Genomic DNA, 57,671 nt, shown 5'->3' with positions numbered 1-57,671 from the left:
CAAGCACGCATTGAAAATATTGAAGAATTCATGTCTGTTACTAAGAATTTTGATGAAACCAACACCGATGGTACGGAAGACGAGACTGGTATTGACCGTTTAGGCCGTTTCTTGAACGATCTAGCCTTGATTGCTGATACGGACGATGGTGATATGGAAGCAGCAGAAGTAACCTTGATGACTCTCCATGCTGCTAAAGGACTTGAATTTCCAGTTGTCTTTCTTATCGGTATGGAAGAGGGGGTCTTCCCTTTGTCTCGTGCCTCAGAAGATCCAGAAGAACTCGAAGAAGAGCGTCGCTTAGCTTACGTAGGTATTACCCGTGCTGAAGAGATTCTTTTCCTTACCAACGCTAATACACGTACGCTTTTCGGTAAGACTAGCTATAATCGTCCTAGCCGTTTCTTGCGTGAAATTTCAGATGATTTATTACAATATCAAGGTCTAGCTCGTCCAGCCAATTCATCATTTGGTGTTCGTTTTACAAAGGAAGAGCCAACACAATTTGGTCAAGGCATGAGTTTACAACAAGCGCTTCAGACCAGAAAAGCAAATGCACAACCTCAAAGACATACGGGCGCTCAGCCATTTTCAAAAGCTACTGGCGGACTACCTTTTGGCAAGACTTCAGACTCTGGCAATTCAGCTACTGACTGGGAAATCGGAGATATCGCTCACCACAAGAAGTGGGGAGATGGTACCGTTCTAGAAGTAACTGGAAGTGGCAAGACGCAAGAACTTAAGATAAAATTCCCAGAAGTTGGACTTAAAAAGGTTTTAGCAAGTGTAGCACCTATTGAGAAGAAATAGAAAGGGACCGAAAGGTCCTTTTTATAAGCCCTCCCTATCACATTGATAAAAAATTTCTATTAGACAGCCAGCTTTTCTGGGTGTAGAATGAAGTCAACTTTTGTTTTGGAGGACACCCATATGTCACGAGAATTTTCATTTGAAACCTTACAATTACACGCTGGACAAACACCTGACAAGGAAACAAAATCACGTGCGGTTCCAATTTACCAAACAACTTCATATGTTTTTGACGATGCTCAAGAAGGTGAAGATCTCTTTGCCCTTAGAAAACCGGGTAATATTTACACACGTATTACCAATCCAACAGTAGCAGTACTTGAAGAACGTATTGCAGCCCTCGAAGGTGGTGTTGGTGCCTTGGCTACGGCTTCAGGTATGGCTGCAATCACCTATGCGGTCCTTGGTTTGGCACATGCTGGCGATCATGTTGTTGCTGCGACAACCCTCTACGGTGGAACATTCAATCTCTTAAAAGAAACTCTTCCACGCTATGGTGTCACAACAACTTTTGTAGATGTTGACAATCCTGAAGAAATTGAAGCTGCTATCAAAGATAATACCAAACTTGTCTTGATTGAGTCTTTGGGTAATCCGCTTATCAACATTCCTGATTTTGAAAAGATTGCTGAAATTGCTCACAGCCATAAGATTCCATTGGTTGCTGACAATACTTTTGGGACTCCATATCTCATCAATGTTATCTCCCATGGTGTAGATATCGTAGTTCATTCTGCGACTAAGTTTATCGGTGGACATGGAACAACTATCGGTGGTCTTATCGTCGATTCTGGTAAATTTGACTGGGAAGCTTCAGGCAAGTTCCCACAATTGGTTGACGAAGACCCATCTTACCACAATATCAGCTATACACGTGATGTTGGTCCAGCAGCATTTATCACTGCCCTTCGTACCCAACTTTTGCGTGACACAGGGGCTGCCTTGGCACCTTTCAATGCTTTCTTACTTTTACAAGGACTTGAAACACTTTCACTTCGTGTCGAACGCCATGTCGAAAATGCTAAAAAAATCGTAGACTTTTTGGAAAATCATCCAAAAGTTGAAAAAGTTAACTATCCTGGATTGCCATCAAGTCCTTACTATGACTTGGCACAAAAATACTTCCCTAAAGGACCAGGTTCTATTTTCACTTTCCATGTTAAAGGTGGACAAGAAGAAGCACGTACCGTTATTGATAATCTTGAAATCTTCTCAGATTTGGCTAACGTTGCTGATGCAAAATCTTTGGTGGTTCACCCTGCAACAACAACTCACCAACAATTGGCAGAAGCAGATTTGCTAGCTTGTGGTGTCACTCCAAATCAAATTCGTATCTCAGTTGGTTTAGAAAATGCAGATGATTTGATTGAAGATTTAAAACTAGCCCTTGATAAAATTTAAGTATTCTGATACTAAATATTTTAACCAGCTCTATAGCTGGTTTTTTGTTATACTACCCCTATGAAATTTGTTTTTGATTTGGATGGAACCCTATGTTTTGATGGTATGACTATGTCAAAAGAACTACAAGAGGTTCTTTTAACAGCACCTAAATACGGTCATGAGATTATTTTTGCAACAGCACGCTCTTACAGAGACTGTCTTAGTATTTTGGAGGGAGAATTGAAAAAGCTGACAGTAGTTTTGGCTTAAACGGTGGTGAAGTCTTTCAAGATGAGTGTTTAGTATCGCAATACACAATACCTTCTTATGCTCTCAGAACGATTGTTAGCTACTGTGATACCTATAATCTCCCTTATTTTATTGATGATACCTTTAATTATGCTATTCAAAATCCTGAACAGATTCCTTTCCTTTCAAATGTTGACTCATTAAATAAAGCAAGGATTTTGCCTGTCCAAGAACTTAATAAGCCCATTAAAGCTGTTATTCCACTTGCAGAGCATGAGGATATCCGAGAAGACCTTATCTTTAATCTAAACAAACTGGAATGTTTAGACCTTATTTACCACGATATAGAAAGGTGTCTCTACATTAATCCTAAAGGAGTGACTAAGGCTAGTACAGTTTTAAACCACTTTGGCAGAAACTTTGTAACTTTTGGAAATGACCAAAATGATATTTCTCTTTTCAAAAATGCTATATATGGTGTGCAAGTTGGCAATTATCCTTACCTGAAAGACTTTGCGGATGAAGTCATTCCTGCAATTAATACAGTGATTGCGAAAAAAATTAAACAACTGTTTGAAAAGTTCTAAACAAATGCTTAGTCTTCTTGCTCTATTTACAGTACAATAGTAAAAAAAGTATTGGAGGACTAGCATGCCAACATTTATTGGAAAACCAGTTACAGTAGCAGAAGACAAACAACTTCAAGTTGGAGATACCTTGCGTGACTTTAATTTGACAGCAACAGATTTAACGAAAAAATCACTTTCAGAATTCGATGGAAAGAAAAAAGTTATCTCTATCGTTCCATCAATCGATACTGGTATTTGTTCAACTCAAACACGTACCTTTAACAAGGAATTGTCAGAACTAGATGATACTGTAGTTATTACTATTTCAGTGGACCTACCATTTGCACAAGCTCGTTGGTGTGGTGCTGAAGGACTTGAAAATGCCATCATGCTTTCTGACTACTATGATAATAGTTTCGGTAAAGACTATGGTGTCCTTATTGAAGAATGGCACTTGTTAGCGCGTGCAGTATTAGTGGCAGACGCTGACAACAAGATTACTTATGTCGAATATTTGGACAATATCAATACTGATCCAAACTATGAAGCGGCAGTAGCAGCAGTTAAAAGCTTATAAAAAGGGGCCCCGGTCTCTTTTTTATTTTGCCTTTCTTACAGTTTTTACTTGCAAAAGTATTAGCTTCTTGCTATTATTGTATAGCAATACTCAATACGGATAGTAAAATATAAAAAGGAGATTCAATGTCTGAAAAAGAAAGACCTCAACTGATTATCGATTACGAAGCTAACACAGACAAACTTGTTCGTTTAGGCGATGTTGTCGATCAATTTAAAGGAAAAGCTGTCCCTGCTAAGGCAGAACCTGGCGAATTCGCTGTCATTAATCTATCGGATATGACACCCAACGGCATTGCTTACGATGACCTAAAAACATTTTCTGAGGAACGCCGCAAACTTTTACGCTTTCTCTTAGAAGATGGAGATGTGCTTATTGCATCTAAGGGAACTGTTCAAAAAGTTGCCGTTTTCGAAGATCAGGGCAAGCGTGAAGTTGTTGCCTCATCCAATATTACAGTATTACGACCTAAGGAAAAACTCCGTGGTTTCTACATAAAGTTCTTCCTTGAGACCGAAATTGGTCGTGCCTATTTAGATTATGCTGATAAGGGAAAGGCTGTCCTCAATTTATCGACAGCTGACCTCTTGGACATCAAAATTCCTGAGATACCGATTGTTAAGCAAGATTACCAAATTGCGGCCTATCTACGTGGGCGTGCCGATTTCCACCGTAAGATGGTTCGTGCAGAGCAAGAGTGGGAAAATATCCAACACAATGTTACAGAAGCTCTATTTGGAAATTAACCAAAAGCCAGCAAACTAGGATTTGTTGGTCTTTTTTTATTATTCTCGTGTATAATGGTAGTAGTAAATATGTTATTAGGAGGTCATTATGACTACCAACACCATAGATTTATCACAACCAGTCGCAACAATCATAAAAGAGCATCCAGAAGTTAAGGATTTACTGATTGGCCTTGGTTTTAAGCCCTTGTCTAACCCAGCTATGCTAAATACTGTCGGTAAGGTGACCAGTCTAAAAGCTGGCTCTAAGTTAGCTAATATTCCCCTAGATAAGATCAAGCAAACCTTACTATCCAATGGTTATGATGTCATCGGAGACTAATATGGAAAACAATCGTATTCAAATACTCAAAGAAATTCTCCTAGATTTACACCATGGAGCCAGTCCTGAGAGTGTTCAAGAGCGCTTCAATCAACACTTCAAGGGAGTATCTGCCCTTGAAATCTCTATGATGGAGCATGAATTGATGTCATCTGAAGATGGGGTTACCTTTGAAGATGTTATGAGCCTTTGTAATGTCCATGCTAACCTCTTTAAAGGAGCTATTGCTGATGTGGAAGTGGCAGACGCTGATCAAGAGGGTCACCCTGTCTATGTCTTTAAACAAGAGAATTTAGCCCTACGTTCAGCTATTCTCCGTATCCGACGTATCATAGAAAATATCAGTAAGCCTGAAAATGAAGACTTTAAATCTGACCTAGTCAATGGACTTAAACATCAGATGTCTTTATTGGGACAATTCCATAACCATTACACACGTAAAGAAAAGCTCTTCTTTCCAATAATGGAGCGTTATGGTCATGATTCTCCTCCAAAGGTTATGTGGGGAGTAGACGATGATATCCGAAAACTTTTTAGAGCGGCAGAAGCTAAACTAAAAGAACTTCCAGATGCTGATTTAGAAGAATTTTCAAAGTTCTTTGAAGCTTTCTCAGAAGAATTTGAAGCCATGATTTTCAAGGAAGAAGCTATCTTACTTATGATTCTGCTTGAAACCTTCACGCAGGATGATTGGCTTTCAATTGCCGAAGAAAGTGATGCCTATGGCTATGCAATTATAAAACCTACAGCCGTCTGGAAACCTAAGCGTGAGCGTTTTAAGAAAGACAATACGGAAACATCGCAAGAACAGTCAGGTCTGAGCACTGACGCACATACGGGCAATACCCGAATTATTGAAACCCCAGAAGGGCAATTCACCATCAGCTTCACCCCAAAACCAAAAACTGAAACTGTCGTAGATAGAGAAACAACGCAACCTTTTGGCAATGGTTATCTTTCTGTGGAGCAGGCCAATCTCATCCTCAATCATCTTCCTTTGGAAATTACTTTCGTCAATAAAGACGATATTTTCCAATACTATAATGATAATGTTCCAGCCAATGAGATGGTCTTTAAACGAACACCTAGCCAAATTGGACGAAACGTTGAACTTTGTCATCCGCCAAAAGTGCTTGATAAGGTCAAGAAAATCTTTGAATTACTAAGAAGTGGAGAGCGTGACCAAGTTCCAATGTGGTTCAAATCTGAACGTTTAGGAAAATTCGTCTATGTTACCTATGCAGCTGTCAGGGATGACCAGGGAGACTTTCAGGGCGTCTTAGAGTTTGTGCAAGATATTAAACCTTTCTTTGAACTGGAAACCGATCTTAAAAGAGATATTGATTAAAAAAGCTAGTAGTCTTGCGATTGCTTATGACTATAATACTTAAGAGGTTAGAGACTTTGCTCTCTGCCTCTTTATGTTTCTACCTAGCTCTTTAGGATTGCTTTTGATATAATTAAAAGTATGATTTCAGGAATTATTAATCTAAAAAAAGAGGCTGGAATGACCAGTCATGATGCTGTATTTAAACTACGCAAAATATTACAAGAGAAAAAAATCGGACATGGTGGTACCCTTGATCCAGATGTTACCGGTGTCCTACCTATAGCAGTTGGAAAAGCGACTCGTGTCATTGAATACATGACTGAAGCAGGGAAGGTCTACGAGGGAGAAATTACCATTGGCTTTTCGACAACTACCGAGGATGCTAGTGGAGAAATCGTCCAAATAACTCCAGTAACAGAGCTTGATGAAGAAGCCGTTGACAAGGCAATGGCAAGTTTTGAGGGAGAAATCACACAAATTCCCCCTATGTACTCAGCAGTTAAGGTCAACGGAAAGAAACTTTATGAGTACGCACGCGCTGGAGAAGAAGTAGAACGTCCACAACGTCAAGTGACCATTACCGAATTTGTCCGTACCTCACCCATCGAGCTAGAAAACGACACTGCGAGATTCACCTTCCGTGTTGCTTGTAGCAAGGGAACTTATGTCCGTACCTTATCTGTTGATTTGGGTGCTAAACTCGGCTACGCGAGTCATATGTCTGCTCTTCGTCGAACAGCCTCAGCTGGTCTAACCTTAGATAAGGCACTAACACTCTCACAAATTTCAGAAATGGTAGAAGCAGGGGATACGTCCTTCCTCCTTCCTATCGAATTTGGTGTTCAGGATCTGCCAACAGTACAAGTCACTGAAGATGATGCTAAAGAAATCTCATTTGGTCGCTTTATTGCTATTGATAGCCAAGAACCCTTGGTTGCGGCCTTTTTAGAAGACAAAGTTCTAGCCATCATGGAAAAGCGAAATCAAGTTTATAAACCTAGAAAAGTATTAAGTCAATGAAAATAACTTCTATTAACGATTATAAAGATATCCATCAGGAAAAGGGTACAGTCCTTGTCTTAGGCTATTTCGATGCGCTTCATCGTGGTCACAAGGTCCTTTTTGATAAGGCGCGCCAGATTGCTGATGACAAACAACTTGAAGTAGCTGTCCTTACCTTTAATGAAAGTCCTCAACTGACTTTTCAACGGTATACAGATGATCTCCTTCTGCATATTACAGCACCTCAAAGGCGTTGTGATCTTTTTGAAGCCTATGGAACAGATCAGCTTTATTTAACAGATTTCAATAGTGATTTTGCCCGAACGAGTTCAGATGATTTCATTGCCCGCTATATTAAGCGTTTAAAAGCTCAAGAGGTTGTTGTGGGCTTTGATTACAAGTTTGGCCATCATCGAACAGATGTGGACTATCTTGCCCGTAATTTTTCTGGTAATGTCCATGTCATTGAAGAGCAACAAAGCGATGGTGAAAAGATTTCGTCAACACGTGTACGTCAATTAATACGAGAAGGTAATGTTAAAGAAGCCAATAAACTTCTTGGCCACGAATTCTCGACACGTGGCATCGTGGTACATGGTGATGCCCGTGGACGAACCATTGGTTTTCCAACTGCTAATTTAGCACCAATCGACAGAACTTTTCTACCTGCTGATGGCGTCTATGTTGCTGATGTGGTGATTGATGGTAAACGTTATCGTTCCATGACTAGCCTAGGTAAAAACGTTACCTTTGGGGGAACAGAACTCCGCCTTGAAGCCAATATCTTTGATTTTGAAGGCGATATTTATGGAAAAACAATCGAAGTTTTTTGGCTAGATTATATCCGTGATATGATTAAGTTCAATAATATAGAGGAACTTTGTGCTCAACTGGAGGCCGATAAAAAAATCGCGGAAAAATTTTAAGAAAGCGTAGCCAAAACTAATCAAATAATGTATAATGATTAGGAATGTTAAAGTGAAAGGGGTGTTTGCATGGTAACTTTATTTTTATCACCTAGCTGCACCAGCTGTAGGAAAGCACGAGCTTGGTTGACCAATCATGAAGTTGCTTTTGACGAACACAATATTATCACGAGCCCATTAACTCACGATGAGTTGATGAAGATTTTGTCTTACACGGAAAATGGTACTGAAGATATCATTTCAACCCGTTCAAAAGTCTTTCAGAAGCTGAATATCGATGTGGATGATTTGACCATCAAGGAACTCATTCAACTGATTTCTGAATATCCAAATCTTCTTCGTCGACCTATTATTTTGGACAACAAACGCATGCAAATCGGTTTCAACGAAGATGAAATTCGTGCCTTTTTGCCTCGTGATTATAGAAAGCAAGAATTGCGTCAAGCGACCATTCGAGCTGAAATTGAGGGTAACAATGACTAAAGGAAATTATTCCTACCCACTCGATCCATCATGGAGCACTGAGGAAATTACCACAGTGCTTCATTTTTTGAGTCAGGTAGAAAAAGCATACGAGAGCAAGGTTGACCGTGACCAACTCTTGCAAGCCTATAAGGCATTTAAAACCGTTGTTCCAGGTAAAGCGCCTGAAAAGCAACTAGACAAGGCCTTTGAAGAAGCTAGCGGTTTTTCAACCTATCAAGCTGTCAAAGCTGCTAAAGCAAAAGATAAAGGATTTGTATCACTTGGAAAATAAACTGATTTTTGCTAAAGAAATCATCAAAGAAGCTGGTGCTTTTATCAAAGAAAGTTTAAGTAAAACAATCACGGTCGAAGAAAAGACGGCTTATGATGATTTAGTCACTAATATTGACAAACAAACACAAGATTTACTCGTGGCACGTATTAAATCTGCCTTCCCTTCAGACAATATTTTCGCTGAAGAAAATGGCTTGGTGCATAATATCAAGGATGGAAACGTCTGGGTCTTGGATCCTATTGATGGAACGGTCAATTTTATTGTCCAACAAGATAATTTTTGTGTGATGATTGCCTACTATGAAGAGGGGCAAGGAAAATTTGGTCTCATTTATAACGTCATGGCTGATCAACTTTTCTATGGTGGTGGCCAGTTTGATGTGTATTGCAATGACAAATTGCTTCCAGCCTATAAAAGTCGCCCATTAGACCGCTGCCTAGTCGCTAGCAATGGAGCTATGTATGCTAAAAATTTTCACGGCTTAAAAGACCTTATTGATAAGACCTTGGGTGTTCGTGTCTACGGTGGTGCCGGTTTAAGCATGTCAAAAGTCCTATCTGGTCAAATTTTAGCTTACTTTTCAGTTATTTACCCATGGGACTATGCCGCAGCAAGTATTATGGGAGAAAAATTGGGTTATCACCTTGAGACCATTACCGGAGAACCACTGGATTATTCTAGTCGTCAAGCTGTGATGCTTGTGCCCAAAGACAGACTTGAAGAAATCAAGGATATTATGGGCTCAGAAAATTAATTTAAAACAAAAAACCATACTGGACAAATCAGAACAGTAAGTTCTCTTGGTTGGTCCAGTTTTTTGATAGAAAGGAAACTATGCAATTTCCATCAGACTTTATAGAAAAATATAATAAGCTCCTTGGAGATGAAGCGGAGGAATTCTTTGCATCATTTGATCAAGAAGCCGTTTCCGCCTACCGTACCAACCCTCTGAAAAAGCAACAGAAGGACTTTCCTGATGTCATTCCTGAAACACCTTGGGGCCATTACGGTAAAATTTCTGGAAAATCCGCCGATCATGCAACTGGTTTGGTTTATTCTCAGGAACCAGCTGCTCAAATGGTAGCCCAAGTGGCAGCTCCGGCCAAGGGAAGTCGTGTCTTAGACCTGGCAGCTGCTCCAGGCGGAAAGTCTACTCATCTTCTAAGCTACTTAGACAATACAGGACTGCTCGTCAGCAATGAAATCAATCCAAAGCGTAGCAAAATTCTGGTTGAAAACATTGAACGTTTTGGGGCGAGAAATGTTGTTGTGACTAACACGTCAGCTGATAAACTAGCCAAAGTTTTCAAAAATTACTTTGATACGATTGTCTTTGATGGACCTTGTTCTGGAGAAGGAATGTTCCGAAAAGACCCTGATGCAATCCAATATTGGCACAAGGAGTACCCTTGTGAATTGGCACAATTGCAGAAGGATATCTTGTCAGACGGTTTGAAGATGCTCGCTCCTGGTGGTCAATTGATCTACTCAACCTGTACCTGGTCTCCTGAGGAAAATGAAGGTGTTGTCGCTTGGATTTTAGAAAATTACCCTAATCTTGAATTAGTAGAAATCCCTAAATGGAATGGCATGAGAGGTGGGATTGATTTTCCAGAAACAGCTCGAATGTATCCGCACCATTTCAAAGGTGAAGGCCAGTTTGTGGCAAAATTCCAGGATAAGCGCGTGGCTGAGCAGGCACGTATCAAAGAGGGAAAATCTAACCTTAACAAGGAGCAGAAGCAACTCTGGGAAGATTTTGCAAAAAAACACCTTAAGACTGATCTAGATGGTTTACTCCAAGTTTTTGGGGACAATCTCTATCTGCTTCCTAAGGGACTTCCAGACCTATCTAAAGTTAAAATCGCTCGTAATGGACTGCATCTTGGTGTCTTCAAGAAAAAACGTTTCGAACCAAGTTTTGCTCTTGGAATTGCGTTAACCTCAGATGAGGTTGTTTCAAGTGTAGAGCTAACTCAAGACCAGTTTGCCCAATATGTTTCTGGTAATGTGGTCACTCTAGATCAAGCGCAACCAAACGGTTGGTATCAGCTTTTAGTGGATGGCAATGGATTTGGATTTGCCAAAATCGTTGGAAACACGGTTAAAAACTACTATCCTAAAGGATTGAGATTCCATATATAAGGGCCTGTAATCAAACTTTAATATGACTTAATTATCTTATACTTGGTATAATTAGATAGATGTCTTTTTACAGCATATATATAAGACACTATCTTACTTAAGTTACAAAATGTCGGAGGACAAAAATGAAAAAAACAAAAGTCCTTGCAGTGATTCTGTCACTGGCAATGACCATGCTAGTCTTAACTGGCTGTGCCTCTTGGATTGACCGTGGCCAGTCCATTACAGCAGTTGGTTCTACGGCCCTTCAACCCTTAGTAGAGGCAGCGGCAGATGGGTTCGCTGAAAAGAACCCTGAGAATATCGTTAACGTCCAAGGTGGCGGTTCTGGTACTGGACTTTCTCAGGTACAATCCGGTGCCGTTCAAATTGGTAACAGTGACCTTTTTGCCGAGGAAAAATCTGGAATCGATGCCAGTAAGCTTGTTGACTATCAAGTTGCCGTTGCAGGAATTGCAGTGATTACAAACAAAGAAGTCTCTGTCGATAACCTGACAACTGAACAACTTCGCAAGATTTTCACTGGGGAAATCACAAACTGGAAACAGCTTGGTGGTAAAGACCTAGAGATTACTATTATTAACCGTGCAGCTAGCTCAGGATCACGCGCGACTTTCGATGCAGTGATTATGGACGGCAAATCGCCAATCCGTACCCAAGAGCAAGATTCTAATGGTATGGTTAAGTCAATCGTTGCTCAGACACCAGGTGCTATTTCATACCTATCATTTGCTTACCTTGATGATTCTGTTAAAACATTGAAGTTAAATGGATTTGAACCAAAAGCTGAAAATGTTGCAACTAACGATTGGCCGATTTGGTCTTACGAGCATATGTATACCAAGGGAAAACCGGATAGCTATACCAAACAATTCTTAGATTACATGATGAGTGACGAAGTCCAAGAAAATGTCGTCGCAAAAATGGGTTACATTTCCATCCATAGCATGAAAGTTACAAAGGATGCTGATGGTAAAGTCTCAAAGAAGAGTGAGGAGTAAGCATGAAAAATGAAGAATTGGTGAAACAATTAACATCACCCTCTAAAAATTCACGCCTCGAGAAGTTTGGTAAAACAATCACTTTCCTTTGCCTAGCTTTGATTGTTTTTATCGTAGCCATGATTTTACTTTTCGTTGCTCAAAAAGGGCTAGCGACTTTCTTTGTTAATAAAGTTAGCTTGATCGAGTTTCTCTTTAGTGGCGATTGGTCGCCATCTGAAGGCAAGTTCGGAGCTCTTCCAATGATTTTAGGGTCATTCGTAGTGACCTTGCTTTCAGCCTTGGTAGCAACGCCATTTGCCATTGGAGCAGCCATCTTTATGACTGAAATTTCTCCGAAAGGGGCTAAATTCTTACAACCAGCTATTGAACTTTTGGTTGGGATTCCATCTGTTGTTTATGGTTTCATTGGTCTCCAAATCGTGGTTCCATTTGTTCGCTTAATTTTTGGTGGCACAGGGTTTGGTATTCTTTCAGGTACCTTTGTCTTGTTCGTCATGATTCTACCAACCGTAACCTTTATGACAACAGATACGCTTCGTGCAGTGCCTCGTCACTACCGTGAAGCTAGTCTTGCCATGGGGGCTACACGCTGGCAAACGATTTGGCGTGTGACACTTAATGCGGCTAAACCAGGTATTTTCACGGCCGTTATCTTTGGTATGGCCCGTGCCTTTGGTGAGGCTCTTGCCATCCAAATGGTTGTCGGAAATTCCGCAGTGATTCCAACTTCTTTAACGACACCAGCAGCAACATTGACATCTGTCTTGACTATGGGAATCGGGAATACAGTCATGGGTACTGTTTCAAACAATGTCCTTTGGTCTCTCGCCTTGGTTCTCTTATTGATGAGTCTTGGTTTCAATATGTTGGTGAAATTCATTACCCGTGAGAGAAAGAGAAATTATGAACGCTAAAAAAATTGATAAAATTGCCATCGGCACACTCTATGTGATTGCTGGCATTATTGTAACAATCCTGGCAGCCTTGATTCTCTATATCTTGGTTCGCGGGATACCACATATCAGCTGGTCATTCTTGACTAGTCGATCATCATCTTACAAAGCTGGTGGAGGAATTGGGGTTCAACTCTACAATTCATTCTTCCTTTTGGTTATTACCCTGATTATTTCTGTGCCTCTTTCAATGGGAGCTGGGATCTTCTTATCAGAATATGCTAAAAAAGGACGACTTACCAACTTTGTTCGTACCTGTATTGAAATCCTTTCTTCACTACCTTCAGTGGTTGTCGGACTCTTTGGTTACTTGATTTTCGTTGTCCAATTCCAGTATGGGTTTTCAATCCTATCTGGTGCCTTGGCTTTAACGGTCTTTAACCTACCACAAATGACTCGTACGGTTGAAGATAGTTTGCGAACAGTCCACCATACCCAACGTGAAGCTGGGCTAGCTCTAGGCTTGTCTCGATGGGAAACGATCTTACACGTTGTGGTTCCAGAGGCATTGCCTGGTATTGTTACTGGTATCGTTCTTGCTTCTGGCCGTATTTTCGGGGAAGCAGCAGCGCTTATCTATACAGCAGGTCAATCTGCACCAGCACTTAATTGGAGCGACTGGAATCCGCTTAGCATCTCTAGTCCAATTTCGATTTTCCGCCAAGCAGAAACACTTGCTGTTCACATCTGGAAGGTCAACTCAGAAGGTACGACACCTGACGCCACTGCAGTATCTGCTGGTTCAGCAGCAGTACTCTTGATTTTCATTTTGATTTTCAACTTTGGTGCACGTCGTTTGGGAGCTTACCTCCATAAGAAATTAACATCCGCTTAAAGGAGTTATCATGACAAAATACAATTGGGACGAGCGTCATATTATCACCTTCCCAGAGAAGGAGCTCGCTCTTGAAACAAAGGACTTGCATGTCTATTATGGTCAAAAAGAAGCCATCAAAGGTATCGACATGCAATTCGAGAAAAATAAAATTACGGCTCTTATTGGGCCTTCAGGATGCGGGAAGTCAACCTTTCTTCGTAGCCTAAACCGTATGAATGATACGATTGATATTGCTAAGGTTACTGGACAAATCCTTTATCAAGGCGTCGATGTCAATGCAAGTAATATCAATGTTTATGAAATGCGTAAACATATTGGAATGGTTTTCCAACGTCCAAATCCATTTGCCAAGTCTATCTACAGAAACATTACCTTTGCTCACGAACGTAAGGGTGTCAGAGATAAGCAAACTTTGGACGAGATCGTTGAGACATCACTTAAGCAAGCAGGACTTTGGGATCAAGTTAAAGATGATCTCCATAAATCTGCCTTTACTCTATCTGGTGGTCAGCAGCAACGTCTTTGTATTGCAAGAGCTATTGCCGTGAAACCGCAGATTCTCCTCATGGATGAGCCTGCAGCTTCACTGGACCCTGTAGCTACTATGCAGCTAGAAGAGACCATGTTCGAACTTAAGGAAGATTACTCTATTATCATCGTGACGCACAATATGCAGCAGGCAGCGCGTGCTAGTGATTATACAGCATTCTTCTACCTTGGTGATCTTATCGAATATGATGAAACCAAGAAAATCTTCCAAGATGCCGCCCTACAGTCAACTAATGACTATGTATCAGGACGTTTTGGATAGAAAGGAGCACTTATGACTGAACCAATCATTTCAATCAATGATTTATCGGTGTATTTCAACAAGAAAAAAGCCCTCAATAACGTGACAATGGATTTCTATCCAAATGAAATCACAGCTCTTATCGGTCCTTCAGGATCGGGAAAATCAACCTTGCTCCGTTCTATCAACCGAATGGGAGATTTAAACCCCGAGTGGACACTTACTGGTGCTGTTTCTTACAACGGTCACAACGTCTACAGTCCTCGAACAGACACCGTTGAGCTCCGTAAAGAAATCGGAATGGTCTTCCAACAACCCAATCCTTTTCCAATGTCTATCTATGAAAACGTGGTTTATGGTCTTCGTATCAATGGTATCAAAGATAAGGCTGTCCTTGACAAAGCAGTAGAAGAGTCACTAAAAGGTGCTTCAATCTGGGAAGAGGTTAAAGACCGTCTCCATGACTCAGCCCTTGGACTTTCAGGAGGGCAACAACAACGTGTCTGTATTGCACGGGTACTTGCCACGTCTCCAAAGGTTATCCTTCTTGACGAACCTACGTCTGCCCTCGACCCTATCTCCGCTGGTAAGATTGAGGAAACCCTATATAACCTTAAAGATCAATATACCTTGCTATTAGTCACACGTTCTATGCAACAGGCAAGCCGTATTTCACAACGAACAGCCTTTTTCCTAGATGGAGAACTCATTGAGTATTCATCAACGAAAGACATGTTCCTAAATCCACAACATAAAGAAACAGAAGATTATATTACCGGTAAATTCGGTTAAGAAAGGACAGATTACTAAAACAATTATGATGTTACGAACACCCTTCGAAGAAGAATTAGAAAAACTCCACAACCAATTTTACGCTATGGGTACAGAGGTTGCAGCTCAGCTTAAGAAAGCTGTACGTGCCTTTATCAGCCATGATCGTGATTTGGCTAAGGAAGTCATTGAAAATGACGAAATCGTCAATAACTACGAAACCAAACTTGAGAAAAAATCGCTTGAAATTATCGCTCTACAACAACCTGTATCAAGTGATTTGCGAACAGTTATCACAGCACTCAAAGCATCTAGTGACGTTGAACGTATGGGTGACCATGCCGTAGCTATCGCTAAAGCAACTATTCGCATTAAAGGTGAAGAACGCCTAACTGAAATTGAAGCTGAAATCAAGAAAATGGGGAAAGCAGTTCGCCACATGGTCGAAGATGCTCTAGATGTTTACTTGAACAGTGACGAACGACGCGCTTATGAAATCGCAGCTTCAGATGAAATCATTGATAACTATTTCCGTGATATTCAAGCCATGACAGTAGAAGGTGTTCGCAAGAATCCTGATGCTGCCTTCGCTGCCAAAGAATATTTCCAAGTACTTATGTATTTGGAACGTATCGGTGACTATGCCCGCAATCTCTGCGAGTGGGTTGTCTACCTCAAGTCTGGTAAAATCATTGAACTGTAGGCAAAGCTTCCAATCTATGTTATAATGGGTCTGTATTGAATAATTCAGACCCTTTTCTTTTGCAAAAGCGTCTGATATCGAAACATTTGTCAGTCTGTTTCGATACGAAAAGTTAGATTAGGAGTATATACGTATGACAGCATCTGTTGCTCGTTTTATCGAAAGTTTCATCCCTGAAAACTACAATCTTTTCTTGGACATTAATCGTTCTGAAAAGACCTTTACAGGGAATGTTGCCATCACAGGTGAAGCCCTTGATAATCATATCTCCCTTCACCAAAAAGACCTTACCATTAGTTCCGTTCTCTTGGATAATGAATCATTAAACTTCCAAATGGATGATGCTAACGAAGCCTTCCATATTGAACTTCCAGAGACCGGTGTTTTGACGCTTGTCATTGAATTCTCTGGTCGTATTACAGATAATATGACAGGGATTTACCCATCATACTACACCTACAATGGTGAGAAGAAAGAAATTATTTCAACGCAGTTTGAATCTCATTTTGCGCGTGAAGCCTTCCCATCAGTTGATGAACCAGAAGCCAAAGCGACTTTTGATTTCTCATTGAAATTTGATGCCGAAGAAGGCGATATCGCCTTGTCTAACATGCCTGAAATCAATAGCCATTTGCGTGAAGAAACTGGGGTTTGGACTTTTGAGACAACCCCTCGTATGTCTACATACCTCCTTGCCTTTGGTTTTGGAGCTCTTCAAGGAAAGACAGCGAAAACACAAAACGGAACTGAAGTTGGTGTCTTCGCTACAGTTGCACAAGCTGAAAACAGCGTTGACTTTGCCCTTGATATTGCAGTTCGTGTCATTGATTTCTACGAAGACTACTTCCAAGTCAAGTATCCTATCCCATTGTCATACCATCTCGCACTTCCTGACTTCTCAGCAGGTGCCATGGAAAACTGGGGACTTGTTACCTATCGTGAAGTTTACCTTCTTGTAGATGAAAATAGCTCAGCTACAAGTCGTCAACAAGTAGCTCTTGTGGTTGCCCACGAATTGGCTCACCAATGGTTCGGTAACCTTGTAACGATGAAATGGTGGGATGATCTCTGGCTTAACGAGAGCTTTGCCAATATGATGGAGTATGTCTCAGTAGACGCCATTGAACCTAGCTGGAACATCTTTGAAGATTTCCAAACAACTGGTGTGCCTCATGCTCTCCAACGTGATGCTACAGATGGTGTTCAGTCTGTCCACATGGAAGTTAATCACCCAGATGAGATTAACACCCTCTTTGATAGTGCTATCGTTTACGCTAAAGGTAGCCGTCTCATGCATATGCTTCGCCGTTGGTTAGGTGATGAAGCCTTTGCCAAAGGACTTAAAGCATACTTCGAAAAACACCAGTACAACAACACTATTGGACGTGACCTTTGGAATGCACTCTCTGATGCTTCTGGAAAAGATGTCTCTAGTTTCATGGATACTTGGTTGGAGCAACCAGGTTACCCTGTTGTTAGTGCAGAAGTTGTTGATGACACTCTTATTCTTAGTCAAAAACAATTCTTCATTGGTGAACATGAAGATAAAGGGCGTCTTTGGGAAATTCCATTGAACACAAATTGGAACGGACTTCCAGACACACTCTCAGAAGAGCGTATTGAGATTCCAAATTATAGCCAGCTTGCTGCTGAAAATAATGGAGCTCTTCGCCTTAATACAGCAAATACGGCACATTACATCACAGACTACCAAGGACAACTCTTGGACCAACTCTTAGAGGAATTTGCTAACCTTGATACTGTAAGTAAACTTCAAATTTTGCAAGAACGTCGTCTTCTTGCTGAAAGTGGCCGTATCTCCTATGCAAGCCTAGTGGCTCTTCTTGATCTTGTCGAAAAAGAAGAAAGCTTCTTGATTGCGCAAGCTAAGTCTCAAATCCTCGCTGGTTTGAAACGCTTTATCGATGAGGATACAGAAGCAGAAGTGCACTACAAAGCTTTGGTACGTCGTCAATTCCAAAATGACTTTGAACGTCTTGGTTTCGATGCCAAAGATGGAGAGTCAGATGAAGATGAAATGGTTCGTCAAACGGCACTTAGCTACTTGATTCAAGCAGACTATCAACCAGCAGTCCTGGCAGCCGCAAGTGTTTTCCAAGCTCATAAAGAAAACATTGAAAGCATCCCCGCAAGTGTCCGTGGTCTTGTCCTCATTAACCAAATGAAACAAGAAAACAGTCTTACCCTTGTTGAGGACTATGTCAACGCATACGTCACAACAAATGATAGTAACTTCCGTCGTCAATTAACTCAAGCAGTTTCATACCTTAAAAATCAAGAAGGCCTCGACTACGTGCTAAGTCAGCTTAAAGACAAACATGTCGTTAAACCTCAAGACTTGTACCTTTGGTATATGAATTTCCTCAGCAAATCATTTGCTCAAGAAACCGTTTGGAACTGGGCAAAAGATAACTGGGATTGGATTAAGGCAGCTCTTGGTGGTGATATGAGCTTTGATAGCTTTGTCAATATCCCAGCATCAATCTTTAAAACGCAAGAACGTCTTGATCAATATATTGCTTTCTTCGAGCCACAAACAAGTGATAAAGCCTTGGAACGTAATATCTTAATGGGAATTAAGACAATTGCCGCACGAGTAAACTTGATTGAAAAAGAAAAAGCAGCCGTTGAATCTGCTCTTAAAGATTATTAATAAGAAAAACAAGCTTTCCATGAAGGAGAGTTTGTTTTTTTGTGTACAACAGTTTACATAAATATAGTTATGTATTCGAAGGAATAACAAAACAACTTTAGCATAATTAAATTTATGTAAACTAAAAACAACCACTCCAAATTGGAATGGTTAGGATAACTAATTATAAATTGTCTAGAGCATTTTTTTGTTCATCATTAACAATATGCGTATATAGATCGGTAACCTGAGTGGAAGCATGGCCAAGTTGGTGACTCACTAAAACTTGAGACTTGGTAGCATCATAAAGACGTGTTGCCAGAGTATGTCGAAGTTTATGAGGAGTCACACGTATCTTGAAATCCTGAGAATATTTGGCAACCATTTTTTCGATACTCGAAGCATCAATACGGTTGGGAACCCCTCGATATTCCGTTAAAAAGAGAGCAACATCTTGCTTTTCAGCCTTATAGCGTTTATCACGTATACTGAGATAAGTTTCAAGATAGGGTTTTGCAAAACTTGCTACATTAACTGAGTCACGTTTGCCACCTTTTCGAGTAACGTCGATGACCATCATTTTTAGATTGATATCTTTAAGATCCAAATTAACAGCCTCAGAAAGTCGAACACCTGAAGCCAGCAGCAAGGCAATGATAGCCAAATCACGTTCTTTATTCTTATAAAACGAAGATTTAGCGCGATTTGAGAGCTTGACTTCGTATTCATTTTCTACATAATCAAGGAATTCCATGGTCTCATCGCCTAGAAAGAGTTTCTGTTTGATATTCTCAGCACGTGCAGCTAGAGTTTCTTTTTTTTTCTTAGTAGAAACTTTTTTCATAACGTTACGATAGAAATACGGCTCACCGTCAGGATCCTCGACCTCCTCGGTTAAATACTTATAGAGACTAGATAGAGCTGAAAGTGTACGATTAATGGTCGTTTGAGAAACACCCTGTTTCTTGGAATAGGTATTCAAAGATGGACGTTCTCGTAGATAAAGGACAAATGACTCCATATCTTTTTTAGTTAGATTTTCCAAGGTTTTGATGTCAATTGAGGAAATATCATCAGCATCTGAAATACCTGACTCAATCAACCAGTCAAAAAAGCGTTTATATTCCTTAAGGTATTCGTATAAAGTCGTAAAAGAATACGGTACCGATAGTTTAGACTGATAATACTCAAGAACAAACCAGGGCATTAGAGATTTGTATTCCTCAATTTTTTCGAGTAAGAGTTCACGTTTCATTTGTTTTTTCTCCAAAGTTACTTAATAGAAGTATATCACACCCTTATCTTTCTTTCAAGAAAATTACAGTTTTTCGGAAAGATGTTATAAGATGTTTTTCACTTAGCGGCTTTATAGGTTTACTATTTTTAGAATAACCAAAAATTTTTTTAGAGCTAATTATTCTCAATTATGTACTTTATTTAAGTGAACACTGAAAATTTTAAAAGTTGTTCATCTACTGTAAAATGTACTTTATTTAAGTGAAAACTAAAAATTTTTCAAATGTACATTTTGATATTAAAAAAACACTTTAATATCAATTTATTGATTTAGAGTGTTTTTGGATTGTTTAATATATTTTAGCAAACTGAACGAAATGCTCTTGTTTTCTTCTTAAACCTTTACAGATTTTACAGGTTATTAAGTTACGTTTTTCATATTTGATTTTTTCATTGATTTTAAACTTATACCGATGATTTGGATCATCTTTACAAATCCACCATACAATTTTATTACTTTTCTCATCAATTTCTGTTGGCTTTGCTAAAAGAATATTATTCAGATAATCCCATTCGTTTAATAAATACTCATGTGTTGTTGCAAGATCGTTTAAACCTTTTAATACTTTATTGTTTCGACAATATGGACAACAAGATTTATTCATTAGAATTTTTTTCTTAACTGATTGCCGATATTCTTTGCTACATTCAGCACATTTCCACCATGCTCTATAATTTGAATTACACATTATAGAACTAGAGTCCCTGTCCCTGTCATTTAAAGTTGACCATTCCTTAATCAACCACGGGTGTGTGGTCGCAAGGTCGTTAAAGCCTTTTAATACTTTTGTTTTTCGACAGTAAGGACAAGATGTTTTACTAATTAACTTAGAACTAACAACCTGCTGGTATGTATTTGAACATACAGAACATTTCCACCATGCTTTATAGCTTGATTTGTTGGTTAAACAACTTAATTGTCGGTCATTCAAATTTGACCACTCTTTTATTAAGTGAGGATGAGTTGTCGCAAGGTCATTGATTCCCTTTATTAATATTCTATTGGAACAATAAGGGCAACATTTATCGTCTTCAGCTCTATTAGAAATTTTTGCCTTAAAGTTTCTGTGACATTTTCTACATATCCATTCAATTATATCGTTTGAATTAGAGAAAACATTATAAATGTCCCCATTAATATTTTCCAGCCATTCTGATTTTAAAAATGGTTTTTTGTAACCCAATGATTCTTCAGGTTTAGGTATCTTTTTATTACAGTAAGGGCAAATTTTCTTGAGTTCTCTATTGTTAATATTCGAAAATTTATCTAGAACAATACTTAGTTTTTCATTAAATTCTAAATTACAACAGTCGCACAACCAAATATATTTTTTATTTTTAGCTTCCGATAGAGTTATTTCATCAATTTTTTGGGTATTCTTGCTGCTCCAATAACTAGTTAGTTCAGGATGAATATCAGATATTGTATTATATCCCTTTAATGGTTGTTCATCATTACAATATGGACAGCTATCTATTACTTCTCTTCTTATTGGAATTGAACAAAGGTATTCGCCTTGACAAATAGAACAGTTCCACCAATATTTTTTTGTATCAATATGACTTAGAGCTAAGTGAACAGGGATATTATTTTTTTTACTCCATTCTTTCCGTAACCTTGGCGAATTATGGAAAATATCATTGTTAAAAACCAATTTATTCCAATCACAGTTCTTAGGACACGTTTCAAAATTACTATTCTCTAAGTTAGTTCTAGAAATCATTTCGACAGGGCTGCATTGAAACTGAATATTACAACAAGGACATTTCCAATTTAAAACATCAAATGATTTATGCCAGTATTCAGAAATAGATTTATCATTACTTTTATCCCAAAATTTCTCTAAATATGGATGAGTTTCTTGTAAAGTATTATACCCTTTTAACATTTGTTTATCACTACAATATGGACAACCTTCTTGGTGTCTTTTTACAACTGAGCATTCATATTCCCCATTGCATTTCATACATTTCCAAGTTGCTACTATATTAGACAAACAGTCAATCATATTTTTTTTAATATGATTTTTAACCAATTGGTCAAGAAGATGTTTATCTGTATAGCTGAGAGGCTTTACATTCACTTTTATAGCTGTGTCAAAAGTTGCTTCGCATTTCGTACAATAAAATCCATTCCTCTTAATTCTTGAGATCAACTTATCTATTGATAAATCAAAAAAATGCTTGCATTTATCACATTTCCATTTTCTGGGAATTGTAACATTATCACTGAGAGTTAATTTTTCAAATTCCAACTCGTTATAACCGCCTGAAAGATATATTTTTCCGAGGTTAGGGTATGCTTTATAAAAAGGTACACAATGTTTATATTCGTTACAGCCTGCATGAACAACTTTTTTGTTTAATTTTTTTGTTAATAATCTAGAAGTATTGGCTACATCTTTCCAACCAACATGACAAGTGGGACATTTAAAATGAAATAATCTCTTTGAAGTAAAGGTTAAATTTTCAATTTCGTTTTGAATCGATTCTATATTCTCATAATGAAAGTTTATGTACTCAAGAAAGTTGGGAAACCTATCAGATATTGCGTTTTCTCCTTTTACAAGCACTTCTCCAAGGTCGCATACAGGACAGATTTTTGTATGATTTAGGACTTGCTTGTAAGATTTTGCTACACTTGCTTTCCATTCGTACGAACAGTTAGGACATTTCCAGCTAACGTGTTTTTTACTAGTAATAGCGAGTTTTTCTATTTCTAATTTAATATTGCTATCAAAGTTCCAATATTTCAATAAAGCTGGAAAATCAGTGATGAAGTCTGACATTTTTTCCTCCTAATACTTAGTCTTATTATCCAGTAAGTTTTTAATTTCCAAAATCTTACTTTTGCTTGTTTTCTTCTCTTTATGAGTATGCTTTTCAAAAGATATTTTTGTGTCTGAAGTAATAACATTCTCACTAAGATACTTCTTAGTTACTAGTTGCTGATCAGATTTTAACAAGCCCTCTTCTTTTAACAATTCATTCGCAATATCAGGATACAAACTAGTTTTAAGAAGATTCCTTAACTTTTTGTTTTCCTCTAATAATTCTTTGTTTAACGCTGTCTGCTCCTTTATTTCAGCATTCTTTTCATTAAGTTGTGCTACCTCGTTTTTCAACTCTGAAACTCTTGTTTTGAGCTTACTGGTTTCTTCCTTATATTCTACTGCTGCTTCAGCAACTCTTTTATAATAATTGTTAAGTTCCATCAATGCTGATTTGATTGCTTTAGGGGTTCTATTGGTCATTAAGAAACGTTCTACATCTAGAGTTTTATACGTTATAACTGTTTGATAAGTGTCGTCTTCAAATAGTTCCAATCTATCATTAAGGGCTTGTCTAAATTCTTTGTTTCTTCTAATCGTTGTGTCTGCAACCTGCGGAAATCCGTTGCTTCTAAGGTAATTTCCAAACTGTGGAATTTTGAATAGTCTAGGATTATTCGAACAATGTTCCAGTAAATAATGTTCAAATAATAATAGCAATTCTTGATTATCAATATACTTCTTTCTAGCCATTTGAGAACTCCTGTAAGGATAAATGTTTTTCAGTTAGATATTCTTGATAAGAACGACTAACTGTTTTAAGTTTTAATAATGCCTCACCAATATCTTCTATATTCCCCTTTCCTTGTCGAACTCTTTTTATAGCTTCATCTACAATTAAAGCTTCCTCGTCGATTGATTTCTTAAAGGAATTATCCATAGAGAAATAATCTTTTCCAGCTTTTCTGTAAAATGGACAACTAGTACAAGCACCAAGCTCTGCATGTGAGCTAATGACTTTAAGACAGTCTGAATAATCACCTTCCGCAAATCGAGGTGAATAACATCTGCCCTTATTATCAAGAGGAACATAGTTTTTATTAATGGTGTATTTATGTTGAGTTTTACTTATAGCGTAAGACGTCTGAGAGTTTGTTAATTTACGATAAAGCTGATAGCTCCTACATTCAATAAACTGACTCAGATTTGAAAAATAATGTGAAGATGTTGTGACACTATCATGTCCAGCTAAGAGCATTGCTGTTACTGGACTAGCTCCTTCTGCTATCAGATTGATCATTGCAATGTGTCTCGTATCTCCAATATGAATGAAATTAATTTCATGATCTTCTAATTGATTTGGGGAATTGATATGATGGACAAAATACCCATACTGTTGAGATACAATCTCATTAAAGAAATATTTTAAAATTGTATTTAAGTTACTGTACGTCAAGAAACGGTTTTTAGTACCAGCAATACGTTTCCATTTTCGATAATGAGAGTCTGTCACAAATAGGGTATCTAACTGTGTAGATGATAAGTCTTTGGTTAGCTCTAAATAATTTAAAATCTCACTCGCAAGCTTAAATGGTACTTCGTAAGTTGTTAAATAATAATCCTCTGAAATTTTATGGGATACTCCCTTGTCTTTTCCTTTTAAGTTATTTCGTCTGAGAGTTAAGTAATAATTTCCGTTTTTTTCTGTGAGACAATTTCTCTGAGTGAGCAAAAACTCCCTTGGTCTAAGCGGTACTACTGCTGTTATTTGCCACCATAAGTAAAGAGGGTAGTAAAACAATCTTTCTTCATCTGATAATGGTTTAACCCAATAGTCGTTTAAAATATCATTAAATAAAAAATAGGATTGAAATTGGGCTAACTTTCGCTTTTTTTTAGTGTTAAGTTGATAACTAACATTTAAAAGTTCATCTAGTTGCTCAATCAGTTGTGTTAATTCGTTACTCTCTAAACATGGTAGTGTAGAAAGAAAATCTATACATACTGAGGGGTTGGAAATCTTCATATTTGCTAACGAGAAGACTTCGTTCACTTTTATTTCTTTGACTAATTTCTTTATATCTCTTAAAAAGGCTTGGAGTGTGATTAAAACATGATGTTCCATAGATAGCACTATAAAACTCTTTAAGTAGATGACAAAATCATCAAAAGATAATTGAAATACTTGTTCATAAAACCTTTTATATTGAAATTTATTCAAGTTAAAAATGAAGCTTACGTTAGAATATTCATTAGTTGTTGCCCATCTATTTTCTTCAAAATTGGTGGTTAGGATAATCCCTTTTTCAACATAGTCTTGAAAACATTCTTTTGCGCTCTCAATCATATTGTCATCAAACAGGACAATTTCATTTACTTTACGAAATAATTTTAATTGATTATTCAACTGACTAACTCCTTGATAATATCCTCATAATCAGATAATACAGCTTCGCCATACTGTTCTGATAATGCTTCTAACATTTCTGTAAGGCATGGTTTAATCTGCTGCTCAAGAATGGCTCGAACCTTTCCTCGTTCAAGTTCATTCTTTAATTTTTGATATTGTTTATTGAGACGATTAAACTCACCAATTAACAAAAGTAAGGTAGATTTTGTTTGTAATTCATACTGGCAACCGACACAATGTTGACGGTCATCATAGGGGCATAGTTTACCTAACGCAGATAAGAGACACATACTTTCTCCCTGCTTAGAGAAAGCCTCTCCGTTGCCAATTCGATGACAGATTGTCAGTAATTGTTCAGGTTCAACATTGTTTTCAACTAGAGTTTTTAAAGCTTGTTGAGAGCGCAAATCAGCCCTAACGCTCAATTCCAACGTTTTTTCAATTTCAACTGGCGTTAAATCTAAACTTTTTATCATTTTTGTTTGTTGACTTGGACTTAATTCTTTATACTTTCCTCTAGTTACAATGGTCAAGAGCATAGACGGAATCATGGATAATACGCCTCGTTCAAATAGCTCTTTTGCAACCATTTCAGGTTTTAGTTGTCCGAGTTGGGCATCTTTTAGATACGTTGTTGTAGTTTGTGCAAATTCATTAAAATCCCCTTTATGGCTACGAGCTAATGCTGCTAAAAAATAACCTTTAATATTCAGTTCTGACTTTTCTTCAAGAACATCATCTGCTAACATTGCGACAGATTGTAAGTAGGACTTGTTTGCAGAACGACTACTAAAGTTACGCTCTAAAAATAAATTTCCGATTTCCTCCCCCATATAACTAGTAATCTTTTCATAAGTTTTAATTTGTCTGATCAATGGATTTTCTGCATTGTATGGTATTTGAAGTTGGAAATGTGCTTCACAGATAGCCAATAACGTTCCAATAAGAACCTGACAACTTTCTGGGACGTGAAACTTTAGCTGAGTAACGTTAGAAGCGTTTTTGGTTTTATTAGGTGTTAAGTTTAAATAAGTCAATCTTGTTGTAATACTTAGTAAAGTCCTTCTAGCTTCACTACTACTCCAAGTTCCATCTACTACTGCTTCTAAAACTTCTAATGGTTCTCTTGTTAATTTAGGATGTCCTAATCTTTCTAAGTCTGTTGATCTTAGTGCGCAAATAAAATGTAACCCTAGATACAACCATGTATCTGCATAGTTTTTTGAATTTGCTGCTTTAGACAACATATCATTTTTTATGATGTAGTCCTCGTTGAATAGGTAATACATTAATTCAAGGTATTCATCTAATTCATACGCTCCATTTGCACTCTCAATCGTGTAACGCTTCGTCATTTCAAAACTTACTCGATAACGAGTAATGCCTTTATTGAGTAGCCATTTGATAAATTGAATGAGGATATTGCCTTGTAATTTCGTGAGAGCTTCTGTTGCTACTTCTACTAACGTCTCTACCTCAGCATCACTATATAGAAACAAATCTTTTGTTAAGTAGTATGCTAAAAAATCAAGCAGATAAAAACGATTTGTTTCACTCAGCTTTTCTTCTTCAGCAAATTGTACGAATAATTCACTTGTAGAAGGAAATTTTTTTGAAAAGATTCCTTCCATACTCTTAATTCCAGGAGGTGTTGTTAGATAGTCTTTGATGTGATTTTTAAGAACTTCAGCATCTTTTTCCGTAATAGTATAATCATCAAGATTTATAGACACACCAAACCATTCATTGTCTAGTAAGAATCCACTGACTTTCTCACGGTGTTTTATTGTAGCAGCACCTAACTCGACTAATATTCTTTCAAGATAACTTTTTAAATCTACTACCAACAGCTACTCCTTCTAGTGTTCACCAAATAATTTTTCTGCTTGCCAGTTCATATAATCAAAAACACCATTGTTCACCTGACCATACTGTTTTGCAATTTCTCCTTTATTTTGTAAATATACCCAAGCACTTTCTGGTGAATTGTCCCCTCTAGCGGACATCAGCTCACTAACTTCATTAACGCCTGACAACACTAATTGAGTGGTGTACCAGTGCCTAAAGATATGGGGTGAAATATTATTTTCTTGCAAGAGTTGACCAAAAAAGACAACCTCTGGGTCATCAGATTTAAGAAATATTGGTATCATTTCTTCGCGAATAATCTTACGAAATCGTTGATAGTACACATCGTATGATAATGCTTTGCCCTGCTTGTTAAGGTTTAATGGACCAAAATCTTTCTCATACTTTTTACCCTCTAGATAACTCATATAGTCATTATAAGTGTCTAAAAAGACCTCCAAGAAGATATAAGGCACAGCTTGAAGTCTTTCCTTTTTAATTCGTCCAGTTGGCTTTAAATCACTTCTAAGGGGCATTTCTTTTCGCAGATCAATCTCAATCTTAAATACTTGATTATCACTTTGGTGAAATAAGATACCTGCTCCCAAAGGACTATCTTCACGTCTTACATTACATGCTTCTGATGGTCTCAAACCAACAAATGCTCCCAAAGCAACAACCATAAGTAAATCCTTGTGATATTGAGCAATGTGAGCAAAGAGCATTTCAAAGGCGCTGTTTGGCATATCTCTAAAAATTGACTTCTGTGCGTTGCTATCATCAACAAATATCTCAAAATTCAGTTCTTTCCGTTTAATGACTCTACCTCGTCTATTAGTGAATGTATTGATAGAATAAAGGTCTTCTGGCTTCAAATTAGCCTTTCCTTTTCGTTCATTCAAGTATAGAGTTAAAAAATCAAGAACTGCATTTACACATTTTTCGACTGTACTTTTCTTTCTATTTTTTCTATCTTCTGGCAGTTGTGCAACACCATAAAGTATAAAAAACTCCTTGACCATTTCAAAAGTTAGTTGATCAAGATTATTCAACCCAACTGTTCCAAATATATAGTTCAAAAACTTAACAACGTATGAAAAACGTTTGTTTCCATCGTCTGAGATAGACTTAATTTTTGCGGTAGATTTTACATATCTATGAAAATCAGTGAATTGTAATGTGCCATCATCATGTTTGAGTGCAATCAATTGCTTTGTAACGATATTATTATCACCTAGAATCAGCGAATGTTTATATACAACAAATCTCATGCTACCTCCTTGTTTATTATGACTGAAGGTTCTGACTGTGTTTTATGATGTCAATACACAAAAAAACGATCAAGTCAGTACCATTTTCCTTTGTGCTCTAACTGCATAAAGGGAATATCGATGAGTACTTTCATTGATCGTTATTATTATTTAAATTAATTCAATAATAAAAGTAACTTCATCTAAGTAATAAGAGCAATTAATTAGCTCAGCAACAACGATAACCACAGCAAATCCTTCTAAACAATGAAAGGAATATCCGCCGTGGCTATCTATTTACTTTTGTTATTTTACTTCTGTAAGTTACTTTTGTTATTTTTACTTTTTCTGTATTATATCATATTTTGATTAAATTGTCATCTGAGAAAGTGATTTTAAAAAAACTGGAAATTTTTTCAATTGTATATTTTGACAATAAAAAACACTTTTATGTCAATTTAATGATTTTAGAGCGTTTTTAGCTTATTTGATTTTAAAGTTGTCGTCTATTCCTCAGAATTACTTGAAGAAGTAAAAGTAACTAATAATGTCAAGTTATTTATTGGAAAATGAAAAAAGCCTTAAAATCAAGGCTTTTCTATACTTTCACAAATAATCCTAATAAATTTCCATTCAATTTCTTCTAAGCATCTTTTCTAAAAATTAAATTGACAATCTCATCTTCTGAAAAGCCTAGCTCACCAAGTTTTTCAAACAAAATTTTAACTAGCTTGTTAGATTCTTGATATCTTATCTCTTTTATTTCTTGCTCGCTTGCTATGACAAAATATCCTAATGTTCCACAGCTAGTAACCAAATTCTGTTCTTCAAGAACTTTCATTGCTTTTTGGACAGTTGCCGGATTACACTTCTCGTTTTCTGCTAATTTCCTTATTGAAGGAATTTGTTGTTCAGGTGCATAATCACCTCTTAAAACCTTCGTTCTTAATTTTGATGCAATTTGTAAATATAGATGGTGTTTCATTTAATCTTTTTATTATCACTTTCCCTAACAAACTTCCAATATGCGGAATAGGGGATTACTGTAGCTAGTAGAAGATAGTATTTATTTGCAAACATATCTGCTACTCCTTTTGCATTGAAATGAATAGGAACTTTCTCAGGGAGAAACCCACAAATAATGACTATGATGACCATCATTCCCAACAAAACCAAAATATCTTTTAACAGTCTATTTTTCATCTTATTTTCCTCCTTTAACTAGATAAAATTTAACTTGGTCATTTTTATATAAACTCTAAACGAAATAGCCAGTAAAATTACTGATACTGCTTGCAAAACAAATATAATCGGAAGATTAAAAAACCAATTAAGCAAAATAGGCGTAATAAGCGTAATCATACTAATAATTCCAGTTACAATAACAGGAAGACTTTGTTTGACAACTATCATCTCACTGTCCCAATCATAGTTAGGATATTTTTTATTTAATGAAATTCCGATTACCATTATAAAAAGGGAGTAACATATAGGAACAATAACTAGATTCATAACTTGAATAGGATTCATATCAAGTTTCAGCATAAATACAGATACAGAAATCATATATCCAATCAAATGAAGTGTAAGGTTGACAGCAATCTTAGCATTTAAAATCGTTTTCACTTCAACTGGAGAACTTTTCAAAATCCAAATATTTTTACCTTCTAAAGATATAGATGAAGCTGCTGGACAACTGAGTGAAAGCATAGATGCAATAAAGACGGGAGCTAAGTTTGAAAGATACTCATTTATATTTTCAATTCCTGCTGAATTTCCTATTTGACCTACAGAATTAAACAGGAAACATATACTAAAGACACATAAAAGAATCACTCCAAGCCCAGCATTCAAGACTGCCATATAAGAACTTAAAAATCGTCCAAGCTCTTTTTGATACAAGGAAAAAAATACCGATTTTCTTTCATAAGATACTTTGTCATTAGCATAACTTGATTTTGTATTGGCAAGTGTATTAAGTAGTCCATACTTCAACGAAGCAATTTTGACAAATAGATAAAAGACGACTATTGAAAGAACTATATAAAATCCCATCCCATAGTACATTGGAAAATTGTAGTATGACATAAATAGTCTAGAAATTGGATACAGTCCAGTAATTTGCTTAGCCAGAGTAACCCCAATACTACTTTCATCACCTGATTGCAAAGCTGATAATGCAAAATATCCAATTATACCTAGCATTGCAAATGAAAAAATAAGAGAGATAACATTTTTTCTTTTAAAAAAAGATGAAGCGACAACAATAACGAGTCCCATGCATGTCGCTATACACATGGGGATCAAAGGGGCAAAAATTATAGAAGTAAAATACAATATAATCTGTAGGAGGTTTAAACTTCCGTTCAAGCCCCATATAATTCCACCCGGAAGCATAAACATCAAGCCTATTAAAAAATTCAATAAGTACATAAACATGAACTTGCTGGTGATAATATACGAACTTTTAACAGGTAAGGATTGGAGAATTTCCATATCTCGACTGCCAAATAAAATGCCATTCGAATAAAATACTGTCAAAAATAATATTGAAAAACTTGATACAGAGACCATATATGCTGGAATCAAGTTCTGCTGTCCGACGTGGACCAATGTTTTCGCTGTTATTATATTGTAAACAAAGCAAAATAAGGAAAGAGTTATTATGCCAAAACTCGCAATAGCCATTGAACTTTGTTTTTTATTTCGTGAATCTCTAATCTCGTTAATAGGAAAGAAATTAATCAATTGGGCTTTAAGCAGTATCCAAATGTTACTCATTGTCCTGCACCTCCATGAAAAATGCCTCCAATGATTCATCACCTTTGACGTCTCCTGTATTGCCACTTGCAATTAACTTTCCATTTTTGATAATGGCAATCTTGTTACATAATTTTTCCGCAACATCCAATACATGGGTTGAAAAGAAAATAGCACCTCCATCTGAAACACACTCATGCATAATTTTCTTTAGTAGGAAAGTTGCTTTGGGATCTAGCCCAACAAAAGGTTCATCTAAAATCAACAGTTTGGGAGAATGTACAAGTGCAGAAATAATGGCTGTTCGTTGCTTCATTCCATGTGAATATGAAGAAATAATCCCCGAAAGATGCTCAGTCATATCAAATAAATCACCGTATTTTTGTATTCTCTCCTTGCGTAGTTTTGTAGGAATTTCAAACAAGTCAGCAATAAAATTAATATATTGAAGTCCTGTCATATGTTCATACAAATCTGGATTATCTGGGATATACGCCATCATTTTTTTACAAATAACAGGTTCTTCTTTAATAGAATGACCGTTAATAATTATACTTCCGTCTTCAAAATCATGGATACCGACAACTGCCTTTATCGTTGTCGTTTTGCCTGCACCATTTGCTCCAATAAAACCATAAATATCTCCAGGCTGTACTGAAATAGATAGGTTATCCACAACCTTCTTATCCCCATAACTTTTACTAAAATTCTTTATCTCTAACATATTTTCACCTCTATTGACAATTTGTCAGTCATATTTTGAAATAATACCGATAGCTTGTTTTGATTTAGCTATCGGTACATAGTTCTCTTTACAAACATTCTATCTTTTTTTAATTGCTAAAGAGTCCTTTTGTATTTAGATTTTGTTCCAGCATTATCTTAAATGCATTCAAGTAATCTTTGACAGTTTCTTTCTTTGAAGTTTTTATACCTATGTTATTTGAAACAAAAACATAGGCTGTCATCAGAAATTCTGCTGTTTCTGATGGATATTTTACAGAAAATACTTTTTCTGAGATGCCTTGATTTATTATCCTCTCAAAATATATAGTCAGTTTTTCAATGAGCTTATGAGACAACTTATCTAACATATAACGATTTTCTTCAAGATCAACCGTCTTTTGTAACTCAGTTCCTTCTGCTGAAACGTTATCTGTAGTGATTATTGTGGCATCTATAAAGGCTCTTATTTTTTCAATAGCAGTTTTGTCATCATCATTGACAATCACGTGAATATCTCTCAATAATTTCTCTGAATAACGTTCTACAAGACAATACAGAATATCTTCTTTGTTCTTAAAGTGATAGTATAACAAACCTCGTGATATATTTACCTTATCGACTATATCCTGAGTTGTTGTGTTCGCATATCCTTTCTCCATAAAGAGGAGCATAGCAGCATCCATAATCTCAGCCCGTCGAATTTCCGGATCTTTTACATCTCGCATTTTATTCCTCCTGTTTATAAATTATACTACTCTACTGACAAACTGTCAATTATAAAATTACCTTTTTGAGGATACCAAAAAAAACCTTGACACCAAGGCTTTTTCGTCAACATTTTTTCTAAGTTCGTACAAGCAGTGATGCTGCCTCAACGTGGGTTTTAGAGGACTAAATGGAGTCTGAATTGCCTGATAGAGATGTAGTATTGATTAAGCAATCAACAAATAATGTACAAAACAAAAATAAAGTACATTGCTTAATGAGTGTACTTTATCCTTCTAATTCAGTTTTATCAATGGTTTAGCTCTAGTTAAGTCGATTAGTTAAATGAATTTAGACTATTGCTTTTTATAACGACTATAAATTGTATGCTCAATGCTATAATTTATCTTCCGAATCTACTTCTTCATAATTTATCGGAATTAAAGCAACTTCACTGCTTAGAGTAGATTGTTTTTCATTTTCACTTATTTGAATGGCATTTTTGAGTGAAAAAATAACTTCTCTTACAAGATTTAATAAATCTAATGCAAACTCTTGAAGTTCAGATTCAGTTAGATACAGTCTGGTTTCATTATTATCTTCATTATCTTCACTTCCATTAAAAATATTCAATGTTATATTCGTAAATCTATGCTCTAAATAATTTCTAATAATTTTCAATCGCTTTGAGTTTGGATTAGCTGTTAAAGAATTATCACCATTATCAAAATCTTTCTCTATCCAAAATATAGATGACAGACCAATATTCTTATCCAACATTTTATTTAAATCACTATTTGATCTCCAAATTGAATGGAAATTTACTTTTCGAGTTTCAATTTTTAAAGAATAATATTCATTTATAAACATAGCTACTTTATCTAATAATGAATATAGTGTTTTAAAAGATGCTTTTAATCCTTCAACTCGGATAGAGTATTGTACGTAGTCTAGACAATCAATAAGATCAACATTCTCGTCAGCATAATGAACCGAATCACTCTCAATGCTATTAAAACAGAGATAACGGGCATAAACATATTCTTGCTTAATTTGATTAAACATAGAAATATATTTGTTTAAATCTTTATCCGATTGAAATAATAAACTTGGTAGTAAAAGATTATCATCATATCTATTTATATCGTCAGCTTGTAAGTCATTAAGTGGATTAAGATACAGCCCGTTGTTCCAACACCATTCACGATACTTTTGTGAATTAGGATTATAATCGATTGTTTTACAAGAACATTCATCTATATCTTTATAATCAAGATATTGTTCGTAAAGTTCAATAAATCGCTTTTCTGCATAATCAACTCTGTTTGGATCTGAAACAGTTATGCTTGTTTCTATTAAATTTTTAATTTTTTTAATAAAGTGGAGGTGTTCGTTATCATTCAAAAAATTACGATAATGATCTAGACAAATAGCTAAGTTACCACTAGCCATTGTGAATCTTGGATTGATTTGTATACATTTACAATACATCTTAATAGCTAACTGCTTTCTACCACAAGCATCTAATAAATTTGCGTAATTAGTGTAAAGTGAACATAATAATGGGAAAACAAACCTACTGTTCTCAGAATTTATATCAACTTTATTTGAAATTTCTATAGCTTTTCTAAAGTAATAAATTTGTTGAACTGTAAAATCGGTATCTATGTTGAAAACTAAGTTATCACTTAGTTCAAATATATCAGCGTATGCTGTCCCAATAGAATAAAATAATTGAATTTTGGAAATATCATCAATAGTGTTTTCCATATTTTTTCCAAATTCTATTAGTCTATGGATTTCCTTTATATTTTTATGTTTAAAAGCATTATCGAAATCCATTGACAATTTAAGTACACTATGATTAATTGGATTATTTGTTAACATCTTCACCCCAAACTAAATATTTCGATTTTAAATTTGATTTTCCTTTATTTTCCTGTTCTTCAACTAACATATCAGATAAAAACTCTTTTATCATGTCCCAATTAAAATTCTCTTTAAATCCTCTACTACCATCAGAAGGAACATTTAATGAAAATGTTGCAAATACGGTTTCACAAGTTCTTCTTGGAAATTTTGCTAAGTAAGAATCAAAAAATGAATTTGAATACCTATAATGATGGCTATGAATAAAGTCTTTCCATGTATTTAGCATAGTCTCTTCGTCTATAATATCTATTACGGAAACTTCTTCAAGTGGTCGGTCTTCAATATTTCTCCATGCTTTTTTCATTAAATTAACAGCATCTACATCGCTCTTAGGAGCACTGTATCCAAAAATAGTTAACATATATGAATGATCGACAAAGTAATCTAATGCTTTCCAACACCAATTTATGTATCCATCGGAAGAATAGTCTTTGTTTTTTACGGGATACAATAATTTTGTTGGATTTAAATTTTTATAACATGTTGGGCAATAGTAATCTACTGTTCCAAACTCAGTATGTTCTTCACAAAAACCGACAGCTACATTCCCATGTAAACAAAGAATTTGTGGCAGGTTCAGAGTAATTTTTGAACAGCGAACATAAGCTTGTATAAGTAAAGGGTCCCAATTAAACGTAGCTATGCAATCTTTATTAGTTAAACTTAATATTAAAAGATCATAAATTGTTGGTTCATCAGGTAACTCCAACGAAGCAAAATAATCATAGAGTCTTTCTTCTAGCTTCCTAACTATTTCAGAGCACTCTTCTCTCTCAAATAATTCTGAATAGATATCTTCCAAATTTTCGCTCTTTGTCTGTAATTCAACACCGGCAAGAATTTCTTCTAAATTAAGTTTTTTTAGCAATCCATTCATAACTGAAGAGCTTTTCCCATTTTTATCACCATCTGGAATTGCTGCAATAGTAGCACCAGCGCCTAGAATAACTGTATGCGATCTCATCTCATTTCTCCTGAAAGTCTTTTGACACTATTATACCACTGTATCTACTTTATCTATGCTTCAAATACTATTATTATAGCCATAAATATTTTAAATAAAATGCACAATTGAACCGTCACTCCTTCTACTGTTACTTGAGTAAAAAATGTACAAATCAATTTCTTAGATTTGATTATATGATGCACTATAAAACATACAAAATACCACTCCAGAATAATGTACAAAACAAAAATAAAGTACACTCCTTAAAGAATGTACTTTATGCTTCTAATTCAGTTGTATCAATTGTTTAGCTCATGTTAAGTCAATTGTACACAACCTTTTAGTTTTAGGTTTACTATTCAGATATACACAACACCACACTAAATCAATCATAAACCAATTTTTGAAAATATCTTTATTGTTCTTTGACTTTGAAAAATCTTTATAACGTATTTTTTACTTATAGAATTTTTCCCAAGAAAAAACAACCTGGAGTTTTCCAGATTGTTCAAACAATGATTAAGCTACGATAGCTTTTGCAACCTCCTCGGTTGTCATACGTGAGAAATAATGTGTTGTGTCAATGGTTTTAAGTTTAGCCAAGACATCTTCGTACTCGTAAGGTACACCGACCAGCAACTCTTCAATATCAGATACATCCCCGATACCAAAGAAATCTCCGTAAATCTTAACGGATTTAATAATTGAATTCTCAACATTGGCGTAAGTTGAGATCTTACCAGCTGGGTAACGAACGTTACGCTCTACTGTGTATTCTGGTGATTGACCGTATGTCCAGTCCCAAGTATTGAATTGCTTCTCATAAGACTCTTGGATTTTAGCTAATTCATCCTCAGAAAGGACGTATTCAGTCATATCAGGGTAAAATTCCTTCATTTTTTCCAAGATATTATCTGAGAATTCATTTACAGTGATTTTTTCTGGCAATTCGTCTACGATGTTTGTCACACGAGCACGTACAGATTTAACACCTTTTGATTCAATTTTGTCTTTGCTGACTTTGAGGGCTTGGCCAAGAACGGACATATCAACGTCAAAGAGCAAGCAACCATGGTGCATCATACGCCCTTTATAGTATGCTTGAGCATTTCCACAGAACTTTTTACCATCGATTTCAAGGTCATTACGGCCAGTAAACTCAGCCTTAACTCCCAAATCAGCAAGTGTTGCGATTACAGGTTGAGAGAAAGTCTTAAAGTCAAATGCCCCTTCATCTGCCTTATTAGAGATGATAGTATAGTTGAGGTTATTCAAATCGTGATAAACAGCGCCACCACCAGACAAACGACGAACGACCTTAATACCATGAGCATCTGTATATTCTTTGTTAATCTCTTGAATGGTATTTTGGTGTTTACCAACAATGATAGCTGGACGGTTAATCCAAAGAATGAACAGTTCATCTTCATTCACCAATTCACGAAAGGCATAGGCTTCCAAGGCAATATTATAGGCAGGATCATTTGATGTGTTTACAATATATTTCATGAGGTCTCCTCTTGTAATGTGATACTTATATTATAAAGTAAAACGGTGACAAAGTACACGAAGACGCCTTAGGTATAAGGATTTTCATGATATAATAGTAAAAAATATATGGGGAGTTTTGGAATGATACAAAATCCTAGTAAATTAAGTCTCTTTTTCTCGAGACTAACCAATAGAATAAATAAAAAGGTCAAAATAGCATTTGCTCTGCTTCTTTTTGTTGCTCTTGTAATGTTTCTCTATAATGCCTACCAAAGAGCTTATAAGCCTTATCTCTACGATAAAAACAATTACTATTACAAGGCCTATAATTACAGCGTTAAGAAGATAATACCTCAAAGAAAAGTTGTCAAAGATATTGAGATTGAGGTCCTACACTTCGGAAAAGACGATTTCCCTGATAATCTGTCTACATATAAGGTCGGCCATTATATCGATAAAGGCATTGATCCCCGCAGACTTCTATTGCATATCACTTTTACTGATAAGACCAAAATCACTTTACCATTTGGACAGGTGACTTCTACTGAAAACTTTTTCGACCGTTATGAACGCTATTTTGACCGTAAAGTTTTTGAGGTTGGTCCGGGTTTTGATGAAGAATGGTTTTCGAATGCAGAGAATTACAGACAAATGATTCAGCGTTTCCCTGGATTACATGATAAAACAATGGATGCTGACTTCGAGTTATATCTAAGGGACTTCCTATTTATGATAGTTCCTGGTGATACCCTCTACCAAACTGGGGCTGTGAAAGATGGTGTCAGTGAATACCACTTTCAGTTGAAAAATCCTAAATCAGGAAAAATGCAGAGCTATATAATCTACGGAAATGAAGGAGACATCCCACTCTGGGATTGGCAGGCTCCCTTTGTTACCTTTGATAAGGATTTTGCTAACAAAGAAAGAATTCAGGAATTCTTCGATGACTACGATATTAGAGAGTATGGAAATTATTGGAATGGCATCTACCATATACAATTCCCTCACTTAAATTCATTTAGAGGTGACAGGTACAACTTTTATAAAATGGCTTTTTACTCAGATGAATTTACAAATTTTCCACTAAGCCTCGATTTAACAGGGAAGAGCGAGGATTTTAAGATTACCATTACAGATTCTTACCTACAAGAAAAATCCAGAACTGCAAAAGATGAAATCCATTATCTAAAATACTCAACATCTAAAACTTATGATTCATCAAATAAAGAAGAATATATGAATAATATATTGAATTATCACTCATAGGTAACATAACATTATTTATGTAAACACAGCTAATTTATCTATTGGCTGTGTTTTTTTCATGCAAAAAAACAAGACCATTTCTGATCTTGTTCTTCTTCTATGCAACTAGATTATTATTTTGTGTGCCAGATGTCTTTGTCATACTGTTCGATTGTACGGTCAGATGAGAAGAATCCTGCTTCAGCAATGTTGTAAACAACTTTTTTGTTCCATGCATCTTGATCTTCGTAAGCTGCATATACTTCTTCTTTCTTGTCGATGTATTCAGCCAAGTCGATCAGTGTCATGAACCAGTCTTTAGAGATAAGTTCTTTGTGGAGACGTTCCAAGCGTTCTTTATCTCCAACTTTAACGAGGTCTTCGCTTACGATAAAGTCAACAGCTGCTTTGATGTTAGCATCTTTTTCGTAGTAATCACGTGATACATAACCTTCTTTTTCATAAAGGTCAATGATTGTATCAGAGTCTTTACCAAATGTGAAGATGTTTTCTGGTCCTACCAATTCAGCAATCTCAACGTTGGCACCGTCCATTGTACCAAGTGTAAGGGCACCGTTAAGCATGAATTTCATGTTACCTGTACCTGAAGCTTCTTTAGAAGCCAATGAGATTTGTTCTGAGATATCTGTTGCTGGGATAAGGTGTTCAGCAACTGTTACGTTGTAGTTTTCAACCAAGTGAACGTTGAGGTATTTGCTTACTTCTGGATCATTGTTGATAAGCTCAGAAAGTGACAAAATCAAGTGGATGATATCTTGAGCAATAACGTAGGCAGGAGCTGCTTTACCACCAAAGATGATAGTGATTTTACGTTTTGGAAGGTTTCCTTTTTTGATTTCCAAGTATTTGTGGATGACATACAAAGCGTTCATTTGTTGACGTTTGTATTCGTGGAAACGTTTGATTTGAGTATCAATGATTGAGTTTTCATCAAGATCGATACCTTTGTTGGCTTTAAGATAACGTTTAAGTGACAACTTGTTATCATATTTGATTTGAGCCAAACGTTTGTGAACTGCTGGATCATCTGCAAAGGCAGCCAATTTTTCCAATTGAGTTGCGTCAGTAAGGTAACCATCACCAATCAATTCTTTGATGTAGTCAGCAAGTTCTTGGTTTGAGAATTCCAACCAACGACGGAATGTAATACCGTTTGTTTTGTTGTTGAAGCGTTCTGGGTAAAGGTCGTAGAATGGTTTCAACTCAGAAGATTTAAGGATTTCTGTGTGAAGTGCTGCTACACCGTTAACGCTTGTAGAGAAGTGGATATCCATGTGTGCCATGTGAACACGGTTGTCTTTGTCAATGATTTGAACACGTGGATCTTCGAATTTTTCACGAATGATAGCATCCAATTTCTTGATGATAACAACAAGGTGTGGAACAACTTCTTCAAGGTAGTCAAGAGGCCATTTTTCAAGGGCTTCAGCCAAGATAGTGTGGTTTGTGTAACCAACCATTTTGCTTACGATTGCTACTGCTTCATCAAATTCAAATCCATGTTTTTCTGTCAAAAGACGGATCAATTCTGGAATTACCATTGATGGGTGAGTATCATTGATTTGTACGTAAGCGTAATCTGGAAGATCGTGAAGGTTAGATCCACGTTCGATAGCTTCGTCAATCAAAAGTTGAGCAGCATTTGATACCATGAAGTATTGTTGGTAGATACGCAAGAGCTCACCTTTACGAGTTGAGTCATCTGGGTAAAGGAAGAGTGTCAAGTTCTTTTGGATTTCGTCTTGATCAAAAGTGATTCCTTTATCAATCAAATCGTAGTCCACACCATTGATGTCAAAGAGGTTAAGGTAGTTCTTAGTTTCTTTCTTATAACCCAAGATATCCAAACGATCCAAACGTGATTTCAATGTGAAGTTTTTGAATGGAACATCATAAGAGATATCAGTTGGTACCAACCATGATTGATCTTCAATCCAGTAGTTTGGTTCTGCATCTTGTTTGTTGTCTTTGAAGACTTGTTTGAAAAGACCACAGTGGTAGTTAAGACCAACACCTTCACCGTTGATGCCAAGTGTTGCCATAGAGTCGATGAAACATGAAGCCAAACGACCCAAACCACCGTTACCAAGAGATGGTTCTGGTTCAACGTCTTCAATTTCGCTGATTGATTTACCAGCAGCATCCAATTCAGCTTTAACATCCTTGTAGATGCCCAAGTTGATCAAGTTGTTAGACAAAAGTTTACCGATCAAGAATTCAGCTGAGATGTAGTAAACTTTACGTTTGCTATCGTTTTTTGGTTTTGGAGCAGCTGCTTCTTTTACGAATTCCAACAAAAGATAGTAGATTTCTTCGTTTGAAAGGTCCTTAAGATTTTTGTTTTTTGCTTCAACATATTGTGTAAATGTAGCCATTTTAGTTATTACCTCGATTATATCTTTCTGTAATGTCTGTCAAAAATTCTTTCTTGTCGACAGTAATTTCACCCGGAAGCATACGCCATTTCCAGTTTTCACCAACTGTGTTAGGGAAGTTTGTACGGCTATTTTCAGGTTTATCAAGAATATCCTGCATAGTCGCAATAGCTGTGTTGCTTACTGTAGCAAAGAGTGTTCGAAGGAGAGCACGTGTAATTGGTTCACCTTGACGACGGTTAATGTAAGCATCAGTGTAATCACGTTGCTCTTGCGTCAAGTTGTCGTACCAACCGTTGATTACTTCGTTATCATGTGTACCTGTGTAAGCAACTGAATGTTGTGTGTATACGTGTGGAATATCAATGCTGTTTCCAGTAGTATCGTAGAAACCAAATTGAACAATCTTCATTCCAGGGTATCCACAGTCTGCAAGAAGTTTACGTGTCTTATCATCAATGTTACCAAGGTCTTCGGCAATGATTTTAAGATCACCCAATTCTTCTTTGACCACTTTGAAGAGGTCATAACCAGGTCCAGGAACCCATTCACCATTTTCAGCAGTTTCATCTCCACCAGGAATTTCCCAGAAGTCAGAGAAACCTTTGAAGTGGTCGATACGCAAGTAATCATAAAGTTTGAATGATTCTTGAATACGGAATACCCACCAAGCATAGTTTTCTGCTTTATGTTTATCCCAAGCATAGATTGGGTTACCCCAAAGTTGACCAGTTGCTGAGAAGTTATCTGGTGGGACTCCGGCAATGTAACGTGGTTTACATTCAGCATCTAGTTTGAAGAGGTGTGGTTGTGTCCAAACTTCAACACTATCAGCTGAGATGTAGATTGGCATGTCACCAATGATTTGAATACCATTTTTGTTAGCATAGGCTTTAAGTTCTGCCCATTGGCTAAAGAAGAGGTATTGCACTACTTGGTGGTAAGTGATGACATCAGCAAGTTCTTTGCGAAGTTTTTCAAGAGTTGCTTCATCGCGTTTAACTGCTTTTTTGTCATCCCAATCTTGAAGCGCTTTGTTATCAAAGTGTTCTTTGATAGCCATGAAATCAGCATAATCTGCTAACCAGTTAGCATTTTCAGATTTGAAAGCTTCAAACTTCTTAGCTTCTTTTTTGTCAGCCAAGATTGCTTTGACTGCTTTTCAAGAAGTGGGCGACGTGCTTCATAAACTTTAGCATAGTCGATAAACTCTGGATCTGATCCAAAGTCAGCGCCTTTAACATCAGCTTTAGTAAGAAACTTGTCACGAATAAGGAAATCCAAATCGATAAAGTGAGTATTTCCTGCTACCGCTGAGAATGATTGGTAAGGTGAATCCCCATAACTTGTTGTAGTAAGTGGCAAGATCTGCCAGTAAGTTTGTTTTGTTTCTTTCAAGAAATCAACAAAGTCATAGGCTGCTTGACCGAAAGATCCGATCCCGTAGTCACCTGGAAGTGATGTGATGTGCATCAATACACCGCTTGCTCGTTTGTTCATAAAGTTTACCTCAAATTATTTTTTACACTTATGATTATAATGCAAACGTTTGCATAAGTCAAGAATTTTTAGCAAAAAAATAAAATTTTTTTATTTATTCTTGAATGATTGTTCGTAAAACAAGCGCTTACACTACGAGAGAGAATTTTTTAATAATTACTTCTAATGAATTTCGGAAAAATAGGATTCTTATCAAAAGAAAAAAGTAGTCGGTCGTTTTACTAACCAACTACTTGGACACTCCTTAACCTATTACGGATAAGTTAGGACACTTTCTCTTTCTATAAGTTCAAATGGAATAATGACTTTTTGTGACTTAATCTTGGCTGCTTTTAGAAGTCCTAGAAGGCTTTGAACACTTTCTCTAGCTAGTGCCTGAATATTAATGTCAAATGTAGTCAAGAAAGGATGCATGATTTCTGCAAAAGTCGAATTATTGAAAGAAATAATAGCATAATCTTCAGGAACTCTAAATCCTTGATTGTTTAGCCATTGAATGAGGCGAAGGGCGATAAGGTCATCCTTAACAATCAAAGCTGTCGGTGAAAATCTTTCCAATTCTTTCTTTAAAGTCTCTATTGTTCGTGCTGAAAAGACAAGTTCAGGTAGGACATCCAAATTTTGTTCGTCTGATGCTTGCTTATACCCTTGATAACGTTCCTGCCCCACTTGACCAAAAAGATCATCTGTGACAAAACCAATCTTTCGGTGCCCTTTTGCTTGGAGGTAATTTACAGCTTCACGTCCTAATTCCTTATTATCATTATCAATATAGGTTACTTTATTTTTATTATCCACTGCTGCTCCAACCACTACAAAAGGTACTTTTTCTTTTAATAGGTAATCTTTAACAGGATCTTTCTTTTCTGAATAGAGGATTATAAAGCCATCTGCCCGTTTTTGACGATGCATGAGCTCAACTTGTTTAACTAATTCCTCTAGCGTTGCACCCGTAGCAATACTAACGACCTGAGAATGACAACTAGCTTCTTCATTAATTGCTGTTAGAATTTCCATATAGAAGGGCTGGCTGATATTTTCTCGGTCAGTTAAAGGAGGAAGAACAACCCCTAAACTATGCGTTAAGCCTGTTGCCAACATTTGTGCTGCTGAGTTGGGTACATAACCTAATTCTTCCATAGCTGCTCTTACTTTTAGTTTGGTTTCTTCTGATATCGCAGGGTTATCCTTTAATGTCCTACTTACCGTTGATGGGCTGACACCAGCCTTCTTAGCAACATCCTTAATTGTAGCCATTATATCCCTCTCATTCTCATAAATATTTTTATAGTCGAAAATTATAAGAACAATTATAAACTAAACAGGCGATTTTTGCAATCGTTTGCAAAAAGTTAAAAATTTTTTTATAAAATACTTGACAGATTGTGGAAACGGTTGCGTAATGTTTATCGTAAACTAAATTTCTGGAGGAAATAGAAATGAAAAAATGGCAAAAGGTATTACTTGGTAGTGCTGGATTACTTGTGGCTGGATTGCTCTTGGTAGCTTGTGGCTCAAACTCAAGCAAGAGCTCAAGCTCAGATAGCAAGACTTTGAAACTTTGGGTACCAACTGGTGCTAAGAAATCTTACTCAGATACAGTAGCACAGTTTGAAAAGAATTCTGGTTACAAAGTTGATATGGTTGAAATGGAAGATCCAAATGCTCAAGAAAACTTGACTAAGGACGCTTCTACTGCTGCAGATGTCTTCTCACTTCCACATGACCAACTCGGTAAATTGGTAGACGCTGGAGCTATCCAAGAAATCCCAGAGCAATACTCAAAAGAAATTGCTGAGCAAGATACTGAACAAGCTGCTGTAGGTGCTCAATACAAAGGTAAAACTTACGCCTTCCCATACGGTATCGAAACTCAAGTTACATACTACAACAAATCTAAACTTAATGAAGAAGATGTGAAATCATATGAAACAATCACTTCTAAAGCTAAATTTGGTAGCAACTTGAAAGAAGTTAACGCTTACGTAACTGCTCCTCTCTTCCTTTCAGTTGGTGACACACTCTTTGGTCCTAACGGTGAAGATGTGAAAGGTACTAACTGGGGTAACGAAGCTGGTGTGAATGTTCTTAAGTTTATCGCAGCTCAAAAAGACAATAAAGGCTTTGTTAATGTCGATTCAGCTAATATGATGGCTAAATTCGAAGATGGTTCTGTTGATGCTTTCCAATCAGGACCATGGGACTACGCTGCAGCTGCTAAAGCTGTTGGTAAAGACAATCTTGGTGTTGCTGTTTACCCAACAGTTAATATCGGTGGTCAAGACGTTCAACAAAAAGCCTTCATGGGTGTTAAACTTTACGCAGTTAACCAAACACCATCTAAAGGTAACGCAGAACGTATCGCTGCTTCTTACCAATTGGCACAAGCATTGACAAGCAAAGACAGTCAAAACAACCAATTCACTAATGAAGACCGTCACATCATCCCAGCTAACAAAGAAGTTCAAGCTTCTGAAGCTGTTCAAAAGGATGCACTTGCACAAGCTGTAATTACTATGGGTTCATCTGATCAGTACACAACTGTTATGCCTAAACTTAGTCAAATGTCAGTCTTCTGGACTGAAAGTGCTGCTCTTATGAGTGATGCATATAACGGTAAAATCAAGGAAGACCAATTCCTTACTAAATTACAACAATTTGATAAAGATTTGGCAGCAGCTAAATAAGAATCCTAACTATGAGAAGGTAAAGAGGCAGGTCAGGTTCCTAGCCTCTTTATCTATCACTAATTAAACATTTATCTGAGGAGATATCTATGTCACAAACAATCTACGACACAACTCCTATGCGCCAGGTCTTCAAAGAAGGTACATGGGATGTCAAATTATCCTTTCTGGTAATGGGATTGGCAAACTTGGTCAACAAACAGTTCACCAAGGGCTTGCTCTTCCTCCTTTCTGAGATTGCCTTCTTAGTAGCCTTCGTTATTCAAATCATCCCTGCACTTAAAGGTATGATTACCTTGGGGACTCAAGAACAAGGTGAGGCTATTAAAGAGGTTAATGGAGTTAAGCTTACTGTTCAGGTCGCTGGAGATAACTCTATGCTCTTGTTGATTTTTGGACTTGCATCATTAATCTTCTGTGCCGTTTTTGCTTATATTTACTGGTGTAACCTTAAGAGTGCTCGTCATCTCATGGCTCTCAAACAGTCTGGACGTAAAGTTCCTAACTTCATTGAAGACTTCAAGACCTTGGCTGATGGTCGTTTCCACATGGGGCTTATGACTGTCCCATTGATTGGAGTTTTGCTCTTCACAATCTTGCCTTTGATCTACATGATCTGTTTGGCCTTTACTAACTTTGACCACAATCACCCAGCACCTAAATCACTCTTTGACTGGGTTGGTTTCTCAAGTTTTGGTGAAGTTTTACAAGGTCGTATGGCTGGTACTTTCTTCCCACTTTTGACATGGACCTTGATTTGGGCAGTTGCTGCAACAGCAACAACTTTCTTCTTCGGTATTGTCCTTGCTCTCTTGCTCAACACTAAGGGGCTTAAATTCAAGAAAGTATGGCGTACACTCTTTGTTATCACTATCGCCGTTCCTCAGTTCGTATCCCTTCTTTTGATGCGTAATTTCCTTAATGACCATGGTCCTTTGAATGGTTTGCTTCAAACCTTGCATCTCACTAATGGACCAATTCCATTCTTGACTGACCCTCTCTGGGCTAAGTTCTCTATTATCTTTGTTAATATGTGGATTGGTATTCCATTCACAATGTTGGTCGCAACTGGTATCATCATGAACTTGCCAACTGAGCAGATTGAAGCTGCTGAAATTGATGGAGCAAGCAAATTCCAAATCTTCAAGAGCATCACTTTTCCACAAATTCTCTTGATCATGGCACCATCATTGATTCAACAATTCATCGGTAATATCAATAACTTCAACGTTATCTACTTCCTTACTGGTGGTGGACCTACTAACTCTGAATACTATCAAGCGGGTTCAACTGACCTCTTGGTAACTTGGCTCTACAAACTGACTGTTAGCGCTAAAGACTACAACTTGGCATCTGTTATCGGTATCTTGATTTTCGCCATCTCTGCAACATTCAGTCTCTTGGCCTACACAAGATCATCTTCATTCAAGGAAGGGGCTGCTAAATAATGAAACGTAAGAAAAATCTTTACCTAACTGGTACTTATATTCTATTGACAGTTCTAGCTGTTATCTGGTTGATTCCTATTATTTGGATCTTCCTTACAAGTTTCCGTGGTGAAGGAGCTAATGCGGTGCCTTACTTCTTCCCTAAGACTTACACATTTAATAACTACATTAAACTGTTTACCAGCGATGCTTATCCATTCGGAAAATGGTTCATCAATACTTTCATCGTTGCCACATGTACATGTATCCTCTCAACTTTGATTACCGTAGGGATGGCCTACTCACTTAGTCGTATTAAATTCAAACACAGAAATGGCTTCTTGAAGTTGGCACTTGCGCTTAACATGTTCCCTGGATTCATGTCAATGATCGCGGTCTACTACATTTTGAAGGCCCTCAATTTGACACAAACCTTGACATCTTTGGTTTTGGTTTATTCTGCTGGGGCTGCACTAGGTTTCTACATTGCGAAAGGTTTCTTTGATACCATTCCTTACTCATTGGATGAATCAGCAATGATTGATGGCGCAACTCGTCTTCAAATCTTCACTAAGATTACCTTGCCACTTTCTAAACCAATCATCGTCTACACTGCCCTCATGGCCTTCATGGGACCTTGGGTAGACTTCATCTTTGCATCTGTTATCCTCGGTGACGTTAAAGATAAATATACGGTTGCCCTTGGACTCTATCAAATGCTTAACCAAGACGCTATCAATGAATGGTTCCTTCCATTTACCGCAGGTGCTATTATCATCGCCATCCCAATCACCCTTCTCTTTATCTTCATGCAGAAATACTATGTTGAAGGTGTAACCGGCGGATCAGTTAAATAATAAAGGATAAATGATATGACAACTCTTAAACTGGATAAAATTTACAAAAAATACCCAAATGCAACTCACTACTCTGTCGAAGATTTCAGTATCGATATCAAAGACAAGGAATTCATCGTTTTCGTAGGTCCTTCAGGATGTGGTAAATCAACAACTCTCCGTATGGTTGCTGGTCTCGAAGAAATCACAGAAGGTAAACTCTATATCGATGGTGAAGTGGTTAATGACAAATCACCAAAAGATCGTGACATTGCCATGGTATTCCAAAACTATGCACTTTACCCTCACATGACTGTTTATGAAAATATGGCCTTTGGTCTTAAACTTCGTAAATATAAAAAAGACGATATCGACAAACGTGTGCGTGAAGCTGCTGCTAGCCTTGGTTTGACTGAGTTCTTAGATCGTAAGCCTGCAGACCTATCTGGTGGTCAACGTCAACGTGTAGCTATGGGACGTGCTATCGTTCGTGATGCTAAAGTCTTCCTTATGGATGAACCTCTCTCAAACTTGGATGCTAAGCTTCGTGTGACCATGCGTGCTGAAATTGCTAAAATTACTCGTAATATTGGTGCAACTACTATCTACGTTACCCACGACCAAACAGAAGCTATGACTCTTGCTGACCGTATCGTTATCATGAGTTCTACTAAAAATCCTGATGGTTCTGGTACTATCGGTCGTATCGAACAAATTGGTACCCCTCAAGAACTTTATAATGAGCCAGCTAATAAATTTGTTGCCGGATTTATCGGAAGTCCTGCTATGAACTTCTTCAATGTTAAGGTTGATGGCAACCGTATCACTAACTCTGAAGGCTTGGATATTGTAATTTCTGAAGGACAAGCTAAAATCTTGAAAGAAACGGGTTATCAAGGCAAGGAAGTTATCTTTGGTATCCGTCCTGAAGATGTTTCAAGCCGTCCAATTGTTCAAGAAGTTTATCCAGATGCCAATGTAGATGCTGAAGTCGTTGTTTCAGAGCTTCTTGGTGCAGAAACAATGCTTTACCTAAAACTTGGGGAAACTGAGTTTGCTGCCCGTGTTGATGCGCGTGACTTCCATAATCCAGGTGAAAAAGTTAACCTTACTTTCAACGTTGCTAAAGGTCACTTCTTCGATGCTGAAACAGAAAAACGTATCAGTTTGTAAGATAAAAAAATCAGCTCAAGAGGCTGATTTTTTGTTTGGCATGATTAACCTACATTCTAACTAATACTTCCTATCACTCACTAAACATATCTCTTTCAATCTATGATATAATATCCTTTGGCACCTCGACACCGCCTACGAAGGGAGGTGAGTTTGCCTATGATGGATTTACTATTCAAAACTATCATCGGACCTATTGTGGTCGGTGTTATCCTTCGTCTGATCGACAAGTGGTTAAACAAGGATAGATAGTGCTAAAAAAGACCCCGAGCTTATGTGGAAGTTAGCTTGGGGTCTTTTCTTGCCTATGATATAGACTTACTATTCAATACAAGTGTATTATGTCATAAAAGCTTAGAATTGTCAAGAAACTTGAAGATAACCTTTAGATAGAGATCTTAGTCTTTAGTCTTGTCTTCTTCGTCTTTTTTATCATCATCAGTTTTATTTACGGCTGCTTTAAACTCGGCTAGCATTTTACCGATAGATTGACCGAGTTCTGGCAAGCGTTTAGGACCAAAGATGAGGAGGGCTCCTAGGACAATAATGATAAGTCCTGGAGCTCCGATATCACGTAGAATTCCCATGAGATCTCCTTTCTATTTATCTTTATATTTTCTTTGTTTACGTTTATAAATGAGCTTACTAAGAGTTACGCTAACTTCATAGAGTAAGATTAAGGGAGCAGTCATAGCCAAGTCACTAATAAAGTCGGCTGGTGTCAAAACAACTGCCAAAACCAAGAGAATAAAGTAAGCATAGCGTCTATAGCGTGTCAGAAATACTGGTGTTATTATGCCGATAGATGTCAAAAAACTCACAACTACGGGAAGTTCAAAGAGAACAGCTAGAGGCACTGTCGTATGCAGTAAAAAACTAAGGTAGTTTTGTGCTGTAATTTGTGTATCAAAGAGCCCTTCACCTAGTTTCAAAAGCACTTCCAAGATAGCTGGACTAACAAAATAATAACCAAAGGCCAAACCCAATACAAAACAGACAAAAGTCGCTGGAATATAGGCAAAAATGGCACGCGCTTCATTGTCCCTCAAACCAGGTTTCACAAACTGCCAAATCTGGTAGGTGGTAAAAGGCAAGGTGACCGTAAAAGCCATGAGACTGGCTAAGTTAATGTAAATCCAGAGAATATCGTTAGGTCCTAGAACCAATAAGGGCTTATCAAATCCTCTAGTCAGATAAGCATAGAGCTCCCCAGCAAACAACAGGGTGATACAGAAAACTAGGAAAAAGCATAACACTACTGCAATAAAACGTCTCCGAAATTCCACCAGATGCTCAACAATGGTCATCTCGTCCTTACTTCTTGCCATGCTGTTTCACCGTTACAAAGGCAATAATAACAATAAAGATAAGTTGTGGAATTAGGACTTCCCAGCTAGGATAGATACCAGCCCAATCAATTGTTGGGAAACCACTAATCAAATGATTGGACATCATATTAGTCAACTGAAGGGCATGAATGCTGACACCGAGCATCTTGAAGGCCAAGGCATAAATCAACCAAGTCAAAATAAAGAAGATACGATGCGGTTTAATATAGTGACTAGCTTTAGTCATAGCCACAGCAATAATAACAAGAACTGCAATGGCTAAAGCAATACCAATCAAGAAATTAGCTGTCGTGATACGTGGGATAATACCAACATAGAAAAGAATGGTCTCGGCACCTTCACGGAAGACAGCCAAGAAACTAAGGGCAAACATGGATACAAAACTTCCAGTAGCCGTCACTGTCTTCATCTGACGGTCCATCAAGTCATTCCACTGTTTAACTGACGACTTGCTGTGGAGCCAGATTCCAATCAGAATCATCATCGCAACTGCAAAGATACCAACGCCACCTTCAATAATTTCACGGTTAGCCCCTGAGGTCACAGCTGGAAAGACAACTTGTAAGATAACTGCTATAAGTGCGCTGGCAAGAACACCAGCAATGGCTCCGCCATAAACCCATTTGAGTCCCTTACGCATCTTGGCTGCCTTAAGAGTTGTCACAAGGGCCATAACGATAAGGAGGGCTTCGACCCCTTCACGCAAGAGAATCAACATGGCATCAAAGGCATTATAAGAAGCACTGGTATCGATAGCTGATAGGTCTGTAATCAAGGCTTGCAGTTTGTCCTGATAAGCTTTTTCTTTCCCCTTAACCATGATAACCGGTGTTTCACTCTCCACGCGCGTATAGAGGCTTGGGTTAGTCGTGCTTACATCACCTTCAATGGTTGGCCAGATAGTGATGAACTTCTTCATAGTTGCCGCAGCCGTTTTTTCATCACCTGATTGGAATTGACCGAGAGCTTTTTCCAAGAGCTTAATACCATCTTTTAGGGTTAAACTTGAGCTTGTGCTATCAAGAGGGACACCCTTGATAAAATCATCAATCCCACCCTTGAGATCATCATAAGATGACTGGATGCTGGTGAAATCAGTAGGCTCCGTCTCAATGCTGCTGCGCAAAAGTGAAATGGCCGTCTCAATCTTGCCGTAGTAGGCAGTACTATGGTCACGGACAACAGCTTCATTTCGCGTCCAAGCATTATTCAATTCGCCATAAGTTTTGCGGGTCTCAGCTAGGTCTTTAGCCGTAATGGCATCCTGTAAGTTCTTGAAATAAGGATTGAGACGGGTCTCAAGTTTTTCCTTTTCGGCACCCAAGTCAACAGGATTTTGCTCTTTCTCAAATTTAAGAAGGGCTGACGAGATAGAGGTTAGGTCCTCTTCTGTCACGTCACCTTTAATATCAAGAGCCTTGCTGACTTTTTTACCAGCCTTGGAATCATGATTTTCTTTTGTTTCGAAATCAGTCTTAATCTCACCGACTAATTCCTTAGCTTTTGCTTGATCCTTGTTTTGAACAGCTGTTGTTGCATCTGTGATTTTGATATAGAGATCGCTATAGGATTCAGCAACAACTGGATAGGTCAAAAATAGAGCTAGAAGTCCAAGCAAAACGAGGAGTTTATTCAAAGAGTGCTTGACCAAGGTAGCCTCCTTTCTCCACGCCAGCAAAGCAAGCAAATAACCCACTTCCGATATGGGTAATGTACTCATTCATCTTGTCTACAGCACCAAGATTGGTCTGTATTTTGACAAAACGGTCTGGATCCTTCTGGTAGGCAATGAAAATCAAACCTGCATCAAATTGGCCAGTTCTCTCATCAATGCCATCAGAATAAGAATAGGAACGACGTAAGATAGGAAGGTCTACTTCTTTAGCCAAACGGACATGCGAATCGACTGGTAGTTTTGAGAGATCTACTTCGTCAAACTCATCTTTCTTACCAAAAGGAGCACCTGATTCCTTATAGCGACCAAAGGTGTTTTCCTGCTCCTGCAAATTGGTACGATCCCAAGTCTCCAAGTGCATCTGTACTAGACGAAGAGCCATATAAGACCCACCCTTCATCCAATCCTTACTATCCGTCCAGACAACCTTGTCGAATTCCTTTTCAGTCGTAACATTGGCAGTACCGTCCTTGAAGCCAAAGAGATTTCGAGGCGTTTCCTTACGGTCTCCGATAGCTGCAAAACCAGATTTGCTCCACTTCATGGTGATTTTATTACGACCTTTGCGGATCAGATTTCGAACAGCATGAAAGGCTACCTGTTCATCATCTGCACAGGCTTGAATAACGATATCTCCACCCGTATACTTGTCCTGTAACTGCTCCTTTGGAAATGGAGGCAAATCACGGAAGAGCTTAGGACGCTTGGATTCCAAACCAAGCTTTTTAAGAAAATCAGCCGAAACACCAAAAGTCAGACTCAATCGATAGGGGTTGAGTCCCACTGTTTCACCTGTATCTGTTGGAGGTAAGAGGGCATTGGAGCCATCTTTTTTGACTAGCTCTCCTTCGACCAATTTACTACTATAATCTGTCCAGTCTTTAAAAAGCTGAATCACTTCTTTTTTATCAGTTGTATGAAGATCTAGCACCACCAAGTAGCAAGCCTTCTGCATGGGAGTCGTAATCCCAGCCTGATGCTTACCAAAGAAGCTAATATCTTCATCTCCATCATAAGCTTTTTTACTTGAACTATCCTGATTAGCGAAAAAAGCAGATGCACCAGAAAGACCAAGCGCAAGCCCAGCCCCTCCAATACCTGCTTTTTTAAGAAATTCACGACGGTCCATTTTTTTATCTAAAAATTTTTCGTCAGTCATTTTTCTTATTTCCCATCTAGGATAACACCCATTTGTGATAATGGTTCACCAAGTTTAGTTACAGCTTCGGCCAATTCCTTAGTATCTGCCTCACTCAAATCTGTATAAGACTTATAGTTTTTCTCATCAGTCATGTGTTTGTCCAAAAGACCATTGACATTCTTGAATTCTGTTTCCAAAGTCTTAACAAGCTTAGCATCTTTCTTTTGAATCAATGGCTTAAAAAGTTCAAAGATTTTTTCTGCCCCTTCAATATTGGCACGGAAGTCGTAAAGATCAGTGTGTGAGAAGACTTCTTCTTCACCTGTAATCTTTTGAGTGGCAACTTCATTAAGAAGGTCTACTGCTCCAGTCAACATGATATCTGGAGTGACTTTAACAGTTGCAATTTTAGCCTTAAGTTCCTTGATATCGTTGACCAATTGATCTGCATAAGCAGCTGTACCATCGGTCGTGTTGTCTTGCCACATGATACGTTCAATACGGTGGAAACCTGACCAGCCATCTTCTGATTTATTTTCGTCCATGTAATCAACCAAACGGTAGTCGATTTTCACGTCAGACTCACCGAAGCTTTCGGCAATTGGTTCTGAACGTTCGTAAGCCATACGAACCAATGGGTATTGTTTCTTGGCTTCTTCAAGATTTCCTGACTTGAGGGTTTCACTGAATCCTTCAGTATCTTTCAAAAGCTGATCGATTTCACCTTCAACGAAAGTCTTGTAATCACTTGTGGCCTGCTTCAATTGTTTTTGCTCACTGGCTGTGAGTTTTGAGCTAGTTGAGCTAGAATGACTTGAATTACCAGATTTGGCACAAGCCGTCAATAAAAGTCCTGATGCCAAAAGAACAACACCAAGTTTGTTAAGTTTTTTCATGAATGTCTCCTATTTTCAAGATAGTGTTCGACATTTGTCGTTATATATGTGAATCGTTTGTTATTTCGATATGAAAAACGAACGATGATAAGTCAATAATGGTCTCTCATATGTAAGAGAACATATTCTAAACTAACAGAAGGAACCAGCACTGTCAACGGTTTTAGGCTATTTAAGAACTATTCTAAAGAGCAGATAAGAATGATTCTAAATAAAAGAAAAACAACAGGAAATAACCTGTTGTTACTTATTATTTTGTACGACGTTTTCGAAGGAATCCTAGGCTTAGAATGCTTAAGAGACCTGTTACAAAGAGTCCACGATTTGTCTTTTCACCAGTAGATGGCAGTTGCTTATCAGTTTGACGACTAGCTTCAGTCTTAGCCTGACCATTGCCATGGTTAACAAGATCAGCATCTCCGACAAGGTCCTCTTGACTTGAGGTCTTGACACTTGTTTTAGTTACCTCAGTCTCTTTTCCACCAAATGACTCAGTCTTCTCAGAAGGCTTAGCTACTTCCTCAGTTGGTGTCTGAGCATTGGTTAAACGAATAATAGTCGCTGTTAATGGATCCAAAGTCAAAATATGATTATCGATTGTCACACCTGACAGCTCACTAATTCCAGATAGATTAACTTGATTGCCATCTGCTAAAACCATATAGGATAGACCATTTGTAAGCTTACTCAAATCAAACTGACGAGCCTTGCTATCAGCATTGACATAGACAAGGTAACGGTCTCCATTGGAAGCAATTGTTTGGTATCCTAATACCAAATCCTCTTGAGCGACATTATCCTGACCAGGAACTGTCAATAGCGTCACACGGGCATCCACATCTGCTTTAGATTTGAAATTGAAGGCATCTGTCGACTTACGTAAGGCAATTAACCCTTTGGTAAAGGCACGAGTTTTCGTATTTTCTGGGAAGGCCTGGCTATCAGTCGCCTTAGTCCAATCAAAATGGTTAACCGCATCACTAGAATCATAAGAATCATGGATGAAGTAAGGATAGTCAAATGGATTACCCTTTTCATCAACTAAGAGGTGTGACTTGTTCGGCACCTTATCCTCAGATACAGGGTAGCGGTAGGCAGGATCACGGAACTGTTTGGTGCGGCCGTATTCCTGACCAGAGTGAATAAATGGTGTTCCCTGAGCAGTCAAGACCATAAGGTTTCCTAGACGCAAGCGACGATGAATTTCAGCATTATTCTCAGGCTTGCTTGGATCCTTCTTGATTGATTGGGCGATGATATCAAAAAGGGTCAAATTATCATGAGCAGCAATATACTGGATAACATCTCCTGGTGAATCAGCCTCAAAGTTAGTTGGTTGTGCCTTGATATTATCAAAAACCTTATTAATATCACGTTTTCCACCTGTGATGAAGGCCGGTGTTCCCTCGTTTGGATAACCTGATTTGAGAGTATTTCGAATATCATCTGAAAATACAGCTACGGTATCTGTGTCTTTCATCCAAGACTGATCCGCAGGCTGAACAGGGCTATTTTCATCGCCAGCATAAGTCACCCAACCCTCACCAAGCATAATGAGATTTGGATTAAGGGCGCGTGCAGTATTGTATGCTTGCTCGATACTTTCAGCATCATGGTCACCCATCATATCAAAACGGAAACCATCTACTTTATATTCCTTAGTCAAATAAGCAATAGAATCTACCAAGACACGACGGCTCATATAGTGAGTCGTACCTAGACGACCGCCTCCAAAACTTGAACGAGGAGTGCCATCAGCATCCATAAAGTGATAGTAATTTGGCTCAAGGTCTTCAAAAATAGCTGTCTTGGCTGTATGATTGTAAACCACATCCAAGATAACACCCATACCATGGGCATGGATAGCTTCAACTAAATTCTTGAATTCTTCAATACGTTTAGCTGGATCACTAGGGTTTTCAGAATACATACCCGTCAAAGAGAAATAGTTTTGTGGATCATAGCCCCAGTTGTAGTTACTATCGCTTGAAGCATAGGCATCCAAACGTTTGCCATTTTGCAATTCATTAACAAAATAGTAGCTCAATACTGGCAAAAGCTGAATATGAGTAACCCCAAGGTCTTTAAGATAATCCAAACGCTCCGCAAAGGCTGCAAAAGTACCAAACTGGTGCTTCAATTCAGTTGAGATAGCCTTGTCAGAGGTGAAATCTCGGACATGAGCCTCATAAATGATGGCATCTTCTCGAGATTTAAAGTTAGGAATCTTAGCGTAGTCAAGGTCTTTTGGTCCATAATTAGCAGGATCTACAAAGGCAGCCTTGGCAATCTTGTGTTCAGGTCCCTTGTTGGCATCGTCACTATTCCAAGCTGCCAGAGATTTCGCATAAGGATCAAGAACAATTACTGACTGATCACCACGTTTAATGCGGTATTGATAGAAATAACCTGTTAAGTTTTCAAGGCCAAAATCAGTCGCAAGTAGGTCAGCTTGCCAAGTACCTCGAGGCCCTTTGCTTAGAGCGTGTTCAGCCAGCACCTTGTCTTGATTATTCTTATCATAGACAATGATATCTACTTGATTAGCACTTGGTGACCAAAGTGTCACATGTGCCTTAGTACCATTCTCTTCTAGTCGAGCACCCAATTCACCATCATAACAGTAGAGGGCATCCTTTAATTGCCAGCTCTCAGATGTTTTAAAACTATCACTGCCAAAAGTGACCTTGTAAGGCAGATTTTCTGCAGCAAAATCACCTTTTAATGTAGCTTTTTTGAGTTTAGCATCTAAGTCAAGCTGTTTAAGAGTGACACTGTTACCATCCTTATCCGTCACCTTAAGGTCTTTGAGAATATCTTCAGATGAGACCTCGTCTAAGTTGGTAAAGCTAAGTTCGATTTTGCTTGGACTAAGCTGCTGAGCCCCAGTCAAACGCACATCCTTGACAAAGTAAGGGTTGGTGTAGACTGTCGGATCAGTATCTCGTACGAAAAGCTGACGAGATTTTTTCAAGTCACTAAATTTATAATCATTTGGTTGAATTTTCACATCATCTCCAGTTTTGCTCTCATCTAAGAGTAAAAATCCTATCGATTTTGCCGCTTGTGTTAGTGGAATATCTAAGTAGGCACCATACTTACCATTCGGTTGGAAATTGACACCATCAGGCCAATTGCTTGGAGCGTCCTTAACATCACCCCAATACCAGACAGACTTATTGCTATAGTCGCCATCCGTACGGAAATAATTGATACGAACGTGGTCTTGAGGGATAGGTTGATAGCTGTAAACTTGGAAATCTTTGTCAATCCAGGCCTCATTCATTTGAGGGCTAAGAATTTCGACTGCTTTATCCCCTGAAAGGTTCGTTCCAGCGGCATTATTAATCAAGAAGCTAAGTTTTTTAGGTGTTGAAGACAATTTCACATCTAAATAGACACCATAATCATCCTGTTTAGCTTCAGCAAATGAGGTTGCCCCTGTCGGCCAGGCCCCCTTCTGAGATGATGGTGTCTCAACATCATCCCAAGTCCAAAGTCCAAGCGATGCCTTGTCTGGACTTGGCAACTCTTGGAAATGCAAGCGAATAGACCCATCAGCAATAGGATCCTCAGATGCATTCGTAAGAGCTTGACTATTATTTGTACTTACTGTTTTTGGTATGTTTTCGCTAGTTTCAGTTAGCTTGGAAGTTTCAGTACGACCAGTATTTTCTTCTGGAAGAGAAACTGGCTCATTTACCTTGGAAACAGAGGTATTCTCAGATGCTACAGGAGCTGTTGGCGTTTCAGTTACTAGACCACTGGTAGTAAGACTGGAATCAGCTGGTTCTACCTGTGTGCTGGAGTCGAGCGTTGATACTGCTTCATCTGCTTTTACTCCTTGAACAGCAGAAAAGCTCAAAAAAATAGCTCCAATGGTTACAGAAGCCAAACCTAACTTGTACTTGCGAAGGCTATAACGAAGAACTTTTTCATCATTAGCTTGAGTATTTCTTTTCATAAAAACTCCTTTTTGTTAACGTTTTCATGTTTTTTAATATACCATTTAGCTTTCGTTTATGCAAGCGTTTTCTCTCTTTAAAAATTAAAAAAGAGAGAACCATAAGATTCTCTCAATCTATTAATTATAAATAGAATAATAACGCTTAATCCCTGCCACAATTGCGTTAGCTAAAGTCTCCTGATAAGCAGAGGTGTTCAAACGGGCTGCTTCTTGAGGATTTGACAAGAAACCAAGTTCAAGAAGGACTGCTGGCGCTGTTGTCTCACGCAAGACCGCAAAGGTTTGACGCTTCACGCCTTGGTTTTGAGCGCCAGTCGCATTAATCAGGCTAGACTGGATGGCATTGGCCAAGGTGTCACTCATGCTCAATCGAGTCGGATTAGCATGGTAGGTTGCATTAATACGTGATGGATATTCTGCATAAGGTTGGTAATAATAAGTCTCAATACCCTGTGCTGCAGAACTTCCTGAAGCATTGATGTGAATACTTACGAAGATATCAGATTCGGAGGCATTAGCTGCATGTGAACGGTCCGTCAAATCGACATAGGTATCACTTGTGCGAGTGGTTACAACTTGATAACCTTCTGCTTCTAATTTAGCTTTCACACGACTTTGGATAGCCAAGGTCAAGCTCTTTTCAGAGATACTGATTTACCACCTAGGCCAATGAATTTACCGTCATTGTCAACCAAATAGACATGAGAATTATA

General features: G+C 37.6%; 49 protein-coding genes and 2 pseudogenes (1 of these 51 only partly in view). 27 read left to right on the top strand and 24 right to left on the bottom strand.

All coding sequences use genetic code 11. The features are described from left to right. From pcrA to HMPREF2877_RS10115, 21 genes are all read left to right on the top strand, one after another. Nucleotides 1-810, top strand: partial view of a DNA helicase PcrA gene (gene pcrA / locus HMPREF2877_RS10210; RefSeq protein ID WP_049529184.1) — the final stretch only. Its footprint begins 1,500 nt before the window's first position; only the last 810 of its 2,310 coding nucleotides appear in the window; the start codon falls outside the window, past its left edge; its stop codon occupies nt 808-810. Nucleotides 811-930: 120 nt separating this feature from the next. Next, the gene (locus tag HMPREF2877_RS10205; protein ID WP_225901257.1) at nt 931-2,211 is read left to right on the top strand and encodes an O-acetylhomoserine aminocarboxypropyltransferase/cysteine synthase family protein; all 1,281 of its coding nucleotides are present in this window, start codon (nt 931-933) and stop codon (nt 2,209-2,211) included. A gap of 60 nt (nt 2,212-2,271) precedes the next feature. Continuing rightward, a complete protein-coding gene (locus tag HMPREF2877_RS11335) occupies nt 2,272-2,463 on the top strand; it encodes an HAD hydrolase family protein (RefSeq protein ID WP_252370842.1) in 192 nt (63 codons plus the stop codon). Beyond that, entirely contained in the window at nt 2,433-3,029 is a 597-nt protein-coding gene (locus HMPREF2877_RS10200; protein ID WP_306341327.1) for an HAD hydrolase family protein, read from the top strand. The genes HMPREF2877_RS11335 and HMPREF2877_RS10200 overlap by 31 nt, the downstream gene beginning before the upstream one ends. A gap of 64 nt (nt 3,030-3,093) precedes the next feature. Next, nucleotides 3,094-3,588: a thiol peroxidase gene (gene tpx / locus HMPREF2877_RS10195; protein WP_037611582.1), complete on the top strand. Its 495-nt coding sequence runs from the start codon at nt 3,094-3,096 to the stop codon at nt 3,586-3,588. A gap of 125 nt (nt 3,589-3,713) precedes the next feature. Then, the gene (locus HMPREF2877_RS10190) at nt 3,714-4,334 is read left to right on the top strand and encodes a restriction endonuclease subunit S (protein WP_014633121.1); all 621 of its coding nucleotides are present in this window, start codon (nt 3,714-3,716) and stop codon (nt 4,332-4,334) included. Nucleotides 4,335-4,422: 88 nt separating this feature from the next. Beyond that, nucleotides 4,423-4,656: a DUF1858 domain-containing protein gene (locus tag HMPREF2877_RS10185; protein WP_014633122.1), complete on the top strand. Its 234-nt coding sequence runs from the start codon at nt 4,423-4,425 to the stop codon at nt 4,654-4,656. Nucleotide 4,657: 1 nt separating this feature from the next. Further along, nucleotides 4,658-6,004, top strand: coding sequence for a DUF438 domain-containing protein (locus HMPREF2877_RS10180; RefSeq protein ID WP_061652467.1), 1,347 nt, complete (start codon nt 4,658-4,660; stop codon nt 6,002-6,004). Nucleotides 6,005-6,124: 120 nt separating this feature from the next. Then, nucleotides 6,125-7,006 carry a tRNA pseudouridine(55) synthase TruB gene (gene truB / locus HMPREF2877_RS10175; protein WP_014633124.1) on the top strand — a complete coding sequence of 294 codons (882 nt, stop codon included), beginning with the start codon at nt 6,125-6,127 and terminating at the stop codon, nt 7,004-7,006. Further along, nucleotides 7,003-7,914, top strand: coding sequence for a bifunctional riboflavin kinase/FAD synthetase (locus HMPREF2877_RS10170; RefSeq protein ID WP_014633125.1), 912 nt, complete (start codon nt 7,003-7,005; stop codon nt 7,912-7,914). The genes truB and HMPREF2877_RS10170 overlap by 4 nt, the downstream gene beginning before the upstream one ends. A gap of 69 nt (nt 7,915-7,983) precedes the next feature. Next, the gene (locus HMPREF2877_RS10165; RefSeq protein ID WP_013990597.1) at nt 7,984-8,397 is read left to right on the top strand and encodes a Spx/MgsR family RNA polymerase-binding regulatory protein; all 414 of its coding nucleotides are present in this window, start codon (nt 7,984-7,986) and stop codon (nt 8,395-8,397) included. Next, complete coding sequence (locus tag HMPREF2877_RS10160) at nt 8,390-8,671, top strand: UPF0223 family protein (RefSeq protein WP_004182521.1); 282 nt, start codon at nt 8,390-8,392, stop codon at nt 8,669-8,671. Before HMPREF2877_RS10165 ends, HMPREF2877_RS10160 begins: the two co-directional genes overlap by 8 nt. Continuing rightward, the gene (locus HMPREF2877_RS10155) at nt 8,661-9,428 is read left to right on the top strand and encodes an inositol monophosphatase family protein (protein ID WP_045001733.1); all 768 of its coding nucleotides are present in this window, start codon (nt 8,661-8,663) and stop codon (nt 9,426-9,428) included. The genes HMPREF2877_RS10160 and HMPREF2877_RS10155 overlap by 11 nt, the downstream gene beginning before the upstream one ends. Nucleotides 9,429-9,508: 80 nt before the next feature. Next, complete coding sequence (locus HMPREF2877_RS10150) at nt 9,509-10,819, top strand: RsmF rRNA methyltransferase first C-terminal domain-containing protein (RefSeq protein WP_045772423.1); 1,311 nt, start codon at nt 9,509-9,511, stop codon at nt 10,817-10,819. 125 nt (nt 10,820-10,944) lie between these two features. Further along, entirely contained in the window at nt 10,945-11,820 is an 876-nt protein-coding gene (locus HMPREF2877_RS10145) for a phosphate ABC transporter substrate-binding protein PstS family protein (RefSeq protein ID WP_045772424.1), read from the top strand. Nucleotides 11,821-11,822: 2 nt separating this feature from the next. Continuing rightward, nucleotides 11,823-12,737 carry a phosphate ABC transporter permease subunit PstC gene (gene pstC / locus HMPREF2877_RS10140; protein WP_013990601.1) on the top strand — a complete coding sequence of 305 codons (915 nt, stop codon included), beginning with the start codon at nt 11,823-11,825 and terminating at the stop codon, nt 12,735-12,737. Then, nucleotides 12,727-13,611: a phosphate ABC transporter permease PstA gene (pstA, locus tag HMPREF2877_RS10135; RefSeq protein ID WP_022495957.1), complete on the top strand. Its 885-nt coding sequence runs from the start codon at nt 12,727-12,729 to the stop codon at nt 13,609-13,611. The genes pstC and pstA overlap by 11 nt, the downstream gene beginning before the upstream one ends. 10 nt (nt 13,612-13,621) lie before the next feature. Further along, entirely contained in the window at nt 13,622-14,425 is an 804-nt protein-coding gene (gene pstB / locus HMPREF2877_RS10130) for a phosphate ABC transporter ATP-binding protein PstB (RefSeq protein ID WP_003092580.1), read from the top strand. Nucleotides 14,426-14,437: 12 nt separating this feature from the next. After that, nucleotides 14,438-15,196, top strand: a complete 759-nt coding sequence (gene pstB, locus HMPREF2877_RS10125) for a phosphate ABC transporter ATP-binding protein PstB (protein ID WP_002884992.1) — start codon at nt 14,438-14,440, stop codon at nt 15,194-15,196. Nucleotides 15,197-15,224: 28 nt separating this feature from the next. After that, nucleotides 15,225-15,878 carry a phosphate signaling complex protein PhoU gene (phoU, locus tag HMPREF2877_RS10120; RefSeq protein ID WP_004182526.1) on the top strand — a complete coding sequence of 218 codons (654 nt, stop codon included), beginning with the start codon at nt 15,225-15,227 and terminating at the stop codon, nt 15,876-15,878. Between the two features lie 133 nt (nt 15,879-16,011). Then, complete coding sequence (locus HMPREF2877_RS10115; RefSeq protein WP_070579879.1) at nt 16,012-18,552, top strand: M1 family metallopeptidase; 2,541 nt, start codon at nt 16,012-16,014, stop codon at nt 18,550-18,552. A gap of 163 nt (nt 18,553-18,715) precedes the next feature. On the opposite strand, the gene xerS is transcribed toward HMPREF2877_RS10115, so the two are convergent. The 14 genes from xerS to HMPREF2877_RS10045 all read right to left on the bottom strand — a co-directional run bounded on the left by xerS (nt 18,716) and on the right by HMPREF2877_RS10045 (nt 36,684). Continuing rightward, nucleotides 18,716-19,786, bottom strand: a complete 1,071-nt coding sequence (xerS, locus tag HMPREF2877_RS10110; RefSeq protein WP_070579876.1) for a tyrosine recombinase XerS — start codon at nt 19,784-19,786, stop codon at nt 18,716-18,718. A gap of 331 nt (nt 19,787-20,117) precedes the next feature. After that, nucleotides 20,118-22,616: a zinc-ribbon domain-containing protein gene (locus HMPREF2877_RS10105; protein ID WP_070579873.1), complete on the bottom strand. Its 2,499-nt coding sequence runs from the start codon at nt 22,614-22,616 to the stop codon at nt 20,118-20,120. Nucleotides 22,617-22,625: 9 nt separating this feature from the next. Beyond that, a complete protein-coding gene (locus HMPREF2877_RS10100) occupies nt 22,626-23,351 on the bottom strand; it encodes an MreC domain-containing protein (RefSeq protein ID WP_048786554.1) in 726 nt (241 codons plus the stop codon). Continuing rightward, nucleotides 23,344-25,005: a hypothetical protein gene (locus HMPREF2877_RS10095; RefSeq protein ID WP_070579870.1), complete on the bottom strand. Its 1,662-nt coding sequence runs from the start codon at nt 25,003-25,005 to the stop codon at nt 23,344-23,346. Before HMPREF2877_RS10095 ends, HMPREF2877_RS10100 begins: the two co-directional genes overlap by 8 nt. Beyond that, nucleotides 25,002-26,855 (bottom strand): hypothetical protein, encoded by a 1,854-nt coding sequence (locus HMPREF2877_RS10090; protein WP_070579867.1) that lies wholly within the window; start codon nt 26,853-26,855, stop codon nt 25,002-25,004. The genes HMPREF2877_RS10095 and HMPREF2877_RS10090 overlap by 4 nt, the downstream gene beginning before the upstream one ends. Before the next feature lie 12 nt (nt 26,856-26,867). After that, complete coding sequence (locus HMPREF2877_RS10085) at nt 26,868-28,127, bottom strand: site-specific integrase (RefSeq protein ID WP_070579865.1); 1,260 nt, start codon at nt 28,125-28,127, stop codon at nt 26,868-26,870. A 622-nt stretch (nt 28,128-28,749) separates the two neighbouring features. Continuing rightward, the gene (locus tag HMPREF2877_RS10080) at nt 28,750-29,091 is read right to left on the bottom strand and encodes a GntR family transcriptional regulator (RefSeq protein ID WP_070579863.1); all 342 of its coding nucleotides are present in this window, start codon (nt 29,089-29,091) and stop codon (nt 28,750-28,752) included. Next, nucleotides 29,088-29,309, bottom strand: coding sequence for a DUF1648 domain-containing protein (locus HMPREF2877_RS10075; RefSeq protein WP_002890487.1), 222 nt, complete (start codon nt 29,307-29,309; stop codon nt 29,088-29,090). Before HMPREF2877_RS10075 ends, HMPREF2877_RS10080 begins: the two co-directional genes overlap by 4 nt. Before the next feature lie 18 nt (nt 29,310-29,327). Next, complete coding sequence (locus HMPREF2877_RS10070) at nt 29,328-30,887, bottom strand: putative ABC transporter permease subunit (RefSeq protein WP_070579860.1); 1,560 nt, start codon at nt 30,885-30,887, stop codon at nt 29,328-29,330. After that, entirely contained in the window at nt 30,880-31,590 is a 711-nt protein-coding gene (locus HMPREF2877_RS10065) for an ABC transporter ATP-binding protein (RefSeq protein ID WP_049489338.1), read from the bottom strand. Before HMPREF2877_RS10065 ends, HMPREF2877_RS10070 begins: the two co-directional genes overlap by 8 nt. A gap of 109 nt (nt 31,591-31,699) precedes the next feature. Beyond that, the gene (locus HMPREF2877_RS10060; protein WP_070579858.1) at nt 31,700-32,317 is read right to left on the bottom strand and encodes a TetR/AcrR family transcriptional regulator; all 618 of its coding nucleotides are present in this window, start codon (nt 32,315-32,317) and stop codon (nt 31,700-31,702) included. Between the two features lie 376 nt (nt 32,318-32,693). Beyond that, nucleotides 32,694-34,184: an LA2681 family HEPN domain-containing protein gene (locus tag HMPREF2877_RS10055; protein WP_070579855.1), complete on the bottom strand. Its 1,491-nt coding sequence runs from the start codon at nt 34,182-34,184 to the stop codon at nt 32,694-32,696. Continuing rightward, entirely contained in the window at nt 34,171-35,193 is a 1,023-nt protein-coding gene (locus HMPREF2877_RS10050) for a hypothetical protein (protein WP_070579852.1), read from the bottom strand. The genes HMPREF2877_RS10055 and HMPREF2877_RS10050 overlap by 14 nt, the downstream gene beginning before the upstream one ends. Nucleotides 35,194-35,694: 501 nt before the next feature. After that, the gene (locus HMPREF2877_RS10045) at nt 35,695-36,684 is read right to left on the bottom strand and encodes a lipoate--protein ligase (protein ID WP_070579850.1); all 990 of its coding nucleotides are present in this window, start codon (nt 36,682-36,684) and stop codon (nt 35,695-35,697) included. A 108-nt stretch (nt 36,685-36,792) separates the two neighbouring features. Between HMPREF2877_RS10045 and HMPREF2877_RS10780 the strand changes: the two genes are divergently transcribed. Beyond that, a complete protein-coding gene (locus tag HMPREF2877_RS10780) occupies nt 36,793-37,932 on the top strand; it encodes a hypothetical protein (RefSeq protein ID WP_176745194.1) in 1,140 nt (379 codons plus the stop codon). 113 nt (nt 37,933-38,045) lie between these two features. On the opposite strand, the gene glgP is transcribed toward HMPREF2877_RS10780, so the two are convergent. The 3 genes and pseudogenes from glgP to HMPREF2877_RS10020 all read right to left on the bottom strand — a co-directional run bounded on the left by glgP (nt 38,046) and on the right by HMPREF2877_RS10020 (nt 43,064). Further along, nucleotides 38,046-40,307 carry a glycogen/starch/alpha-glucan family phosphorylase gene (gene glgP, locus HMPREF2877_RS10030; protein ID WP_070579846.1) on the bottom strand — a complete coding sequence of 754 codons (2,262 nt, stop codon included), beginning with the start codon at nt 40,305-40,307 and terminating at the stop codon, nt 38,046-38,048. A 1-nt stretch (nt 40,308) separates the two neighbouring features. After that, a pseudogene (malQ, locus tag HMPREF2877_RS10025) lies at nt 40,309-41,807 on the bottom strand (4-alpha-glucanotransferase). Nucleotides 41,808-42,059: 252 nt separating this feature from the next. Beyond that, nucleotides 42,060-43,064 (bottom strand): LacI family DNA-binding transcriptional regulator, encoded by a 1,005-nt coding sequence (locus HMPREF2877_RS10020; RefSeq protein ID WP_049528637.1) that lies wholly within the window; start codon nt 43,062-43,064, stop codon nt 42,060-42,062. Nucleotides 43,065-43,246: 182 nt separating this feature from the next. Here HMPREF2877_RS10020 and HMPREF2877_RS10015 point away from each other — a divergent pair, with 182 nt between their 5' ends. From HMPREF2877_RS10015 to HMPREF2877_RS10775, 5 genes are all read left to right on the top strand, one after another. After that, nucleotides 43,247-44,494: an extracellular solute-binding protein gene (locus tag HMPREF2877_RS10015; protein ID WP_070579844.1), complete on the top strand. Its 1,248-nt coding sequence runs from the start codon at nt 43,247-43,249 to the stop codon at nt 44,492-44,494. An 89-nt stretch (nt 44,495-44,583) separates the two neighbouring features. Next, the gene (locus HMPREF2877_RS10010; RefSeq protein ID WP_070579841.1) at nt 44,584-45,942 is read left to right on the top strand and encodes a carbohydrate ABC transporter permease; all 1,359 of its coding nucleotides are present in this window, start codon (nt 44,584-44,586) and stop codon (nt 45,940-45,942) included. Beyond that, the gene (locus HMPREF2877_RS10005) at nt 45,942-46,778 is read left to right on the top strand and encodes a sugar ABC transporter permease (protein WP_070579839.1); all 837 of its coding nucleotides are present in this window, start codon (nt 45,942-45,944) and stop codon (nt 46,776-46,778) included. The genes HMPREF2877_RS10010 and HMPREF2877_RS10005 overlap by 1 nt, the downstream gene beginning before the upstream one ends. Before the next feature lie 15 nt (nt 46,779-46,793). Next, on the top strand, nt 46,794-47,930 hold the full coding sequence (locus HMPREF2877_RS10000; protein WP_045772431.1) for an ABC transporter ATP-binding protein: 1,137 nt from the start codon (nt 46,794-46,796) through the stop codon (nt 47,928-47,930). Between the two features lie 159 nt (nt 47,931-48,089). Further along, on the top strand, nt 48,090-48,182 hold the full coding sequence (locus HMPREF2877_RS10775) for a type I toxin-antitoxin system Fst family toxin (RefSeq protein WP_004182539.1): 93 nt from the start codon (nt 48,090-48,092) through the stop codon (nt 48,180-48,182). Between the two features lie 146 nt (nt 48,183-48,328). On the opposite strand, the gene HMPREF2877_RS09995 is transcribed toward HMPREF2877_RS10775, so the two are convergent. The 7 genes and pseudogenes from HMPREF2877_RS09995 to HMPREF2877_RS11330 form a co-directional block, all read right to left on the bottom strand. Continuing rightward, complete coding sequence (locus tag HMPREF2877_RS09995; protein WP_002884867.1) at nt 48,329-48,517, bottom strand: twin-arginine translocase TatA/TatE family subunit; 189 nt, start codon at nt 48,515-48,517, stop codon at nt 48,329-48,331. A 12-nt stretch (nt 48,518-48,529) separates the two neighbouring features. Continuing rightward, entirely contained in the window at nt 48,530-49,258 is a 729-nt protein-coding gene (tatC, locus tag HMPREF2877_RS09990; RefSeq protein WP_070579837.1) for a twin-arginine translocase subunit TatC, read from the bottom strand. Beyond that, on the bottom strand, nt 49,245-50,930 hold the full coding sequence (locus HMPREF2877_RS09985) for an FTR1 family iron permease (RefSeq protein WP_070579834.1): 1,686 nt from the start codon (nt 50,928-50,930) through the stop codon (nt 49,245-49,247). Before HMPREF2877_RS09985 ends, tatC begins: the two co-directional genes overlap by 14 nt. Further along, nucleotides 50,908-52,113, bottom strand: coding sequence for an iron uptake transporter deferrochelatase/peroxidase subunit (gene efeB / locus HMPREF2877_RS09980; RefSeq protein ID WP_070579831.1), 1,206 nt, complete (start codon nt 52,111-52,113; stop codon nt 50,908-50,910). Before efeB ends, HMPREF2877_RS09985 begins: the two co-directional genes overlap by 23 nt. A gap of 5 nt (nt 52,114-52,118) precedes the next feature. Then, complete coding sequence (efeO, locus tag HMPREF2877_RS09975) at nt 52,119-52,991, bottom strand: iron uptake system protein EfeO (protein WP_002884990.1); 873 nt, start codon at nt 52,989-52,991, stop codon at nt 52,119-52,121. 250 nt (nt 52,992-53,241) lie between these two features. Next, entirely contained in the window at nt 53,242-56,955 is a 3,714-nt protein-coding gene (locus HMPREF2877_RS09970) for a pullulanase (protein ID WP_070579825.1), read from the bottom strand. Between the two features lie 120 nt (nt 56,956-57,075). Beyond that, a pseudogene (locus HMPREF2877_RS11330) lies at nt 57,076-57,671 on the bottom strand (N-acetylmuramoyl-L-alanine amidase); the annotation flags it as partial.

The sequence above is a fragment of the Streptococcus sp. HMSC072D03 genome (genome assembly GCF_001812855.1).
Classification (GTDB): domain Bacteria; phylum Bacillota; class Bacilli; order Lactobacillales; family Streptococcaceae; genus Streptococcus; species Streptococcus salivarius_D.
The sequence above is the reverse complement of the archived record's forward strand: the minus strand, read 5'-3'. Positions and strand labels throughout refer to the sequence as shown.

Excerpts from the sequence above, each read along its gene's own strand:
- HMPREF2877_RS10205 (WP_225901257.1), top strand. The coding sequence starts at position 931 with ATGTCACGAGAATTTTCATTTGAAACCTTACAATTACACGCTGGACAA.
- HMPREF2877_RS11335 (WP_252370842.1), top strand. The coding sequence starts at position 2,272 with ATGAAATTTGTTTTTGATTTGGATGGAACCCTATGTTTTGATGGTATG.
- tpx (WP_037611582.1), top strand. The coding sequence starts at position 3,094 with ATGCCAACATTTATTGGAAAACCAGTTACAGTAGCAGAAGACAAACAA.
- HMPREF2877_RS10190 (WP_014633121.1), top strand. The coding sequence starts at position 3,714 with ATGTCTGAAAAAGAAAGACCTCAACTGATTATCGATTACGAAGCTAAC.
- HMPREF2877_RS10185 (WP_014633122.1), top strand. The coding sequence starts at position 4,423 with ATGACTACCAACACCATAGATTTATCACAACCAGTCGCAACAATCATA.
- HMPREF2877_RS10180 (WP_061652467.1), top strand. The coding sequence starts at position 4,658 with ATGGAAAACAATCGTATTCAAATACTCAAAGAAATTCTCCTAGATTTA.
- truB (WP_014633124.1), top strand. The coding sequence starts at position 6,125 with ATGATTTCAGGAATTATTAATCTAAAAAAAGAGGCTGGAATGACCAGT.
- HMPREF2877_RS10170 (WP_014633125.1), top strand. The coding sequence starts at position 7,003 with ATGAAAATAACTTCTATTAACGATTATAAAGATATCCATCAGGAAAAG.
- HMPREF2877_RS10165 (WP_013990597.1), top strand. The coding sequence starts at position 7,984 with ATGGTAACTTTATTTTTATCACCTAGCTGCACCAGCTGTAGGAAAGCA.
- HMPREF2877_RS10160 (WP_004182521.1), top strand. The coding sequence starts at position 8,390 with ATGACTAAAGGAAATTATTCCTACCCACTCGATCCATCATGGAGCACT.
- HMPREF2877_RS10150 (WP_045772423.1), top strand. The coding sequence starts at position 9,509 with ATGCAATTTCCATCAGACTTTATAGAAAAATATAATAAGCTCCTTGGA.
- HMPREF2877_RS10145 (WP_045772424.1), top strand. The coding sequence starts at position 10,945 with ATGAAAAAAACAAAAGTCCTTGCAGTGATTCTGTCACTGGCAATGACC.
- pstC (WP_013990601.1), top strand. The coding sequence starts at position 11,823 with ATGAAAAATGAAGAATTGGTGAAACAATTAACATCACCCTCTAAAAAT.
- pstA (WP_022495957.1), top strand. The coding sequence starts at position 12,727 with ATGAACGCTAAAAAAATTGATAAAATTGCCATCGGCACACTCTATGTG.
- pstB (WP_003092580.1), top strand. The coding sequence starts at position 13,622 with ATGACAAAATACAATTGGGACGAGCGTCATATTATCACCTTCCCAGAG.
- pstB (WP_002884992.1), top strand. The coding sequence starts at position 14,438 with ATGACTGAACCAATCATTTCAATCAATGATTTATCGGTGTATTTCAAC.
- phoU (WP_004182526.1), top strand. The coding sequence starts at position 15,225 with ATGTTACGAACACCCTTCGAAGAAGAATTAGAAAAACTCCACAACCAA.
- HMPREF2877_RS10115 (WP_070579879.1), top strand. The coding sequence starts at position 16,012 with ATGACAGCATCTGTTGCTCGTTTTATCGAAAGTTTCATCCCTGAAAAC.
- xerS (WP_070579876.1), bottom strand. The coding sequence starts at position 19,786 with ATGAAACGTGAACTCTTACTCGAAAAAATTGAGGAATACAAATCTCTA.
- HMPREF2877_RS10105 (WP_070579873.1), bottom strand. The coding sequence starts at position 22,616 with ATGTCAGACTTCATCACTGATTTTCCAGCTTTATTGAAATATTGGAAC.
- HMPREF2877_RS10100 (WP_048786554.1), bottom strand. The coding sequence starts at position 23,351 with ATGGCTAGAAAGAAGTATATTGATAATCAAGAATTGCTATTATTATTT.
- HMPREF2877_RS10085 (WP_070579865.1), bottom strand. The coding sequence starts at position 28,127 with ATGAGATTTGTTGTATATAAACATTCGCTGATTCTAGGTGATAATAAT.
- HMPREF2877_RS10080 (WP_070579863.1), bottom strand. The coding sequence starts at position 29,091 with ATGAAACACCATCTATATTTACAAATTGCATCAAAATTAAGAACGAAG.
- HMPREF2877_RS10075 (WP_002890487.1), bottom strand. The coding sequence starts at position 29,309 with ATGAAAAATAGACTGTTAAAAGATATTTTGGTTTTGTTGGGAATGATG.
- HMPREF2877_RS10070 (WP_070579860.1), bottom strand. The coding sequence starts at position 30,887 with ATGAGTAACATTTGGATACTGCTTAAAGCCCAATTGATTAATTTCTTT.
- HMPREF2877_RS10065 (WP_049489338.1), bottom strand. The coding sequence starts at position 31,590 with ATGTTAGAGATAAAGAATTTTAGTAAAAGTTATGGGGATAAGAAGGTT.
- HMPREF2877_RS10060 (WP_070579858.1), bottom strand. The coding sequence starts at position 32,317 with ATGCGAGATGTAAAAGATCCGGAAATTCGACGGGCTGAGATTATGGAT.
- HMPREF2877_RS10055 (WP_070579855.1), bottom strand. The coding sequence starts at position 34,184 with ATGTTAACAAATAATCCAATTAATCATAGTGTACTTAAATTGTCAATG.
- HMPREF2877_RS10050 (WP_070579852.1), bottom strand. The coding sequence starts at position 35,193 with ATGAGATCGCATACAGTTATTCTAGGCGCTGGTGCTACTATTGCAGCA.
- HMPREF2877_RS10045 (WP_070579850.1), bottom strand. The coding sequence starts at position 36,684 with ATGAAATATATTGTAAACACATCAAATGATCCTGCCTATAATATTGCC.
- HMPREF2877_RS10780 (WP_176745194.1), top strand. The coding sequence starts at position 36,793 with ATGGGGAGTTTTGGAATGATACAAAATCCTAGTAAATTAAGTCTCTTT.
- glgP (WP_070579846.1), bottom strand. The coding sequence starts at position 40,307 with ATGGCTACATTTACACAATATGTTGAAGCAAAAAACAAAAATCTTAAG.
- HMPREF2877_RS10020 (WP_049528637.1), bottom strand. The coding sequence starts at position 43,064 with ATGGCTACAATTAAGGATGTTGCTAAGAAGGCTGGTGTCAGCCCATCA.
- HMPREF2877_RS10015 (WP_070579844.1), top strand. The coding sequence starts at position 43,247 with ATGAAAAAATGGCAAAAGGTATTACTTGGTAGTGCTGGATTACTTGTG.
- HMPREF2877_RS10010 (WP_070579841.1), top strand. The coding sequence starts at position 44,584 with ATGTCACAAACAATCTACGACACAACTCCTATGCGCCAGGTCTTCAAA.
- HMPREF2877_RS10005 (WP_070579839.1), top strand. The coding sequence starts at position 45,942 with ATGAAACGTAAGAAAAATCTTTACCTAACTGGTACTTATATTCTATTG.
- HMPREF2877_RS10000 (WP_045772431.1), top strand. The coding sequence starts at position 46,794 with ATGACAACTCTTAAACTGGATAAAATTTACAAAAAATACCCAAATGCA.
- HMPREF2877_RS10775 (WP_004182539.1), top strand. The coding sequence starts at position 48,090 with ATGATGGATTTACTATTCAAAACTATCATCGGACCTATTGTGGTCGGT.
- HMPREF2877_RS09995 (WP_002884867.1), bottom strand. The coding sequence starts at position 48,517 with ATGGGAATTCTACGTGATATCGGAGCTCCAGGACTTATCATTATTGTC.
- tatC (WP_070579837.1), bottom strand. The coding sequence starts at position 49,258 with ATGGCAAGAAGTAAGGACGAGATGACCATTGTTGAGCATCTGGTGGAA.
- efeB (WP_070579831.1), bottom strand. The coding sequence starts at position 52,113 with ATGACTGACGAAAAATTTTTAGATAAAAAAATGGACCGTCGTGAATTT.
- efeO (WP_002884990.1), bottom strand. The coding sequence starts at position 52,991 with ATGAAAAAACTTAACAAACTTGGTGTTGTTCTTTTGGCATCAGGACTT.
- HMPREF2877_RS09970 (WP_070579825.1), bottom strand. The coding sequence starts at position 56,955 with ATGAAAAGAAATACTCAAGCTAATGATGAAAAAGTTCTTCGTTATAGC.